37 protein-coding genes and 1 tRNA gene are annotated in these 48,414 nt (G+C 62.2%); 15 read left to right on the top strand and 23 right to left on the bottom strand.

Annotated elements, in window-relative coordinates; translation table 11 throughout:
• Positions 1-199 precede the first annotated feature (199 nt).
• Together DV027_RS12345 and DV027_RS12340 are read right to left on the bottom strand one after the other, a co-directional pair.
• Positions 200-1,711 carry an aldehyde dehydrogenase family protein gene (locus DV027_RS12345; protein ID WP_130732246.1) on the bottom strand — a complete coding sequence of 504 codons (1,512 nt, stop codon included), beginning with the start codon at positions 1,709-1,711 and terminating at the stop codon, positions 200-202.
• A 523-nt stretch (positions 1,712-2,234) separates the two neighbouring features.
• Positions 2,235-4,256: an acyltransferase family protein gene (locus tag DV027_RS12340; protein ID WP_130732244.1), complete on the bottom strand. Its 2,022-nt coding sequence runs from the start codon at positions 4,254-4,256 to the stop codon at positions 2,235-2,237.
• Between the two features lie 614 nt (positions 4,257-4,870).
• Between DV027_RS12340 and DV027_RS12335 the strand changes: the two genes are divergently transcribed.
• On the top strand, positions 4,871-5,812 hold the full coding sequence (locus DV027_RS12335; RefSeq protein ID WP_130732242.1) for an AEC family transporter: 942 nt from the start codon (positions 4,871-4,873) through the stop codon (positions 5,810-5,812).
• Positions 5,813-5,820: 8 nt separating this feature from the next.
• Here the strand turns inward: DV027_RS12335 and DV027_RS12330 are convergent, their stop codons facing one another.
• The gene (locus DV027_RS12330; protein ID WP_130732240.1) at positions 5,821-6,756 is read right to left on the bottom strand and encodes a DMT family transporter; all 936 of its coding nucleotides are present in this window, start codon (positions 6,754-6,756) and stop codon (positions 5,821-5,823) included.
• A gap of 191 nt (positions 6,757-6,947) precedes the next feature.
• Here DV027_RS12330 and DV027_RS12325 point away from each other — a divergent pair, with 191 nt between their 5' ends.
• Positions 6,948-8,369, top strand: coding sequence for an FAD-binding oxidoreductase (locus DV027_RS12325; RefSeq protein ID WP_130732238.1), 1,422 nt, complete (start codon positions 6,948-6,950; stop codon positions 8,367-8,369).
• A gap of 7 nt (positions 8,370-8,376) precedes the next feature.
• On the opposite strand, the gene DV027_RS12320 is transcribed toward DV027_RS12325, so the two are convergent.
• The 4 genes from DV027_RS12320 to DV027_RS12305 form a co-directional block, all read right to left on the bottom strand.
• Positions 8,377-9,993: a tetratricopeptide repeat protein gene (locus DV027_RS12320; protein WP_242621888.1), complete on the bottom strand. Its 1,617-nt coding sequence runs from the start codon at positions 9,991-9,993 to the stop codon at positions 8,377-8,379.
• A 166-nt stretch (positions 9,994-10,159) separates the two neighbouring features.
• On the bottom strand, positions 10,160-10,543 hold the full coding sequence (locus DV027_RS12315; protein ID WP_130732236.1) for a DUF4112 domain-containing protein: 384 nt from the start codon (positions 10,541-10,543) through the stop codon (positions 10,160-10,162).
• Positions 10,544-10,638: 95 nt separating this feature from the next.
• Positions 10,639-10,953 (bottom strand): Rdx family protein, encoded by a 315-nt coding sequence (locus DV027_RS12310; protein ID WP_130732234.1) that lies wholly within the window; start codon positions 10,951-10,953, stop codon positions 10,639-10,641.
• 355 nt (positions 10,954-11,308) lie between these two features.
• Positions 11,309-13,411: a catalase gene (locus DV027_RS12305; RefSeq protein ID WP_130732232.1), complete on the bottom strand. Its 2,103-nt coding sequence runs from the start codon at positions 13,409-13,411 to the stop codon at positions 11,309-11,311.
• A 159-nt stretch (positions 13,412-13,570) separates the two neighbouring features.
• Between DV027_RS12305 and DV027_RS12300 the strand changes: the two genes are divergently transcribed.
• The 3 genes from DV027_RS12300 to DV027_RS12290 all read left to right on the top strand — a co-directional run bounded on the left by DV027_RS12300 (position 13,571) and on the right by DV027_RS12290 (position 16,284).
• The gene (locus DV027_RS12300; RefSeq protein WP_130732230.1) at positions 13,571-14,392 is read left to right on the top strand and encodes a creatininase family protein; all 822 of its coding nucleotides are present in this window, start codon (positions 13,571-13,573) and stop codon (positions 14,390-14,392) included.
• Between the two features lie 52 nt (positions 14,393-14,444).
• Positions 14,445-15,599 carry a YncE family protein gene (locus DV027_RS12295; RefSeq protein WP_130732228.1) on the top strand — a complete coding sequence of 385 codons (1,155 nt, stop codon included), beginning with the start codon at positions 14,445-14,447 and terminating at the stop codon, positions 15,597-15,599.
• Between the two features lie 148 nt (positions 15,600-15,747).
• The gene (locus DV027_RS12290; protein ID WP_130732226.1) at positions 15,748-16,284 is read left to right on the top strand and encodes a methylated-DNA--[protein]-cysteine S-methyltransferase; all 537 of its coding nucleotides are present in this window, start codon (positions 15,748-15,750) and stop codon (positions 16,282-16,284) included.
• 133 nt (positions 16,285-16,417) lie between these two features.
• Here the strand turns inward: DV027_RS12290 and DV027_RS12285 are convergent, their stop codons facing one another.
• From DV027_RS12285 to DV027_RS12275, 3 genes are all read right to left on the bottom strand, one after another.
• Positions 16,418-16,795, bottom strand: coding sequence for a PRC-barrel domain-containing protein (locus DV027_RS12285; RefSeq protein ID WP_130732224.1), 378 nt, complete (start codon positions 16,793-16,795; stop codon positions 16,418-16,420).
• Between the two features lie 144 nt (positions 16,796-16,939).
• Positions 16,940-17,299 carry a con-10 family general stress protein gene (locus DV027_RS12280; RefSeq protein ID WP_130732222.1) on the bottom strand — a complete coding sequence of 120 codons (360 nt, stop codon included), beginning with the start codon at positions 17,297-17,299 and terminating at the stop codon, positions 16,940-16,942.
• Between the two features lie 442 nt (positions 17,300-17,741).
• On the bottom strand, positions 17,742-18,602 hold the full coding sequence (locus tag DV027_RS12275) for an N-formylglutamate amidohydrolase (RefSeq protein ID WP_242621887.1): 861 nt from the start codon (positions 18,600-18,602) through the stop codon (positions 17,742-17,744).
• Positions 18,603-18,777: 175 nt separating this feature from the next.
• On the opposite strand from DV027_RS12275, the gene DV027_RS12270 reads away from it, so the two are divergent.
• Positions 18,778-18,852, top strand: a tRNA-Val gene (locus DV027_RS12270).
• A 318-nt stretch (positions 18,853-19,170) separates the two neighbouring features.
• Here DV027_RS12270 and DV027_RS12265 read toward each other — a convergent pair.
• The 6 genes from DV027_RS12265 to DV027_RS12240 all read right to left on the bottom strand — a co-directional run bounded on the left by DV027_RS12265 (position 19,171) and on the right by DV027_RS12240 (position 25,895).
• Complete coding sequence (locus tag DV027_RS12265) at positions 19,171-19,536, bottom strand: YidB family protein (RefSeq protein ID WP_130732220.1); 366 nt, start codon at positions 19,534-19,536, stop codon at positions 19,171-19,173.
• A 216-nt stretch (positions 19,537-19,752) separates the two neighbouring features.
• Entirely contained in the window at positions 19,753-20,430 is a 678-nt protein-coding gene (locus DV027_RS12260; RefSeq protein ID WP_130732218.1) for an NUDIX domain-containing protein, read from the bottom strand.
• Between the two features lie 129 nt (positions 20,431-20,559).
• Positions 20,560-23,514 (bottom strand): glycosyltransferase, encoded by a 2,955-nt coding sequence (locus tag DV027_RS12255; protein ID WP_130732248.1) that lies wholly within the window; start codon positions 23,512-23,514, stop codon positions 20,560-20,562.
• 92 nt (positions 23,515-23,606) lie between these two features.
• Complete coding sequence (locus tag DV027_RS12250) at positions 23,607-24,518, bottom strand: DMT family transporter (protein WP_130732216.1); 912 nt, start codon at positions 24,516-24,518, stop codon at positions 23,607-23,609.
• Between the two features lie 77 nt (positions 24,519-24,595).
• Entirely contained in the window at positions 24,596-25,093 is a 498-nt protein-coding gene (locus tag DV027_RS12245; protein ID WP_130732214.1) for a YbaK/EbsC family protein, read from the bottom strand.
• Between the two features lie 100 nt (positions 25,094-25,193).
• Complete coding sequence (locus DV027_RS12240; RefSeq protein ID WP_130732212.1) at positions 25,194-25,895, bottom strand: YoaK family protein; 702 nt, start codon at positions 25,893-25,895, stop codon at positions 25,194-25,196.
• Positions 25,896-26,800: 905 nt separating this feature from the next.
• Between DV027_RS12240 and DV027_RS12235 the strand changes: the two genes are divergently transcribed.
• Positions 26,801-28,150, top strand: a complete 1,350-nt coding sequence (locus DV027_RS12235; protein WP_130732210.1) for an amidohydrolase family protein — start codon at positions 26,801-26,803, stop codon at positions 28,148-28,150.
• 168 nt (positions 28,151-28,318) lie between these two features.
• On the opposite strand, the gene DV027_RS12230 is transcribed toward DV027_RS12235, so the two are convergent.
• The 3 genes from DV027_RS12230 to DV027_RS12220 form a co-directional block, all read right to left on the bottom strand.
• Positions 28,319-28,891: a cupin domain-containing protein gene (locus tag DV027_RS12230; protein WP_130732208.1), complete on the bottom strand. Its 573-nt coding sequence runs from the start codon at positions 28,889-28,891 to the stop codon at positions 28,319-28,321.
• Positions 28,892-29,014: 123 nt separating this feature from the next.
• On the bottom strand, positions 29,015-30,154 hold the full coding sequence (locus DV027_RS12225; protein ID WP_130732206.1) for a PQQ-dependent sugar dehydrogenase: 1,140 nt from the start codon (positions 30,152-30,154) through the stop codon (positions 29,015-29,017).
• A gap of 36 nt (positions 30,155-30,190) precedes the next feature.
• Positions 30,191-32,710: an HWE histidine kinase domain-containing protein gene (locus tag DV027_RS12220; protein WP_130732204.1), complete on the bottom strand. Its 2,520-nt coding sequence runs from the start codon at positions 32,708-32,710 to the stop codon at positions 30,191-30,193.
• A 475-nt stretch (positions 32,711-33,185) separates the two neighbouring features.
• Between DV027_RS12220 and DV027_RS12215 the strand changes: the two genes are divergently transcribed.
• A complete protein-coding gene (locus tag DV027_RS12215) occupies positions 33,186-35,741 on the top strand; it encodes an EAL domain-containing protein (RefSeq protein WP_130732202.1) in 2,556 nt (851 codons plus the stop codon).
• On the opposite strand, the gene DV027_RS17625 is transcribed toward DV027_RS12215, so the two are convergent.
• Positions 35,717-35,866 carry a hypothetical protein gene (locus DV027_RS17625; RefSeq protein ID WP_165399189.1) on the bottom strand — a complete coding sequence of 50 codons (150 nt, stop codon included), beginning with the start codon at positions 35,864-35,866 and terminating at the stop codon, positions 35,717-35,719. The genes DV027_RS12215 and DV027_RS17625 overlap by 25 nt on opposite strands.
• Positions 35,867-36,144: 278 nt before the next feature.
• Here DV027_RS17625 and nagA point away from each other — a divergent pair, with 278 nt between their 5' ends.
• On the top strand, positions 36,145-37,248 hold the full coding sequence (nagA, locus tag DV027_RS12210; RefSeq protein ID WP_130732200.1) for an N-acetylglucosamine-6-phosphate deacetylase: 1,104 nt from the start codon (positions 36,145-36,147) through the stop codon (positions 37,246-37,248).
• Positions 37,249-37,363: 115 nt separating this feature from the next.
• On the opposite strand, the gene DV027_RS12205 is transcribed toward nagA, so the two are convergent.
• A complete protein-coding gene (locus tag DV027_RS12205; RefSeq protein ID WP_130732199.1) occupies positions 37,364-38,596 on the bottom strand; it encodes an MFS transporter in 1,233 nt (410 codons plus the stop codon).
• Between the two features lie 6 nt (positions 38,597-38,602).
• Positions 38,603-38,740: a hypothetical protein gene (locus DV027_RS17620; RefSeq protein ID WP_165399188.1), complete on the bottom strand. Its 138-nt coding sequence runs from the start codon at positions 38,738-38,740 to the stop codon at positions 38,603-38,605.
• Positions 38,741-38,973: 233 nt separating this feature from the next.
• On the opposite strand from DV027_RS17620, the gene DV027_RS12200 reads away from it, so the two are divergent.
• From DV027_RS12200 to DV027_RS12175, 6 genes are all read left to right on the top strand, one after another.
• Positions 38,974-40,296 carry an ATP-dependent DNA helicase gene (locus tag DV027_RS12200; protein ID WP_130732197.1) on the top strand — a complete coding sequence of 441 codons (1,323 nt, stop codon included), beginning with the start codon at positions 38,974-38,976 and terminating at the stop codon, positions 40,294-40,296.
• Positions 40,297-41,231: 935 nt separating this feature from the next.
• Positions 41,232-41,858, top strand: a complete 627-nt coding sequence (locus tag DV027_RS12195) for a Crp/Fnr family transcriptional regulator (protein ID WP_130732195.1) — start codon at positions 41,232-41,234, stop codon at positions 41,856-41,858.
• A gap of 23 nt (positions 41,859-41,881) precedes the next feature.
• Positions 41,882-44,179 carry an EAL domain-containing protein gene (locus DV027_RS12190; protein ID WP_130732193.1) on the top strand — a complete coding sequence of 766 codons (2,298 nt, stop codon included), beginning with the start codon at positions 41,882-41,884 and terminating at the stop codon, positions 44,177-44,179.
• Positions 44,180-44,209: 30 nt separating this feature from the next.
• Positions 44,210-45,952 (top strand): putative bifunctional diguanylate cyclase/phosphodiesterase, encoded by a 1,743-nt coding sequence (locus tag DV027_RS12185; protein ID WP_130732191.1) that lies wholly within the window; start codon positions 44,210-44,212, stop codon positions 45,950-45,952.
• Positions 45,953-45,958: 6 nt separating this feature from the next.
• Positions 45,959-46,375 (top strand): RrF2 family transcriptional regulator, encoded by a 417-nt coding sequence (locus DV027_RS12180; RefSeq protein WP_130732189.1) that lies wholly within the window; start codon positions 45,959-45,961, stop codon positions 46,373-46,375.
• A gap of 331 nt (positions 46,376-46,706) precedes the next feature.
• On the top strand, positions 46,707-47,120 hold the full coding sequence (locus tag DV027_RS12175) for an RrF2 family transcriptional regulator (RefSeq protein WP_130732187.1): 414 nt from the start codon (positions 46,707-46,709) through the stop codon (positions 47,118-47,120).
• 135 nt (positions 47,121-47,255) lie between these two features.
• Here DV027_RS12175 and DV027_RS12170 read toward each other — a convergent pair whose 3' ends face one another.
• The gene (locus DV027_RS12170; protein WP_130732185.1) at positions 47,256-47,717 is read right to left on the bottom strand and encodes a hypothetical protein; all 462 of its coding nucleotides are present in this window, start codon (positions 47,715-47,717) and stop codon (positions 47,256-47,258) included.
• Positions 47,718-48,414 lie beyond the last annotated feature (697 nt).

Here is a 48,414-nt window from a genome sequence, read left to right as displayed (position 1 = left end):
AAATTTCTTTTGTGCAAAACAGACTTTTTCATAATCTAACCCGATGTACAACCCTTCTGTGAGATTTCCGCGTCGAAACTGCCCTGCCGCGGGCCCGACGCGAATGGCCCGGACAATGGAACGCGGCGGCCGGCCCGCTAAACCAGCCCGACCGCCGCGCCCTGCCTTATGGCCAGGAGGTTTTCACCCCCTCAGCGGATCAAAAGAAGCCGCGCTTCTTTTCGCTGTAGCTGACCAGCATGTTCTTGGTCTGCTGGTAGTGTTCGAGCACCATCTTGTGGGTCTCGCGCCCAATGCCGGACTTCTTGTAGCCACCAAAGGCGGCATGCGCCGGATAGACGTGGTAGCAGTTGACCCACACGCGACCGGCCTCAAGGCCACGGCCCATGCGGTAGCAGGTGTTGGCATCGCGGCTCCACACGCCCGAGCCGAGGCCGAAGGGGGTGTCGTTGGCGATGGCCAGCGCTTCTTCTTCCGTCTTGAAGGTGGTCACGGCCAGAACCGGGCCAAAGATCTCTTCCTGGAAGATGCGCATCTTGTTGTTGCCCTTGAACACGGTCGGCTGCACGTAGCACCCGTTGTTCAGGTCGCCACCAAGGTCGGGGCGGCCGCCACCGGTCAGCAGCTCGGCGCCTTCACCCTTGCCGATGTCGATGTAGGACAGGATCTTTTCCTGGTGGCCGTGCGAGTTCTGCGCGCCCATCATGGTGTTGGGATCAAGCGGGTTGCCCTGGCGGATCGCCTTGATGCGGGGCAGGGCGAGTTCCATGAACTTCTCGTAGATCGATTCATGCACCAGCGCACGGCTGGGGCAGGAGCAGATCTGGCCCTGGTTGAGGGCGAACATGGTGAAGCCTTCGACCGCCTTGTCCAGGTAGTCGTCGTCCTTGTCCATGATGTCGGCGAAGAAGATGTTCGGCGACTTGCCGCCCAGCTCCAGCGTTGCCGGGATCAGGTGTTCGGCGGCGGCATGCGCGATCATCTTGCCGGTGGGGGTGGAACCGGTGAAGGCGATCTTGGCAATGCGGTCGCTGTTGGACAGGGCGGCGCCCACGTCGCGGCCCAGGCCGTTGACGATGTTGAGCGTGCCGGGCGGGAACAGGTCACCGATCAGCTCCATCAGCACCAGCATGGAGGCAGGCGTGCTCTCGGCAGGCTTCATGACCACGCAGTTACCGGCGACCAGCGCGGGCGCCAGCTTCCACGAACCCATGAGCAGCGGGAAGTTCCACGGAATGATCTGGGCCACGACGCCAAGCGGCTCATGGAAGTGGTAGGCGATGGTGGTCGCGTCGATCTCGCTCAGCGTGCCTTCCTGGGCGCGGATGCAGCCGGCGAAGTAGCGGAAATGGTCGATCGCCAGCGGGATGTCGGCGGTCAGGGTTTCACGGATGGGCTTGCCGTTGTCCCATGTCTCGGCCCGGGCCAGCAGGTCGAGGTTCTTTTCCATGACATCGGCTGCCTTGAGCAGGATCAGCGCGCGGTCGGCAGGCGCCATCTCGCCCCAGGCTTTCTTTGCCTTGTGGGCCGCATCAAGTGCCAGCTCCACGTCGGCTGCGGTGGAAGCGGGCACTTCGCACAGCACGCGGCCATCAACGGGGGAGGTGTTGGTCAGGTAATGACCATCGACGGGGGCAACCCATTTGCCACCAATGTAGTTACCATAACGGGACTTGAACGGCGGGGCCGCCGTGATGCTGTCTGCTGACACGGTGATTTTCCTTCAGGGTAATGGCGTATTCATCAGGCCAGGGCGCAAACATGCATGACGCACAATGCAAAGAGCCCAGCGCGAAGAAAATACAGTAAAAATATTTCGTTTTTGGTTTGTTTTTACTTTTTATGATGTTCCAGAATGCCAGATATTTGGAAATTCATTCTCATGGTCGTGTAAAGCATAAGTCTATGCCTTTCCTGCAAACCTGACAGTTCTGGATATACCCCGGTGGAAAGCCGGAGAATCATCTGTATTCATTGATATATAGACGCACCCCCTCACGCAAGGGAGAGGGAGATAACGTAACCGTGATATATGCATCAAGTGCCATTAGAACCGGAGTGTAAATATATATAAATCAATGTGTTAAACTATTATCAAAAAGGAAATATTTTATGATTTCATGCGACTTTCCCCGCATCGGGGGTGCGGGGATGAGAGGGGATGCATGCCCGGACAGCCACGACGGGCGTAGCTGTTCGGGCGCGAAGGAGGGCGCGTGGGCAGGCGGCCCTGTTTACTTGTCGGCCATTGTGGAGGGCGCGACATCGATCAGGCCCTTGAGGGCGAATTCGCCCCCCACGCCTGACAGGTGCTGGGAGTCTGCATAGAGCGAGGCGGATTCACGGCTGAACCGGCACCCCTGCGGTGTACAGAAGCGCTCATATAACGAAGCATAGGTTATGCCGCCAATTGTGGTGGCGGCCACGCGCACGGCATTTTCTATGGAAGGGGAGGGGGTGACGACCCAGGGCAGGGGCGCGATCCCGCCGGCGAGTGCCAGGGCAGGGTCAAGCTGGTGTTCGATCCATGCGCGCACGGGCATGAACGCCGTTACCGCCTCACGCGCGGGGTCGAGGCGGAAATGGGGTACGTCGCCCAGCACGATCACTTTCTTGCCTGCCTGCGTCAGGGTGGTTTCGGTGCGGATCAGGGCGTCGCGCATGCGGGCGATGCCAGCCACCACGCCGTCATCCACCGGATGTGCGGGGTCGACATAGGCGTCATTGCCCGCATCGGCTTCATAGGGGGCAGACCAGTAGCCGGTCAGCACCACCAGTTGCACTTCAGGGTTGCTGGCCACCAGTGCCATGGCGCGTTCGTTATAGAGCGCGCAGGTGGCGGCATGGCCCGGATGCTGCGGCATGAGGCGCGTGGCCCCCATCAGTGGCGGGCAGGATGATTTGGTGAACTGCACGAAATCATACCCGCCTTCATGCGCGATGCGGGCAAGGGCCGGGGCAAGGGCTGCGGCGTGGCTATCACCCAGCAGGGCTATCTGCAGGCGTCCGGTGTCATGCATGCAGGCGAAGCTGGTATTGGGCCGGGCATCGCCATAATTGGCCAGGCATGAACCGCCGCGCCCGGCTGCCAGGCTGGCTTCCGTTATCTGGAGGGCGGGATTGAAGCGGGCGGGAAAGCCGTGGCTCATGTAAATGGCTGCCAGGGCGACCCCGCATAAGGCGGTGGCGCTGCCATAGCGCAGCAGGACCGTGCGGCTGGGCAGGCGCACATGGCGGAAAGGCTGTTCGATATAACGCCATGACAGCACGGCCAGCCCCAGCGACACGAACGCCACCACCACAAGCTGTGCAGGCCGCGGGGCCTGCGCCATGCACAGCCATGTCAGCGCCATGAGCGGCCAGTGCCACAGATACCACGAATAGGAAATAAGCCCCACCCCCACGAATGGGCGCGCGGACAGGATGGTGCGATTGAAAACACTGCCCTCCGCCAGCACGAGCGCCAGCGTGCCCCCCACCGGCAGCAGCGCGGCCAGGCCGGGGAAGGGCGTATGTTCGTTAAAAAGACAGACGGACAGCACGACAAGCCCGATACCCGCAAAGCCCAGTATGTTGGCAGGCAGGGCAGGCAGGGGCCTTGTCGCCCCCGAGCGGGCGATGGCCAGGAAGGTTCCCGCCCCGAGTTCCCATGCCCGCGTGGGCAAAAGGTAGAAGACCGCCGTGGGCCAGCGGCCCATGCCGATGATGGCCAGGACGAGGGAACCAAGGCAGAGCACGCCAATGACCACGAGCACGAAAGAGCGCTGCATGCGGCGCAGCGCCAGTAACAGGAAGGGAAAAAGCAGGTAGAACTGCTCTTCCACCCCGAGCGACCAGGTCATGAGAAACGGATCAAGATGTGCATCGGGCGAGAAATAGTTGACTTGCCGCCAGAACAGGATGTTTGACCACCCGCTCAGGGCTGCCATTGCCCCGATTGCGATCTGCCTGTAGTCCTGCGGGCTTGCCAGCACGACGCCAAGGATCGTGACAAAGGCGATGACGGCCATGAGCGCGGGCAGGATGCGGGCGGCGCGCCGGGCATAGAAGGTATCGAAGCGAAAGCGCTTCGTCCCGACATCGCGGTATACGATGCCACCTATGAGGAAACCGGAAATGACAAAAAATATGTCTACACCGGTAAAACCCGATTTCAGCGGCGAAAGACCGGCATGGAACAGGACCACGGCGGTTACGGCAATGGCGCGCAGGCCATCAATATCGCGGCGGTATCGGCGGGAGGGATCAGGGGCCATGGGCTGGCTCTTTTCGTGCAGGAGTGAACGGTGCGCAGGCACTGTTCAGGGGAGGGGAATAGCTGCACGCAAACGCCAGTATTATTTAAGAGTTTTTCTTTGTAGTTGTTTCACGTAAATTTTATTTTAGTATATTTTACTGATAAATGAAATAAATCCCTGCATGCCTGTAAAAAGCGACCTATCGCTGGTCCGGATGCCGCGCGGCAATGCATTCGGTAGGATGAAAAAACCCAAAGAAGATTTTGGTGGGAAAATTCGTGTGTATAGGGTTTTCATAATAAAGTAATATCCATATTATAAAAATATAATAAATAATATGTTCAGATAATTTTTGTTTTTAAGCGATAATGTAAAGTATATTTGACAAATTTTTAATAAAATATGTCAAATTATTTCTGTAAAATGACCATAATACTTCATGAAAATTGTAAAAATTTTTGTGAATGTTTTCTGCTCTCCTTGAAATGCATGTAATTTCCATAAAAAGAAAAACCCGTTCCAAAATACCAGGCACACCATTGCCATATCCGCGCAGGTCTGCTCAGGATTGTTTTTGGCAGTTCCCCAGCCGGGCTGGCGTGGGTGCGCGTAGGATAAGGCCGTTTCATTCCATGCTTTCGACCATTATTGCCGCGATGTTGCCTCTCATTGTGGTGTTTGTGCTGGGGTACCGCGCCGGATGGCACCATGATTTTGATGGCACGCATGTCGCTGTCCTGAACCGGCTGGTCATGCTCTATGCGTTTCCGCTCAACCTGTTTGTGGGTATCGCCCGCATGCCGCGCACCATCCTTGCAGGCCAGATGCCGCTGGCGGCTTCGGTCTTCGGGCTCATGTGCGCCAGTTTTGCCGTGGCGTATGGGGTGTCACGCTATGTGGCGCGCCGTGGCGGGGCGGCGGCGGCGTTGCAGGGGCTGGCCATTGGCGCGCCCTCGGTGCCCTTTATCGGTTCCGCCATGCTGCCGGTCCTGATCGGGCATGACAGCACGGCGGTGGCCATATCGGCCGCGGTCTTTGCCATGGTGCTAGTCCAGACCCCGGTCTGCATGATGATGCTGGGCCATGATGCAACGGTGGCGGATGGCGCATCGGTCAGTTTCGTGGGGCAGGTGGGGGCCGCGCTGAAGGAACCGATCGTGTGGGCGCCGCTTCTGGCAACAGCGCTGGTGGTGCTGGACGTGCATATTCCCCGCTCGCTGCTTGGCGCCATGGGCCTGCTGGGCAATACCGCCACGGGTGTCGCGCTGTTCGCATCGGGCGTGGTGCTGTTCCTGCAGCGCGTGCACATTACGCTGCCGGTGGTGATGACGGTGCTCGCGCGCAACATTGTCGTGCCCGCCGGGGCCTGGCTGGTGCTGGTGGCGCTGGGCCTGCCGCATGATGTCATCCGCGCCACCGTGCTCACGCTGTCCATCCCGGTGGGCACGGTCGTGGTCATTCTCGCGGTCCGTTTCAAAACCGATGAGCAGGAGGCGGCGTCAACCCTGTTCCTCAGCGCGGTCGCATCCGTGCTGACCATGGTGCTGTTCATCCTGCTGACCGCGCAGCATTGAGGCTGCCTTCAGCCCCGATCGGGTTCATAGGTCTCGGCCCGCCGCCGGGCCGCGCGGCGTTCCTTCAGTACCAGTTCGCCGTAAAGGATATGCTGGCGGATCCAGTTGATCATGCCCGATAGCGTGACCACGATAATGCCCGCAAACGTCCAGCCATCAAGCGGCTGGTGAAACAGGAAGTAGCTGAACGCCACGGCCCACAGCATCTGGCTGTACTGGGGCAGGGCCACGCGGTTGGCGGGGGCGCGCGCGGTCGCCATCATCATGAATAATTGGCCAAGGGCTGCAAGAAAGCCGTAGCCGAACAGGAACATCCACGTTTTCAGCCCGTGTGGCCAGTGCGCGTGGGCCAGCATCAGCGCGCCGTCGCCCACCAGCGGGCCGAACAGGCTTGAGCCGAACAGCGAGAGCCGGGGCGTGTCATTGCCCGCCAGCCGGTAGGCAATCACGCCCACGGCATTGGCGATGGCGGCAACCAGCGCGCACAGATGCCCCAGGTGCAGCGCCCGCACGCCCGGCCGCAACACGATCAGCACGCCCAGGAAACCCAGAATGACCGAAAGCCACGCCCAGCCTGATACCTTCTCATGCAGCAGGGTCACGGACAGGATGGTGACGAAAAGCGGCATGAGGAACATGAGCGAGAGCGCCTCAGGCATGGGCAGCAGCATGAAGGCTTCAACGCTGGCGGCAGTGGCGGCAAAGGTGGCCACGGCGCGCACTACCCACATGAGCGGATGGGTGGGCGCGAAAATATCGCGGTAGGATTCGTTTTTGTTGCGGATGAAGGGAATGATGAGAAAGCCGAATACGCCACCGGAGAAGGCAACCTCGAACGGGTCAAGCTGGCCTGCGAGCAGCTTGGAATAGGCATCACTGATCGAGAATGAGGAAAATGCGGCAAAGGCCAGCATCATGCCCGAGGTAAGAAAGGCCAAGTTCATCTGTTTCCCCCCGTTTTGCGGCGTGCATTTGGGCATTATAGGGCAGTAGGCGCAAGGGCCGGTTGCCAGCAGATGCCTGAAAAAAAAGGCATGACGGGCATGCTGGCCCGCCAGCCGCCCCGTCTGGCCGTGTGCCGGGATATGCTGTTACACTAAGGCGACCTGTTTGATTTTCTGCCTGGACACCTTGCATGACCGACACGCCCGCCTTGCCCGCAGCCCGCCTTCAGGCCGCCCTGACCACCATCCGCGAAGGCGGCCTCGCGGCACAGGTCAGCATGTCGCCCTCGGTGCTTGAGGCCCATAGCCATGGCGAGGCCATGGAGGCCGCGTGCCTGCCCGGCGCCGTGGTCTTTGCCCGCAAGACAGAGGATGTGGCCACCGTGCTGCGCGCCTGCCATGCCAATGCGGTGCCGCTGGTGGCTTTCGGGGCCGGCACGTCGGTTGAGGGGCATGTGACACCTGCCGAACACGCCATCAGCCTCGACCTGTCAGAGATGACCACCATTGTCGAGATGAACCCTGAGGACCTGGACTGCCGCGTGCAGGCCGGGCTGACGCGGCAGGCGCTCAATGCCCAGATCCGCGATACGGGGCTGTTCTTTCCGGTTGATCCGGGTGGCGAGGCCACGCTGGGCGGCATGTGCGCCACGCGCGCCTCGGGCACGGCTGCGGTGCGCTATGGCACCATGAAGGAGAACGTGCTGGGCCTGACCGTGGTGCTGGCCACGGGCGAGGTGATCCGCACGGGCGGGCGGGTGCGCAAGTCATCCACCGGCTATGACCTGACATCGCTGTTCATCGGCTCGGAAGGCACGCTGGGCATCATTACCGAGGTGCAGTTGCGCCTGCATGGCCGCCCCGAAACGCTTTCCGCCGCCGTATGCCAGTTTGCCGACCTCAATGATGCGGTGCGGACCGCCATCGAGATCATCCAGTGCGGCATTCCCATCAGCCGGGTTGAACTGCTTGATGACGTGCAGATGGCGGCCTCGATCCGGTACTCGAAGCTGGATGGCTATCAGGACCTCACCACGCTGTTCTTCGAGTTCGGGGGCGCGCCCGCAAGCGTGCAGGAGCAGGTGGCGGCGACCGAGGCCATTGCGCTCTCCAATAACGGGCTGGCCTTCGCCTGGGCTGACACGGCGGAGGAACGCACCCGGTTGTGGAAGGCCCGCCACGATGCCTTCTGGGCCGCCAAGGCCATCGAGCCCACGGCCCGCGTCATTTCAACCGACTGCATCGTGCCGATCTCGAAGCTGGGCGAACTGATTGCGGGCGTGCGCGAAGATATCGTCGCATCCGGCCTGCGCGTGCCGCTTTTGGGGCATGTGGGCGATGGCAATTTTCACTCCCTCATCATCACCGATGATACGCCCGCCGGCCATGCCCGTGCGCTGGAGCTTGACCGCAAGATCGTGCACCGGGCGCTGGCGCTGGGTGGCTCATGCAGCGGCGAACATGGCGTGGGCATGGGTAAGCTCGAATTTCTCGAGACGGAGCACGGCACGGGCACGCTTGCGGTCATGCGCGCGCTCAAGCACACCATGGACCCGCTCAACATCCTCAACCCCGGCAAGCTGCTGCCGCCGGGGCGTGTCTATCAGGGCTAGGCGCTTTTCAGGAGGCGGGCTGCAGGCGTGATGGCGGCAGGTCGCGCTTGGCCAGCATGCTGCACAGGCGGCGGACCACATCATCCCACTGTCCGGTGCGGATCTGGCGGATGATGCGCAGGGTGGGGTACCACGGGCTGTCGGTGCGGCCCGAGAGCCAGCGCCAGCAATTGTCAAACCGGTCGAGCAGCAGCACCGGGCAGCCCAGCGCGCCAGCAAGATGGGCGACCGAGGTATCAACCGACACCACCACATCAAGGCCCGCGATGAGGGCTGCCGTATCATCCATGTCCCGCACGCTTTCCATGGGGGCGTGCAGGTGCATGCCGGCGGGCATGTCCATCATCTGCGTGGCGTAGGTGCCCATCTGCAGGCTGACCAGCGAGATGCCGGGCATGCCTGCCAGCGGGGCCAGGCTGCGCAGCGGGATGGAGCGCCTGCGGTCCATGGCGTGGGCTGCGGGCACGTCCGGCCTGCTGGCCCCGCCCCATACCAGCCCCACCCGCAAGGTGGGGCGCGGCGGCAGGAAAGGCGCCCAGGCCCGCACGCGTCCTGCATCGGCATGCAGGTAGGGCACCGCAACGCCTGCATGGCCCGGCATGCGGTGCAGCACATGGGGCAGGCTGAGGAAAGGGCAGTGCCAGTCATAAAACGGCACGGGCTGGCGGTCATTGAACACGCGGCGCACGCCATCCATGCGGCGGATCAGGCCGTGCAGCGTATCAGGGGCCTGCACGATCACGCGCGCGCCCAGGGCGGCCAGCACCGGCACGAAGCGCAGCATCATCAGCATGTCGCCCAATCCACCCTCGCGCGTGATGAGGATGGTTTTGCCCCGCAGGTCGGCATCCGGCGCCAGCACGGGCAGGGTGCTGGTAGCGGGCAGGCGCGCGCGGCCGGGGAGCTTGCGCCGCCATTCATATTCGGCCCAGCCCCGGGCCATCTGCCCGTTCTTGAGCAGGGTCAGGGCATGGTTCAGGCGCAGGCTGGCATCATCGGGGCGCAGCGCGAGGGCGCGGGCGTGGATTGTGAGCGACTCATCGGTGCGGTTCCAGCCCGCCAGCAGGTGCGCGAGATTGGCATGCGTCATGGCGCTGCGGGGGTGGTGTTCCAGAATGTAAAGCAGCAGGTCGCGCCCGGCAGCATATTCGCCCTGTTCCATCAGGCACACGGCCATGAGGTTGCCGGTGGTGAGCTGCGCGGGTGACAGGCTCAGCCCGTCAGTCAGCACGGCCTGCGCCTCCGCCGTGCGGCCGCGTTGCAGCAGCAGCTCGCCCAGCATGTCATGCGTGCGGATATCCTGCCCCGCGCGCTGGCGCACGGCGCGGAGCACGGCTTCGGCTTCATCCACGCGCTCATGGGGCAGCAGCAGGTCGAGCATGTCGCGCGCGGGGTGGCGGGCACCAGGATTGGCCACGGCCTGCCGGCACAGCAGGCGGGCCGCTTCCTGCACCCTGTTGCACCCCGCATGGGCATGCGCGAGCAGAAGCTCGACATTGGGGGAAGGCGTGCAGCCTTCCAGCACGGCACGGGCCTGGGCAAACTGGCCCTGGCGCAGCAGGCCGAGCGCATCGGCAAGCATGGCATTGGTGGCGTTGGCCATGCGGGGAGCTTTTCTGTTCATGCCACGCCATTGCCTGCGGATGGACGGCCGTGACATGCGACACGACAGGCACGGGCTATGGGCAGGCCTGCCTGCGCGGCATGAAGAAAGGAAAGAGGCATGAAAGGCGGATTTCTTTGATTTCAGGGGCGTGGGGCGCATAGTGTAGCGCTCCTGCCGCGCACGTCTAGGGCGTGGACAGGCCGAGATGCGCCTCCAGCAACGCCACGTTGCGCAGGTCGGCCTTGAAGGCGGTATCAAAAATATCGCCCAGCACGGGCACGAGGTCAGCCGCCGCCTCGATCAGCACATTGGCCAGCATGCGCGCCAGCACTGTCTGGCTTGCGCCAAGCTTCCAGCTTTTCCAGACGATGTAGAGGGAAGGGACAAGCATGATCGCCGTACCGCCCACGGGCAGCAGACCGATGACCGTATCAAGCCCCCAGCGCGCCTTCGTGCCGGGAATACGGAAGGCGGCGTCAAGCAGGGTCGCCAGTTTCCGCAGCCGTGCCACTTCAGCACGGATATCGGCAGGCCGCGCGCGGGCGGCCAAGGAAGCAGAAGCGTTCATGCTGTTATAATGGGGTGTGCCATGGCGCGTTACAATGCGGCCCGATTCAGGATGCGCGCCTTGATGGCTGATGAGGATTGCGGGTGAGGCTTTCCCTAACCGGGCGTGCCTCCATCGCGATCAATATGGCCCATGTCGCGCCCCGGCGCGATCACGTCGCGCACGCGCTGCTTGAGTTCCTTGGGGCCGGGAAAGCCGCCATCACGCTTGCGTTCCCATACAAGCTGGCTGTTGACCGTGACCTCGAACCGGCCGCCACTTGCCGGGATGAGGCTGACGCTGCCCAGTTCCTCCCCAAAGGTGGAAAGCAGTTCCTGCGCCATCCATGCCGCGCGCAGCAGCCAGTTGCAGCGCGTGCAGTACAGGATGGAAATGTCGGGGCGGCCAGTCGTGGGGATCGGGTCGGTCATGGAGCGTTCCTCCTGTCTCATCCAGCCGGACGGCGCCGCCCGGCTGCCCTGGTGGGTATCATGCACCGTGAACGGATATAGCGGCTTTCAGGCCATGAAGCACCGGAAACCTTGCGGGCCAGGAGTGCCAGGCGGGAATTCCACACGGTGGTTCACAACGTGCACGGGCAGGTCGAAAACATTCCGGGCCCAGCAACCAGGTTGGCAGCCTTCCGGTTCCACAAGGGGCATCCCGCCTGGCCCGTTTATGGGTTCTTGCCTTTGTTTTTACTGGCGAGACATTTGTTACGCGCCTGATCGGGGCGAGTTCGGACTGCCCCGCCCCCATTGCAGGTGGCGGGGCAGTGCAGCGTGTTCAGACCGCGTGGACCTGACCCTCACGCGACCACAGGCGCAGCGCCCCGCAGGTCTGGATGAAGGTCGTGGCGTCATCCGCGCTTTCCAGCGCGATCACGCCGCGGTCGCGTGCGCGGGGGTGCAGGCCGGCTGCGGCCAGCAGGATCTCGGCGGCATCATTATGCGCGATGAACTTGGCGTGGGCGAAGGCATCGGCAATGAAGTCGCGCATGGTGGCCTCATGGCGCAGCAGGTTCGCCCCTTCCACCGTGGGCAGCAGGGCCACGGCATCATACAGCACGGACGGGCCGCCATTGATCTTCTGCTGGGCCACGATCTCGTTGCCTGCGCTGTCGGTAATGCCCGCCACGGTGGGGGCGATCAGTTCAACCGTGCCATCCACGGCCTCGGTCGCGGCAATCAGGGCCGAGAGCAGGTCGGCATTCACGCCATTGCTCACCACGATGCCCAGCTTGCGGCCTGCAAAACTGTCCGGCCCGTTCTTGAGGATGCTCAGCGCGGGCGAGGGGGCCAGTCCCTCCACCACCGGGCGGGCGGCGCGGGCGGGCTCGGGCAGGGGCGAGAGGCCAAGCCCGCTGGCCACCCCTTCAGCCAGTGCCTGATCGACATGCAGCAGGTGGCTGACCATGCGCGCGCGGATGGCGGGGGTCTCGACCTTGCTCAGCTCGAACACGAAGGCATCGCGCATGTGGGTCTGTTCCACCGGCGTCTGGCTGATATAGAACTGCCGGGCCTGGCTATAATGGTCGGCGAAGGTTTCCGAGCGCTGGCGCAGCTTGGGGCCGGATTCGGGCTCGGGGTAGGAGGTATAGCCCGCAGGTGTCTCGCGCGGGCCGGCGGTGGGCTGCGACCAGGAATTGGGCTCGTAATTGGCCCGCCCCTTCGGGTTGTGCATGGCCATGTGCCCATCCTGCTGGAAATTGGCGAACGGGCATTTGGGCGCGTTTATGGGGATATGCGTGAAGTTGGGGCCGCCGAGGCGCTTGGTCTGGGTGTCGAGGTAGGAGAAATTGCGCCCCTGCAGCAGCGGGTCGTTGGTAAAATCGATGCCGGGGATGATGTTCTGGGTGCAGAACGCCACCTGCTCGGTCTCGGCAAAGAAATTGTCGGGCATGCGGTCAAGCACCAGGCGGCCCACGCGGCGCACGGGCACCAGCTCCTCGGGGATGAGCTTGGTGGGGTCGAGGATGTCAAAGTCGAAGCTGTCGGCAAAGGCATCATCAAACAGCTGCACGCCCAGTTCCCATTCGGGGAAGTTGCCTGTCTTGATGGCCTGCCACAGGTCGCGGCGGTGGAAATCGGGGTCGGCGCCGTTGATCTTGAGCGCCTCGTTCCACACCACCGATTGCAGGCCCAGCTTTGGCTTCCAGTGGAATTTGACGTAGGTGGACTGCCCCTCGGCATCGATCAGGCGGAAGGTATGCACCCCGAACCCCTCCATGAAGCGGAAGGAGCGGGGAATGGCGCGATCCGACATGGCCCAGCAGACCATGTGCGTGGCCTCGGGCGAGAGCGAGACGAAATCCCAGAAATTGTCGTGTGCGGTCTGCGCCTGCGGAAAGTCGCGGTCCGGCTCCTGCTTGGCGGCATGCACGAAATCGGGGAACTTGATGGCATCCTGAATGAAGAAGACCGGGATATTGTTGCCCACCAGATCCCAGTTGCCCTGGCTGGTATAGAGCTTGACGGCAAAGCCGCGCACGTCGCGCACCACATCGGCCGAGCCCTTGTTGCCCGCCACGGTGGAAAACCGCACGAAGGCAGGCGTGCGCTCGCCCACCTTGTTGAAAATATCGGCCTTGCACACATCGGCCAGGCTGTCGGTCAGTTCAAAATAGCCATGCGCGCCATAGCCACGGGCATGAACCACGCGCTCGGGGATGCGCTCATGGTCGAAATGGAAGATCTTTTCCCGGAAATGGAAATCCTCCATCAGGGCCGGACCACGCGCGCCCGCACGCAGGGTATTCTGGTCATCTGACACCGCCAGCCCTTGCTGGGTGGTCATGACCGGCGTATCGCCGCCAGCGGTCTGGTGGGTTTCGCCACCGGCGCCAGTATGGGTCGCCACGGCCTTGAGGGCTTTGGGTGTTTTTGTCATGAGGAGGTGTGTGTCCGTGCTGGAGAGCGGGAGATGTGGCTTTTCCAACGGGTATGGGTGAGCAGGGTTTCATGCATGTGTCGTATGACTGTTGCCAATCGTGCCGCTACAGGGCACAGGAGCGCATGAATCGCTTGTTGCAGGAGAGCTTTGCCATCCATGCGTAACCGTCCGGCCTTTGTTGCCGCATGCAGCCTGCTTGCCGCCCTGTGGTGCGGCCCGGCCACAGCCAGCCCCGACACGGTCGATTTTACGGACCTGACCTGGACCGAAATCCGCAATGCGGTGCAGGGGGGGGATACAACCATCATCGTGCCGGTTGGCGGCACGGAACAGAGCGGGCCTTACATTGCGGTGGGCAAGCATGACGTGCGCGCCCTGCTGCTCGCCCGCCGCATTGCGCGGGCAGCGGGGCATGCCCTCGTGGCCCCGGTGGTGGCCTACGTGCCCGAAGGTGGCACGGCGCCACGCACATCGCACATGCGCTTTCCCGGCACCATAAGCATAACCCCCGCCACGTTCCGCGCCTTGCTCAGTGATGCGGCCGAGAGCTTTCGCGTGCAGGGCTTTACGCGCGTGGTGCTGATTGGCGACCATGGCGGCTACCAGAAGGATCTGCGCGCCGTAGCCGATACGCTCAACCACCGCTGGCAGGGCACGGGGGCGCATGTGCTGTACGTGCCCGCCTATTACGACGTGGTGCCGGGCGCCTACGCCACCTGGCTGCGCCAGCATGGCCATGCGGCGGAGGTGGGCATGCACGCCGACCTGTCGGACACTTCACTGATGCTGGCCCTCGACCCGGCCCTCGTGCGCACGCAGGCGCTGCGGGCCGCCCCCCTGCCTGGCGCAGCCCAGGGCGTGTATGGCGGCGACCCGCGCCGTGCCGATGCGGCCCTTGGGCAGGTGGGGGCGGACATGCAGGTCAACGCGACGGTGGCGGCCATGCAACACGACCTAACAGGACGGAATTCGCCCTGATTGCGCCGCTGCCACGGCGTGCTATAGGGGCCGCGACGAACAGGATCACACTATGACACACAAGAAAAAACTACCGGTTCTGGGGCTGGGCATGCTGCTGCTGCAAGGCGGGGTGGCGATGGCGCAGGCTGTTGACACCATTCCCGGCATGCCGCCCGTGCTCGACCCCCACAACATCTATACCGAGACCCGGGCCAACAACCTTAACCCCGAGGTGGCCAAGGATCCGCCACGTATTTACGTGCCCAACCTGCGCTCGAACAATGTGTACGTGATCGACCCGCAGACCTATACGGTCATCTCGCGCTTCAAGGTGGGCAAGAGCCCGCAGCACGTCGTGCCCGCATGGGACCTGCGCACCCTGTGGGTGACCAACAATGCCGAGGGCACGACCAACGGCACGCTCACGCCCATCGACCCGCGCACCACCCTGCCGCTGCCTGAAGTGGCGGTGGATGATCCGTACAACATGTATTTCACGCCCGATGGCAAATCCGCCATCACGGTGGCCGAGGCGCGGCAGAGGCTCGATTTCCGTGATCCGCACACCATGGAACTGCAGGGCTCGGTCTCGGTGCCGCAGTGCAAGGGTGTCAATCACGCCGATTTTTCCATCGACGGGCGTTACGCCATCTTTACCTGTGAGTTTGGCGGCTACCTGGCCAAGGTCGATACCGTCAACCGCACGGTCATGGGCTACCTCAAGCTCTCTGGCGGCGGCATGCCGCAGGATATCCTGACCGCGCCCGACGGGCATAAATTCTACGTGGCCGACATGCATGCCGATGGCGTGTTTGTCATTGATGGCGACAGCTTCCGCGAGACGGGCTTCATCCCCACCGGCATTGGCACCCATGGCCTGTACCCCAGCCGTGATGGCACGAAGATGTACGTTGCCAACCGTGGCTCGCACAAGATCCACGGACCGCCGCACAGCAAGGCGGGTGGCGTGAGCGTGATCGATTTCGCGACCGACAGGGTGGTGGCCAACTGGCCCATTCCCGGCGGTGGCAGCCCGGATATGGGCAATGTCAGCAATGACGGCAGGACGCTATGGCTTTCCGGCCGGTTTGATGATGTCGTCTACGCCATCGACACCACCACGGGCGCCATGCGCAAGATCCCCGTGGGGCTGGAACCTCATGGCCTGACCGTCTGGCCGCAGCCGGGCCGTTACTCGGTCGGGCATACCGGAATCCTGCGCTAAAATATTATTATCAAAAGATAAAAGTTTTTGGGTGCCGCCTTTTTTGAAAAAAGGCGGCCTCTTTTTTTTGAGCCTGAAACAAAACTTTTGCATGATGGCCCGCTCTTTGCTGCAATACACGCCACACGCAATGAGGGTTGCCGGTCTCATGACAGCATCCAGACAGGACGCCGAGATCCGTTTCATCATCGGGCCTTCAGGCCTCGGCATGGTCATGGTGGCACTCGGCCCGGAGGGGCTCGCGGCCATCATGCTCGATACGGATGAGCGCGCGCTGCAAAAGGCTGTTCTGGCGTCTTTTCCGGCAGCACAGGCTGGGCGTGCGGATGATGCGGCGCTGGCACATTCCCTTGAGGTCGTGACCGCCTGCATCGAGGCCCCGTGGGCCATGCCCGACCTGCCGCTTGCGCTGCAGGGAACACCCTTCCAGCTTCAGGTATGGCAGGCCTTGCGCGGCATACCGTGCGGCCAGACCGTGACCTATGGCGAACTTGCGGTCCGCATTGGCAGGCCAGGTGCCGTGCGGGCAGTCGCCGGGGCCTGTGCTGCCAACCGGCTGGCCGTGGTGGTGCCCTGCCACCGCGTCATCCGCCATGATGGTAGCCTGTCGGGTTATCGCTGGGGTGTTGAGCGCAAGCAGGCCCTTCTGGCGCGGGAGCGGGCCTGGCGTGCAGGAGAGAAATGATAACGGTTTTTTGGTGAGGTCTTTTTTTAAAGCGGTGATCCTTCAAGCTTCACCAAAAAACTTCATTCAAAAAAAACCGCAGGGTGGCCCAAGGCCATCACCTGCGGTTCCAGTTTACGGCCTGTAGCCTGTTTTAGACGTGGGGCAACCCGCCATAATAGGTATCAACCTGCTGGCCATAGGTGCTATTGCTCCAGTCAGGCGACATGTCCTGCGCATAGGCCGGTGCGCCTTCAAGCTGCTCGCGCGTGAGGGACACGATGTAGCCGCCCTGGGCGGGGTCGTAATGCAGGGCTTTCCAGGGTAGGGGATGATAGCTGTTCCCCATGCCCATGAAGCCGCCAAAGCTCATGACAACATAGGCGACATCGCCTGAAATCTTGTCGACCATGAAATACTTGACCGTGCCCAGTTTTTCGCCCGCCGGCGAATACACGGCCGTGCCTTCAACCTGGTCAGACGAAATGAGGTCATGCTTGTTGGTCATTGTGTTGCTTGCCGTAGCAGACATGTAACTTCTCCTTGCCGGTTCTGTTCGTGCCGCGCCGCGCAGGGGCATGCCTGCCTTCTTGTGTCGCTGTGGCGCGGGTTCTGTTACAAAGGGGAGAGGAGGCACGGCACCGCCGTGGCCTCCTGCTGCCCTGGGCCGGTGCGTTCAGGTTTTGGTGTGACTGTGCTGGCCGCCCTTGCGCCCGGCCTGGGCCGCCCGCTCGGGGTCATCGGCAAAATTGCCGGAATGGTGTTCTGTGCCCTTGTGGCTGGCCTGCGTGGTTTTTCCCGCTTCATGGCCCGTGCCGCCGTGGCTGTGCTGGCCACCCTTGCGGCCCGCCTCGGCAGCGCGTTCGGGGTCACGGGCAAAGTTGCCAGAACTGTTCTGGCCCCCCTTATGCCCGGCCTCGGCCGCTTTTGCGCGGTCATTGGCGAAATTGCCGGGATTATGCGCGGCACCGCCACCCCCGCGGCTATCGGCAGGAGCCAGGGCGATACGGTTATGCAGGGAGATATGAGAATTCATGATCTTCACCTTTCGCTGGCAGCGGCTACAGGGGACCCTTGTTTTTCCCCCGTTCCCTCAAGGGGTATGACGGAGGAAGCGATCCCGGGAACGCCCGCTGTGAAGGGATCAACGATGCATCCCTTTCCCGGTTGCGGTCGGGTCGCATAAAATAAAACAGTGCCCATTACAATAAGCGGGCATGCCGGAATGAGTCTGTCTACAATAAAATAAGACCATATACCTTATAATTTATTCCAGAACGAGGCGGAAAGGGGGCAGTAAGGGGAAAAAATATTGCACAGGGGGCAGGTTCAGGGCATCAATACACCCGGCACCTTGTGTCGCCTGCGTTGCGACATGCGTCGGGCCCTGTCGTGGTCCGGTTCATGCGGGTGGTACGGATCCTGCCCGGGTCGGGGCGATAAAGCGGGCATACAGGTGGCGAGAGCGGCTTCGTGCCCTACTCGGCTGCCATCTGCGCCAGCATGTCGCCATAGTGCGCCAGCATGGCCACCACTTCTACCAGCACGGATTGCAGGCGCGCGAAGCCTTCATGGGGTTGCAGGCTGTCCTGATCCATATACAGCGCCCGGCTCATTTCCAGTTGCAGGGCCTGCACGCCGCGCCGTGGCCGCCCGTAATGGCGGGTCACATACCCCCCTGCAAAAGGCACATTACGCGCGACACTGTAACCGTGGCCTGTCAGTACATGCTCCACCAGCGCCGTCATCTGCTGGGTGCAGGCCGTGCCCCAGGCATTGCCCAGAACAAAATCAGGCTGTTCCCCGCGCCCCTTCACCACGGGCATGGAATGGGCATCGAGCAAAAGGCAGAAGCCATGTCGCGCCACGCTGTCCTGCACCAGATGGGAGAGGGCATCATGATAGGGCTGCCAGCAGGTGCGGACCCGCTTTTCCGCCTCCGCGAAGGGGAGCGGGCGGGCATAGATCGGCCCATCACGCGAGACGATGCGGGCAATGGTGCCAAACCCGGCCCTGACCTTGCGGCTGGTGGTGTTGCACCAGGCGGGCAGGGGCTCGCGGAACATGGTGGGGTCGAGTTCCCATGCCTCACGGTTCACATCGCAATAGGCGCGCGGAAAGGTGGCATGCAGCAGGGTGGCTCCCTGCCTGGGTGCGCCTTCAAACAGCTGCTCCACATAACAGTCCTCGCTGCGCCGCAGCGCAAGGGCGCCCAGCCGGGACAGGCTCAGGAATTCGGGCATGTAGTTGCGCCCCGAATGGGGGGACGCCACGATAACCGGCCGATGGATGCCTTGTGGCTCAATGACGTGAAAGGGCGGCACGGTGCGTTCCATCATGCGGGTTTTCCCATAGGGAACAGCCGCATACGAACCGGTAGCGGGAATGGGAAGGCAGCGCAGCGCATGGCCGCCATAGGGACAGGTGGCAGCGTGAGGGTCAATGCGTTTTTTTTGAAAAGAGGGGTTGCATCCGCCTGAAAGGGCCAGTAAAAGCCATTTCAGCGGACGCCGAGGGCGCATAGCTCAGCGGTAGAGCACTATCTTGACATGGTAGGGGTCACAGGTTCAATCCCTGTTGCGCCCACCACGGCGTCCCGCAGAAAACTCCCAAAAATTAAAGTAATGTGTGATAATTCCCTGTCAGGAAGAGTCCGTTATCGTCTATCCGTGCTTACGGAAAACGACCTAGATTTGTGGAATTTCCGTGGAGCCATTTTGACTCATCTAGAGTGGAATGTCTGGACAGCGCGCCACTCGCCGTCGCCGGTAGCCTCCCCAAAATTAAAATGATGTGTGATGCTTTCCGTTGAAGGGAAATTCATCACCCGTTTCCAGGTAATTCATGGCCCGTGCCGAAGCGAGGGGGAGGGGCCGGTCATATAATATGACCGGCCCCGTTCTGCGCTCACGCGGTTTTAGGCGCGCCACCGGCATCAGCCGGGGTCTGGGTATTGACGGCCTCGGGCAGCAGATGGGCCAGAACGGGCAGGATGGTCGCGGCGGGCAGGCCGGTCTTGTCCACCATGGCCTGAACCTGCTGGTTGCTCAGCAGCGTGCGCAGTTCATCGGTCGAAATGGGCAGGTTGTGGCCATTGCCAATCCATGAGCGCACCTTGTCACCCAGCCCGGCCTGTTCCGCCTGGTTCAGCAGGTTGGTGATGGTGGCGGGGGTAAGAAGCTCGGCCAGGTAGGAATGCACCTGCTCCGACAGGCCTGCCGCACCAGCCAGATCGCTCAGCTTGCCCATAACATCATTGAAGATACCGCTCATTCTGCTTTGTTCCTGTCATGTCATTTGGTCTATGCGGCATTATACTACACGACATAGAGTTATAGGAAATTTATATAAAAGCAGGACAAAAAAAAGCGGTGCATATGCACCGCTGAGTTTAGGGAGGAAACGTCCAAGAAGCAGTTGCACAAGGCAGGTCTGCTTCCGGTCGTTATGACAACCCTCACATTGTTGTGTCAACAAAAAAACGTACGTTCATTTTCGTGCCTGGTACATGTGCCATGAAAGCAACGTCTTGGCGTCTGTCATGCCGATATGGGGCAGGTCCGCCATGTTGATCACGCGCAGGCGGATATGTTCGTGCTCGCAGGCAAGTCCGGTCTGCCGGTCCGTAAGGCGCCGGGCCAGGGCCTCGTCTATGCGCAGTTCGGTATAGTACAGGCCAATCGCCTCGTCACATCCGCCCGGCGAGAGCCAGACACGTGTCAGTTCCACCAGATTTTCGGCGCGTACATGCAGGTCGGTCCCCACCTCCTCCGACAGTTCGCGTAGTGCTGTGCTCACAAACGCGCCGCCATCGAGCATGCCCGCGGGCAGGGCCAGCAGGTCGGGTTGGGCGACCGGCACGCGGGCCTCGCGCGTGAGGATGGTGCGGTCAGGGTAGCCGGGGCATTGCAGCACGACCATGACCGACACGGAATCACCCCGCAGCAGGGCGAGGCCCGGCACCGCCTTGCCTTCATGCAGGGCATCGGCCTCCACCAGTATGAAACCCATGCGCTCCGGGCCAAAGGCCACCGCGTCGCGCACCAGCACATGGCGCAACGTGAAGCGGGTGCGCATGACCTCATGCCACCGGCGGAAATGCGGGGCTGCCAGCACGCGGGCCTGCAGGGCGGCATCAATGCCTGGTGCGAAGGAAATATCGGTCATCGGGCCTCTTCATGATACGGGCCAGCGATGCGACCGGCCTCGGCAACTGTTGAAAAGCCGGTTCAGGATAACACAACCGCAACTTGAACAACGCGATGGCCCCATATCAAAGCGCTAATCCAGGCGCCCTCAGTCTGGCGTGAACAGGCTGTGCATGATTTCGCCAATCCGTTCCTGATAGGCATCCGGGGCGTGTTCGGTGGCAATGCGGCACAGCGCATTGTCGCGCACCGTATCCCATAGCGTCTGGTCACGATACAGCCGGATGACCTGTGCTGCAAAGGCGGCGGGGTCGGTTATGTCGGCGCAGAGCATGTCATGTCCGTCCTGCCAGCCCGCCTGCTGGCACAGAAGCGGCGAACCGACCACCGGCAGGCCATTGGCCGCCGCCTCGTGCAGTTTATAGGCAATGCCCGCGGCAAAACGGGTGGGTGCGACAAAGACGCGATACCGGTCATAGATGGGGGCGGTATCAGTCACCTGGCCCAGCATGCGCACATTGGGGTGCTGGCGCAAAGGGCCAAGGTCCACGCGCGGGTTGACATGGCCACACACGCCAAAGCGGATGTCCGGCCCAAGTTCGGCCACGAGCAGGGGCAGGACTTCAGCGCTGAACCAAGCCAGAGAATCAAGGTTGGGGGCCTGCCGGTCATGCACCGCGCCAAGGAACAGGATATCGCGCCGCGCCTCCCACCCCGGCCCCGTGGCGCGGGGCACCTGCGCATGGCCCAGAACGAAGACATTATCAAAGCCCGCCTCACGCAGCAGGTCGGCTTCCGCCCCGTTCACCGCCACGACCCGGCGGGCAAGGAACAGCGGGGCGAGTTCGGCCGCCAGCCGCGCGGCAAAAGGCTGGGGGCTGGCGAGGCCGTGCAGGCGCTCATAGGCCACGTCACGGCAGGTGGCCAGGGCCTCGGTGTCAACCACGATGCGGTCGGTGGGAATGCTGGAAGCCGCCTCGTTGAAGATCGAGGCGAGCCGGGCGGCATTATGGGTCCGGGCGATCCAGATGGCATCGAAGCAACTGCGGCGCTCGTGCAAAAAAGCACTCAGCTCGGGCAGTTCGCGATCGTGGATGACCTCGACCTGATCGGGAAAGGCCGCCCGGATCGTGGCCAGATCCTCAATCGGGCGGAAAATGGGGTAGACCGTGACACGGTAGCCCAGGCCCGCCAGCGCCGTGATGATATCGTTCGAGCGCGTGAAGCCCGAGCCCAGATACCGCAACGGCAGCCTGTCCTCAATGAACAGCACATGTTTGCTTCCCGCATCGGCATGGCGGGCGCGGGCCTGGAGCGGGTCATGCCGCAGGGGCCTGCGGCGCAGCTCCGGGCCATGGCGGCGCGTGAACAGGGCATTGTTGCGCGCGATCAGGCGCGCGGCACTGGTGGCATCCGACGTGCCGCATTCATAATGCACCAGGCACACGGTGGGGTCATACAGGATGCGGTAGCCCTGCGCGCGGATGCGCAGGCACAGATCCGTCTCCTCGAAATAGGCGGGGGCATAGGCTTCATCAAACCCGCCAAGGGCCTGCGCCACATCGGTGCGGACCATGAGGAACACGCCCGAGCAGAAATCAACCGCCCGCACGAAGCCGGCTTCGGGCACGGCGGGGTGGGCATCGCGCATGTAGCCCTGCACCGAGCCGTCGCGCCAGACAATGCTGCCTGCCTCCTGCAACACGCCATGGGTGCGGATGATGCGCCCGCCCACGGCCCCGGTCGCCGCATCGGCCGTGAGGCGGGCCAGCGCGTTGGCAATCGCGCCGTATTGCAGTTCCACGTCGTTGTTGAGGAACAGCACGGCGGGGGCCACCACCCTGGCAAGGCCCGCGTTGCACCCGCGCACGAAGCCGATATTGCCTGCAAAGCGCAGCACCTCGAGGCCTTTTACATGCTGCTCGATATGGGCCACGCCATCACGCGAGCCGGAATCCACCACGATCACCTGAAGCGCGCCCGCGTAATTGGCCCGCAGCGAGGCCAGCGTGGACATGGTCATTTCAAACTGGTCATGCGCGATGATGATGACGCTGAGCGCAGGCGGCCCGTCCGCGCTGAAATCGATGCCCGCTGCCAGCAGCAGCGGCAGGCGCACGGCGCACATGTGGCGGAACAGGGCACGGGCCTGTGCCTCGGTCACGGGGGGCGGGGCGGCAGGCCGCAGGTCGGGGCGGGCGGTAAGGTAGTGGCCAAAGCCATCGCGCGCGCGGCCGGCATTCACGTCGGCCTGAATGGCGGGGTCGCGCATGTATTGTGCCAGATCCAGCCTCGAGCACGGCTTGCGCAGTTCATGCACGCCGTGGCGCAAAAAGTGGGCATAGCCGTTGCGCAGTTCGCCCCGCTCCACCGCCTCGAGCACGTCGGGGTTGACGGCGCAGTAGAAGGATTCGGAAAACAGGGGGCCGGGGTCGAATTCCAGCGGCGTGGCATTGCACAGGTAGTGATGCAGGGCGGATTGCCATAACCCCTGCGCGACTTCCGCCTGCACGTCGGGGTAGGTGCGCGCGTACCATTCGGCGTCGAAATAAGGCGAGAGCGTGCACCATGGCAGGGCCACGGCCCCGCGCAGCAGGTAATCGGCAAAAGGGCGGGCGAGGGGGCCGGCTTCTCCCTCCGGCGCAAGGGCGAGGTAGGTGGCCGGGTCAAAAAAGCATGACCCGGTGCGCATCTGTGCATCGCCCGTGCGCAGGTAATGGTCGTAGCCATTGCGGTAGCCGGCCTGCTCGAGGTCGGCCTGCGTCATGTCGGGGTAGCCAGCGCGGTAGGCATGCTCGTCAAACAGCCAGTGGGGGTTGTGGTCGTTCAGGCCCACGTTCAGGTAATGGTCGAACCCGCTGCGCCATACGCCCTGCGCCACCAGTGCCGCCACGTCGGGATAGGTGGCGCAGTACCATGCCTCATCAAAAAAGGGGTTGGGGGCGTGGTGCAGGGCCGCGCCATGCTCGTGGTAGAAATCACATGCCTGCGCGGGTGTTATACCCATAAGGTCCAGCACCGCGGCGTAGCGGGCGTGGTACCATGCGGCATCGAAACTGGCCCAGCGGGCAGCCATTTCCGCATGATCGGGGGAAACAGCCATCATCAATCCCTGTCTCGTTCCTGCTCACGGCGTTATGCCCGCAAAAGGTTAAGAGACGGTTTGAAACGCCGGTTTTTGGGGCAAGGTGCCCATCATGCTGTTTCAGCCCGTGCGGCACGCCGCCGTGCCGGGTGGCCCCATGTGTTCATGACCACTACCCCCAGCATGACCACGCCCCCGCCCAGCAGGGTGCGGCCTGCGGGCACTTCCCCCGTCAGGGCAAAGGCCAGCAGCATGGTGACGGGGGGTAGCGTATAGAGCAGCGCGGAACCCCGCGCGGCCCCCATGTGGCTGATTACGAAGGTCCATGCGGCATAGCCCAGCGCTGCGGGGAAAAGGCCCAGCTCGATCACGGCCGCCATGCACGACCACGGTGCATGGACCACAGTCACGCAGGCGCGGGGCAGCCACGGCACGAGCAGCAGCGCCCCCGCAACAAGAATATAGGCAATGGTGGGTAGCGCCCCATAGCGCGGCATGAGCTGGCGCAGCATGATGGTATAGATTGCGGAGCATAGCGCTGCGGCCAGCACCATTGTCGCCCCGGAGCCAAACGCGATACCGCCTGCCTGCCCACCCGCGATCAGGATTACGCCCGAGAAGCTGAGTAAAGACCCCGCCCAGCCCCACCCTGTCAGCCGCTCGCCCAGAACGGGCATGGCGATCAGCGCGGTCAGCAGCGGAGAGGAACTGATGAGCAGGCTCGCAGCCCCCGCCGAGACCGTGACCTCACCGATGTTGAACAGTACATTATAAAGTGAAATGCCAATGCCCGCGCAGGCCAGCACGCGCGGCACGTCGCGCCATGCCGGTAGGGGCACGCGCCTGCAGGCCAGCCACAGGGCCGCCACCACCGCCGCCACCGCGTAACGGATGGCGGCCAGCGGCACCGGCGGCATGTCGCGCAGCGCAATGCGCACCACCGGGTAGGCGCTTGCCCACGACAGGATGGCCACTGCCGCGGCAAATGGCAGCATGCGGGCGGTCAGGGTCCTGTTGTTCATGCCCCTGCATAGCAGGGTTTGAACGCAAGGGTAATGGTTTCAGACCCTGCGCCGTGCCAGCCTGCGGCGCAGGCAGATCAGGGGCTGGTGGCGGGAGGCAGGGCAGAAATATCGGCCACTCTGGCGGCAACGACTTTCTGGGCGTCAGCCGGGGCGAGGCAGACGACAAGCCCCTGGTCACCTGCATTGATATAGACCGTGGGTTGTGTCATGGCCGCCGCCGACAGCACGACAGGCATGGGGTTGGCCTGCCCGAACGGACTGGTGCCCCCGGAGCGGAAGCCGGTCAGCGCCGCAGATATGTCAGGCGACATCATGCGGGCGTTGCGGCCGCCGAACAGGGCCGCCACCGCCTTGAAGTTGACCTTGTGGTCGGCTGGCACCACAAGGCAGACGGGTGTTGTGCGGTCCACCTCCACCACCAGCGTCTTGAGCACGCAGGCGGGGTCCGCCCCGATGGAGGATGCGGCTTGCATGCCGATCAGCCCGCCGCCGGGCGCGTATTCATACTGATGCACCGAAAAGGGCACGCCACTGGCGGCGAGAAATTCGGTAGCCTTTGTCTGCTGTGTCATGCTGTGTGTTTTCACCTTTGTGGCGCGGCCCGTGCCGCGTGCTGCAACACCAAGGATAAAATGGCACCCGGTGGCATGCAACAGGCGTTGGCCCTGCTGTTCATGCCCCCTTCCGGCCGCGCACGACAGCAGGCAGTGCGAGCACGATCAGCGCCGCCCCCAGTCCCGTAAGCGACCGCACGCCCCACGACCCGTAGCCCAGCGCGCCCGCGGCCCCTCCCAGCACGAAGGCGGCGATGATCGCGCCATGAAGGCGCAGCCGGGCTGCCACGTCAGGCGAGGGGGCCAGCCGGTTTTCCATCCATTGCGCCAGTTCCAGCCCGAGGTCGGTCAGCATGCCGGTCATATGCGTGGTGCGCACCCGCGCACCCGAAATATGGGTGACCGTGGCGTTCTGCATGCCCATGAGGAAACCCAGGCCATAGCCAAGCACCCCGGCACCTGGCCCCCTGGGCAGGCAGGGCGCCACAAGCCCCAGCGCCACGAGCGCCATGCCCTCCAGCATGATGATGCGGGCATGCATGCAGGCCACGCCCCGCCTGCATCCGGCCCTGAGGCGCAGCGTTGCCACCACGGCCCCCGCAATAAAGGCCGCGACCAGCCCCAGCCCACATAGCACGGCCATCCGGCCGCCCTGCACCAGCCCTGTCGCCATGGCGGAAAGGTTGCCTGTCATGTTCGCGGCATAGGCGCCAACTGCCAGGAAGCCGGCCGCATTCACACCGCCTGCCACCGCGGCGAGCGTGCAGCCCAGCCTGAGGTCGGTTCTGATACTGCGCGATGGGCCTTCGTGAACCAGCATATCCGTCTTCCGCCTAACGCGGGACAGTCCGCGCCATGTCGGTGGTATCGGCTAAGGAAGGCGGCAAATGCAACCTGCAATACCACAAGCCCCCTGGCTTGGTCCGGCGGGATCACATCGATGCGAGGATTTGAAGGTAAAACGCAACCGAAGGTAGTATTTTTCTAATGATGTTATAAATATTTCTTATTAAGGCATTGCGTGGATTCACACGCTTGTGCCCTGCCGCCATATCTCGCGCCAGGTGCGCGGGCTGCCTGATTTTTGCCATATTCCTCAAGTCGTTTTTAACCGGGCCATTGCATTACACGATTATGGCAAGTCAGAGGGCTGATGCTTTCATAAATATTGATAGCATATATATGAATATATGTTCATAATATAATATCTTTATCATGCTTATGATGCTGCTGTTCCAGTGCATGACCAGCGAATAGGACAGCAGCATCAAAATTGCAGGAAAATATACCTAAATGCTAAATTTCCTGTCAGAACCTATGCATTCTTGAAGTGAACAGGCGTTTCAAAAGTGATTTTTTATAGACTGATGTAAATAAAATCATAAAGCATAAAGTTAATATATATTAACTTAATATTTTGTTTCAACTTATCGCAAAAAAACACGGTTTCCACATTAATTCTATCCCTGCCATACAACCTGAAAGGGAAAGAGACCGGTCTTTAGGGTCTGTTTTTTGCAATCGCGGGTTGTTATTCTCATTTTGCCACATCAATATTCCGATCTATACATATGGACAGGCACGCATGATGATGGCATGTTCCGAAAAAATACCTAATGAATTTACTTAAGTGATGATAAAGCGTTTACGTCTCCAGCCAACCGGGATGAAGCGGGCCTGTGCCGGGCCTGTCCATGCCGGTAACTGGGGCAGCATGGGTAAGTAATGATCGATATCCTGATTTGTGATGCCCACCTCTACATCGACCGTGACTGGGAAATTCCCGATGGCTGGATTGCGATCAGGGAAAACCGCATTCACGCCGTTGGTGCCGCTGGCCAGCCCCGGCCTGAGGCCCGTCGCGTCATAAGCGCGCGCGGGCGGCTGGTCACGCCCGGCCTGGTCAATGCCCATCACCACATGATCCAGAATCTGACGCGCTCGTACGCGCCCGTCACGCGCTGCAAGCTCTTTACGTGGCTGCGCGTGCTGTATCCGCTATGGACCGTGCTGGATGATGAGGCCACCTATCTGGCCACCTACGTGGCCATGGTGGAGCTGCTCATGGGCGGGTGTACCACCTCGATGGACCACATGTATGTCCATCCCCGGCCCGGTCTGATCGATGCGCAGTTCCGCGCGGCGCGTGACATCGGGTTCCGTTTCTACGCAACACGCGGCAGCATGACCCGCTCGGTGGAAGATGGCGGCCTGCCCCCCGCTGGCCTCGTGCAGGATGAAGAGACCATCATGGCCGATTGCGAGCGGCTGGTCGGCCTGTTCCATGACCGCTCGCCGGGCGCCATGGGGCGGGTGGCCCTTGGCCCGGCGTCGCTGTTCTCCGCCTCCGAGCGGATCATGCGGGACTCCGTGACACTGGCCGAGCGCCATGACCTGCGCCTGCACACCCACCTGGCCGAGGACATGGAGGAGGATGATTACAGCCTGAGCATGTATGGCTGCACGCCGACCGAGCATTTCGAGCAGATGGGCTGGGCCAGTCCGCGCTCATGGGTGGCCCATTACATCTATCCGTCTTCATCCGAGATCGACCGCCTCGCACAGGCGGGGGTGAGCGTTGTGCAGTGCCCTGGCTCGAACATGATGATTGGCGGTGGCAGCGCCGACGTGCAGAACCTGCAGGAACGCGGCATGCGCGTGGGGCTGGGCTGCAACGGCTCTGCCACGACCGACCATGCCTCGATGTGGATGGAAACCCGTAACGCGATGCTGCTTGGCCGCATGCGGGGCGGCCCGGAATCCATGGGCGCGCGTGAGGCGCTGGACATGGCCACGCGGGGCGGGGCGGCCTGCCTGGGGTGGGAGGACGAGATCGGCCATCTGCGCCCCGGCGCCTGCGCGGATCTTGTTATCTGGCATATGTCTGACGTGGCGCTGGCGGGCGCGCTGACCGATCCGGTCGAGGCCTGGCTGCGCTGTGGCCCCGCCGTGGCGGGCACCACGATCGTCAATGGCCGGGTGCTGGTCAAAAACTGCGAACCCTGCCTGCCGGGGCTGGGTGATATCCTGCGCGACCATGCCCGACAGGCGCGTCGCATCCAGCAGCTCGACTGAGGACGCGCCCCGCATGAGGGCCTGCCCGCGCGGCCCGGCACCGCTGGCAGAACCATATACCCTTTGGAAAGATCGTTTATTTTACAGCATGAATGAAGATCTTCATGTTTTTTCCACAGGGTTATCTTTCTGACTATCCCCGGAATCTGTGGATAAGGCCGTGCCCCTCTAATTATAGCGGCAGGGCTGGTTCGTAACCGGCGGCGCATCGGACTGGATCACCATGAGCGTGACCGGACCATCGCCTATATTGCCTGCGTCATGGCCTTTCTTGCCGCGAAAGGGGCCGTGGGGCATGGGGCGCACGGCCTGGTCCTCGCCAAACAGGATGTCGCCGGGGCCCATTTCCACCCGCGTGCCATCCATCGCCCGCACATACCACCGCCCCTGTAGCGGAATGATCCATTGTGGCCTGGGGTCGGGGTGCCAGGTGCCATTCCAGTGCGCGGGCTGGACCGTCATCATGATGGTCGCCATCTGCGGGGCCATGGGGTCCTGCCATTGCGGCCCGGCCGGGGGTGACATGCTCTTGAGAAAGAAGGCATGCACCGGACAGGTGGCGATATGGCTCACGCCTCTGTCATCAGCCCAGAGGTGCCGGTAAACCCGCTGCGGCGGGGCCGGCTGGGTCGTATCGGGCAGGATGGCGGGCGCTGGTGTCGTGGGGGGCCTCGCAGCCCGTGCTCCCATGCCGGGCAGAATGAGCAGGGCGGCGAGCATGAGCGTTTTGCGCATGGACATGACATGCCTCCTTGGCTGGACTGGATGGGCCTGCGGCACTCATCCGCCGGGTTGTGGCGCCGCCGTTGCGCAAGGCGCGGAAGCGGCATTCCGTCGGCGGAGGAGGCAGGCTGGTGGTGCGGTTTACGGCGTGGGTGCGGCCTCGCCATAGCTCAGGCGATAGAGCGAGCCGGACAGGTCATCGCTGATCAGCACGCTGCCATCGGGCAGGGGCAGTACGTCCGCAGGCCGCCCCCATGCATGCTGCCCCTGCCGGAACCCGCCCACGAGCACCTTTGGCGCCATGGGCTTGCCATCCGCGCCAAACGCCACGTTCACGACCTGATAGCCCGCAAGCTGGCTGCGGTTCCATGATCCGTGCTCGGCAATGATCAGGTTACCGTGATAGGCGGCGGGAAACTGGGTGCCTTCATAAAACCGCAGGCCGAGTGCCGCCACATGCGCGCCCAGCAGCAGGGCGGGTGGCGTGAATTCGGAACAGGCATGCTGCTTGCCGAATTCGGGGTCCGGCACGTTGCCCTGATGGCAGTAGGGGTAGCCAAAGGACTGTCCGGGCGTGTCAAGCCGGTTGAGTTCATCCGATGGCATGTCATCGCCCATATTGTCGCGCCCGTTATCGGTAAACCACATGGTGCCGCTGCCGGGCTGCCATGTGAATCCGACCGTGTTGCGGATGCCGAATGCCACGTCGCGCCGGTCGGTGCCATCAGGGGCCATGCTGATGATCTTGCCAAAGTCGTGCCCCACGTCACAGACGTTGCATGGCGCGCCGATGGGTACGTACAGCCGGTTATCCGGCCCGAAGGCAATGAATTTCCAGGAATGGTCGCCAATGCGGTAGGGCAGGTTGTCTGCCACGGTTTCGGGTCTGGGCGGCTTGTCGAGGTGGTTTTCAATATCACGCAGCACGACAATGCGCTGTGAGTCGGACACATACAGGTCGCCATCATGGTAGGCTACGCCCACCGGCAGGGTCAGGCCCTCGGCGATGGTGCGCACCACCACCGGGCCGCCCCCATCCACGCCGGTAATGGCATAGACCTTGCCCGGCCCCCTTGTGCCCGCGAAGATGGTGCCCCGCGCGCCACGGGCCAGTTCACGCGCGTTTGGCGCCTGATCCGTTACCACGCTGATGTGAAACCCCGGCGGTACCTGCAGGGACTCAGGCTGGGGGGCTGCCTCGGCGGGAACGCACAGGCAGAGGGCTGTCATGGAGGCCATGCCGGAGAACGAAGCACGAAGAAGGCCGGAAAGACGTTTCATCAGTGGAGAATCTCCTTGAGGCAAAGAACGTTCGGATCACGATACGATCTGGCGTATTCTTTCGGCAAGGGCACGCGCTGAATAGGGCTTGCGCTCGACCGGCACGTCGCGCAGTTCGGGCGGGATCATGGTGCGGTCGGCATAGCCGGTTGCGAAGATGAAGGGCACGCCACGCGCGCGCAGGGTGCGCGCGACCTCAAGCGAGTTTTCACCACCAAGGTTTACATCGAGTATCGCCACGTCGGGCACCCGCGTGCTGATGGCGTTCATGGCTTCATAGACGGAGGCGACGGTGCGGACCTGCCCGATGTTGATTTCCTCGATCGCGCTTTCGGCTTCCATGGCGATGAGGAACTGGTCTTCCACCAGAAGGATGTCAGCATCGAGCACGGGATTCTCCTTTGGGGGCACGGCGTGGGACGAATCAGGGGGCGCATCCGGGGTTTCCATCTCCGGGGCGGGCCTGACATGGCGGCAGGGCAGGCGCATGATCATTTCCAGCCCGCCGGGATGAAAATGCGCATGCGTGGCCCCGCCAAGTTCATGCGGGAAGCCACGCTCCAGCAGCACCGAGCCAAAACCCCGGCTCCGGGGCGGGGTAACGGCCGGGCCGCCGCTCTCGCGCCATGTGATGCGCCACTCATCGCATGCCGCATCATGCGACCACGCCACATCAAGCCGCCCGCGCGGCTGGCCCAGCGCCCCGTATTTGACCGCGTTGGTGGCCAGTTCATGCACCACCAGCGCCAGCACCGACAGCGCCTGGCCCGTGAGCCAGATGCGCGGGCCGGTGCAGGTGATGAAGCAACGCTCGCGGTAGGGTGCAAGTTCCGCGTCAAGCAGGGCGCGCAGCAGGCCGCCGCCATCGCTGCGCACGGCCTGGTCATGCGCCAGCCCCAGCGCGCGGATGCGCCCGCGCAGGCGCGACACGTGCTGGGCGGGGGTCATGTCGGGTTCCACCGGCTGGCTGACCAGCGACTGCACCACGGCCAGGATGTTCTTGACCCGGTGGTTCAGCTCCTCGTTGAGCATGCGCTGGCGCAGGTCGGCGTTCGCGCGTTCACGCAGCTGCAGCTGCAGCTGGTGGTAGGCGCCCATGACCTCGATCAGCGCGGAACGGACCAGCGTTGCCGCCTCCATGTCATCGCCCGACCATGGCAGGCAGGTGCCGGTCACCTGCTGGGTCCAGACCGCAAAACTGCTGCGCGGGCCGAAATAGCCGTCCTCCCCATCGCTCCGGGGCGGGGCTGCGGGGTCGGCGGCCCATTTCATGCTGCGTATTTCCTCGCCACGGAACACCAGCAGGTAATCGCCCGGCTGCGACGAGATCGGCACGATCATCACGCCTGCCGCCTCGTGCACGTACTGCGCGGCATCGGGAATGTAGGCGGCAAGGCAGCTCGTATGCCAGATCTGGGTGCCTGCGCGGGTGCGGGCGAGTTCCAGCACGGCCGCCATGGCTGCGGGCGGCGGGTGCTGGCCGGTATAGGTCCACTGCCCGCCCACCCACAACGCCGCGCCATCGCACTGCACGAAGGTGAGCATGTCGGTCAGGTGCGCCATGAGGTAGGCGGGCATGTCCGCCACGGGGGCGGCGCCCTTGAGAAAGGTCTCGATCAGCCCATGGGTCTGGCGCGTCATGTCCAGCCGCTTGGTGCGCAGCAGGTTGGTGATCTGGAGCGAGACAAACTCGCCAAACATGCGCGCCACGATGCGCTCGCTCATGTTGAGCACATGGGCACTGTAGTGATGGCACACGATCATGCCCCACAGGCGGCCATCCACCATCAGCGAGACCGATGCGCAGGCCGCGACGCCCATGTTGCGCATGTAGCTGTAATGGTTGGGCGTGCCCGCGCGCAGATGGGTGTGCGACAGGTCGGGCGGCAGGGGGTGGCCCGGCGAGATCACGGGCACGGGCACGGCCGCCACGTCGCCGATCACGCGGATGAGGTTGGTGCTGTACAGCCTGCGCGCGGGGGCGGGCATGTCGGAGGCGGGAAAGTGCTGGCCAAGGAAGCTTTCGAGGTTGGGACCGTGATGTTCGGCCTCGACCTTGCCCGACCCGTCCTCGGCAAAACGGTAGAGCATGACGCGGTCATAGCGCAGCACGCCCGAGAGCAGGCGCACGACCGTGCGGAACAGCCGGTCGAAGTCGGTAATCTCGCGTATGCGGTCGATCATGGTGCGCAGCAGCGACAGGTGCGCCCCGTCGCGTTCGCTCAGGGCCGGCTCCCATTCCAGCATGATGTCGGGGCCTGCGGTATGGATGGCCACGTCATATCGCCCGCCACCGGGCAGGGCCTGGCCAAAGACCAGCGCCGGCCTGCGATGGGCCTCGCCATGCATGGCCAGCGCGTTGCGGATGTTGTGGGTGGCCTCGCGGCCGATCGCGTCGCGCAGCGGCAGGCCGACCTCCAGCCCGTCGCGCCCCAGATGCGCCGGCGCGTTGGCCGACCAGCGCACGATATGCCCCAGCCGCGCATCGCACGCCAGCAGCCAGCCATGGGGCTGGATGCCTTCGTCACCTGCCTTGTGGGATGCCTGTTCAGTCATGCTGCGTCATTTCACTTTTGCCCCGGCGGGTCGCTCGATGGGGGACAGGACCGGGCAGGAGCGCCTGACCGGTAGGGTAACGGAACCTCGATTGTGCCATACAGGCTCCTGCATGCGACGCGGGATGGTATGCTATACCTGCGGCACCGGTTTTTCCAGCAATGCACGCGACCCCACCATTAAGTGACAGCGCGGCGAAAAAAAGCGGGGAACGCTCCAGGCGCCCCATCCGGTCGCGCCTGGATATTCACGCCTCCCCTGTGGCGTCCTTCAGGGCTGCATATACCCTGTTTATTACATGCATGAGGTGTACAATATTTTATACGCCTTTGCATATACTCTTTATTAACACAGTCATGGGTATGAAACATCATGCTGGCTGTCACTTATTACAGTGGCCCGGAACATAAAATCAGGTGTCACGATTTCAGCCTTACCCCCGTTCGCTTTCAGCCAGCCGGAGACCTACAGCCAGATGCCCCGCGACATGATAGACGACATGCAGGTAACCGTCCTGCCCGCGCTGGAACAGACCATTCTTGGCGTTGTCCTGATTGATGAACATAACACCGTCACCTTTTTCAACAAGGCGGCGGAAGGCCTGTGGCACTGTTCGCGGCAGGATGTGATCGGGCGCAACGTCAACGTGCTGGTGCCGCGTAACATCCGTTCCACCCATGATGACCTGATCCGCCACAACCGCGAGACCGGAATCAACAAGATCGTCGGCACCAGCCGCGAGGTCTGCGTCGAGCGCTTCGATGGCACGACCTTCTGGGCCAACCTCTCGCTGTCGCGCATCGCGGTGGATGGCAAGATCGGCTACATGGCGCTGATCCGCGATATTTCGCAGGAAGTCGATGACCGCGAAAAGATCCGCCTGCTCTCGCTCGTGGTGCGCGAGACCGATCGCGGCGTGGCCATTCTTGACCCCGAATTCCGCATCATCTATGTCAACCGCGCCTTCAGCGACATGTTCGGCTTTGGCGCCGAGCGGGTGACGGGGCATGGCCTGTCGGTCATCCTGGCAGGCGATACGACCGATATCGGCATTCTCAACCAGTTGCACGAGGGCGCGCGCAACGCCAAGGGCTTCACGCTCGATATCCGCGCCCGCCACGCCAGCGGGCGCGATATCTGGGTCTCGGCGGCCATGAACCCCGTGTTCAATGACAGCGGCGAGATCGAGAACATCGTGGTGGTGCTGACCGATATTACCGAGCAGCACTTCCTTGACAGCCTGCAGCGTGACACGCTGGAAGCGATTTCAAGCGATCTGGGCCTGCATGAGGTCATGGACTTCATCTGCCGCCGCATCGAGCATTACATTCCCGATGTCATGCCCGCCATCTACCTGGTAGAAAAGGATGACCGGCTGAAATGCAAGGGCCGCGCCAGCCTGCCGCTCTCGCTGGTCAAGCTGTATGACACGCTGCCCATCGGCCCGGACGCCGCCTGCTCGGGCGTTGCCGCCAGCACCGGTTCCATCGCCGAAAGCCCGGACATCGCCCACGACCCGCGCTGGCAGCACATGCGCGAGCAGACCCTGCATAACGGCATCAAGGCCGCGCGTGCCACGCCCATCATCCTGCGCAACAACCGCGTGGCGGGCGTGTTCACCTGCTACTCGCGCACCAGTTCGCTGCCCGATGCCGCCTGCCAGAAAGCCGTGGCCACCAGCCTGCACCTGTGCACGCTGGCCATAGAGCGGCACGAGGCGAAGGAGCACATCAACCGCCTGTCCGACTTTGACCTGCTGACCAGCCTGCCCAACCGCCGCTGGCTGCGCCAGAACATGCCGCGCATGCTGCGCCGCGCCGTGCGGGGCAACCTCATGCTCGTGACCGTGGGCATAGACAACTTCAAGCATATCAACGACGTGTTTGGCCATACGGCGGGTGATGACCTGATCGCCCGCATTGCCGCCCTGCTGCGTGAGGTGCTGAGCATAGACGACACGCTGGTGCGCAGCGGTGGCGACCAGTTCACCATCGTGACCAATGGCGAGCAGCAGCATGCCTCCACGCTCAGCGCCCATATCCTGCGCGTGCTGGCCGTGCCATCGCATATTGGCGACGTGCCGGTCAGCCTCTCGGCCAGCCTTGGCGTGGCAGTTCACCCTGAAAATGGCGAGGACGGCGACACCCTGCTCAAGAATGCCGAGACCGCCATGTTCCAGGCCAAGGCGAATGGCGGCGGGCATTGCTGCTTCTTCAGCCCGCGCATGAACCAGCAGGCCAGCGACCGCCTCATCCTGGCTGCCGCCCTGCGCGATGCCATTGCCCATGACCGGCTGCGCCTGTTCTACCAGCCGCAGGTTCATGCTAGCAGCGGCAGGCTTTATGGCGTGGAGGCGCTTTCGCGCTGGATCGATCCCTCGCTGGGCTTTGTCTCGCCCGCGCGCTTCATTACCGTAGCGGAGGAAACCGGGCAGATCGAGGCCATCGGCAAGTGGTCGCTGCGCGCGGCATGCCACCAGATGGCGCAGTGGATTCGTGATGGCGTGGAGGTGCCGGTGGTCTCGGTCAACCTTTCGCCGCTGCATTTCCGTGATGAAACACTGCCGCAGTTCGTGACCGAACTGCTGGCCGAGACCGGAATCCCGCCCGAGAGCCTGACCATAGAAATTACCGAAAGCACCATGATCGACAATTACGAACGCACCATTCGCGTGGCCCAGAAGCTGCGTGAAATGGGGGTTGGCATGTCGATGGATGATTTTGGCACCGGTTTTTCCAGCCTGTCCAACCTTGCAGGCCTGCCGGTCAATGAGGTGAAGATTGACCGCAGCTTCATGACCGGGCTGGAAAGCATCGAGAAGGTACGCGCGGTGGTGATGGCCGTGGTGCGCATTGGGCAGAGCCTGGGCATGACCGTGGTGGCCGAAGGCGTGGAACATGAAGAACAGCGCCGCCTGCTGGCTGACATGGATTGTGATGTGCTGCAGGGCTACATGTTCTCCAAGCCGCTGCCAGCGGAGGAACTGGCCGCCTGGTTCTCCGCCTATCAGTCAGGCGGCGTGGTGAGCTGAAGGTGCGCAGCCAGGCCACGCTGGCCCGGCTGCGCCACGATGGGCAGGGCAGGGGCCAGCGGTTGGTCAGACCCGGCGGGGGCGGCCTCGTGGTGCGTGAAGAATAACCCGGGCCCCGCTTGCATGTGGTTCATGTCCATGCATCAACGGGCGGGACAGGCGGCATTGCACCTGTCACACGATGGCACCCCGCATGGGGAGGTGCAGCCCTTCACGGCGCGGGAAATATCGATCCGTCATGTAATGGCCATATTCTTTACAGGCAGGATATTTATTGTATCTGATACATATCTTATTCAAATCTTGATTGCGGGCGTATCACACAAGATATGGCATTTCAGGGTGCGGTGGGTTAACAGGACCATAATGTTTTCACCCCTTGCCCGATAGGGAACGCCGCACCGTGAATATTGATGGCCACATCGTACTGCCAGACCGGGTCATGCCGGGGCGCGTCGTGTTTGATACGACCATAACCGATGTGCGCCCGCTCTCGCTTGTGCCTGATCGCTACATTCTGCCCGGCTTTATCGATGGCCATGTGCATGGCGGGGGCGGGGCTGACATGATGGATGGGGTGGATGCCATCCGCCATCTGGGCATGTTCCATCTGGCGCATGGCGTGACCACACTGCTGCCCACCACGATCACTGCACCGTGGATTGATGTGATGGCGGCGCTGCATGCCGTGGCCGATGTCATGCACATTGGCATTTATGGCGGCCCCAGCATTCCCGGCGCCCATCTGGAAGGGCCGTTCATCAACCCGCACAAGCGCGGTGCGCAGCCGCCTTTTACCGTGTTGCCCACGCCCGCGCGGGTGAATGCCGTGATCGAGACCGGCGCCATCAAGGTTGTAACGCTGGCCCCGGAACTCGAGCAGGTCGATGCCGCCATCCAGAAATTCGTCAATGCGGGCATACGGGTCAATATCGGCCATACGCTGGCGGGTTACGAGCAGGCGGAGCGGGCCATATGCCGTATCTGCGGCATGGGTGGCACGGCAGGGGGCACGCATCTGTTCAACGCCATGCCGCCGGTCATGGCGCGCGCGCCGGGGGCGGCAGCGGCGCTGCTGTGCAGCGACATGGCCTATGCCGAGATGGTGTTTGATACCCATCATGTCCATCCCGCGCTGTTTCGGCTGGCGCATCGGGTCATGGGGAACCGGCTGGTGTTTGTAACCGATGCCATGCGCGCCACCGGCGCGGGCGATGGCCCGAGCGAACTTGGCGGGCAGAACGTGATGGTGGCCGATGGCGTGGCGCGGCTGCCCGATGGCACGCTGGCGGGCAGCGTGCTGACACTGGACCAGGCGTTGCGCAATGCCATGCAGGCGGGTGCCTCGCTGCCACAGGCGGCTGCACTGGTCAGCACGCATGCCGCCAACTGGCTGGGCCTGCATGACCGGGGCGTGCTCATGCCCGGCCGCCGGGCCGATATTGTGGTGATGGGGGCTGACCTGAGCGTGCAGGAAGTGTGGGTGAACGGCCGCCGCTGCGCCTGATGGCGGCGCGAAATGTAGGCGATCAGGCCGGAAAACATTCATAAAAGTTTTGGGCGAAGCTTTTTTCAAAAAGCTTCGGAAAAGGCGACACAAACAAAACTTTTCTTGTTTTTTATCAATGGTCTGTTTTCAGGCACGCTTCAGGACTTCGGGCCCGCAGGCTCACCAGCACCGCCGCAAAGCCGGAGGCCGCCGCCAGCCCCAGCCCCCAGCGCGGGCCCAGATGATTAGCCACCCACCCCACGATTGGCGCGCCAACGGGGGTGCCCCCAAGCGCCACGGCCAGGCGGATGGCCATGACGCGGCCCCGCATCTCGGGGGTGGCTGAAAGCTGCATCAGGCTGTTGGTCGTGGTGGTAAAGGTCAGGGTTGCAAGCCCCACCAGCCCGAGGGCCGCGGCAAACAGCCCGTAGCCGGGGGCAATGGCAGCCAGCAGGCACCCCACGCCAAACAGCAGCGCACCCGTGCGCAGCGTTGCCATCGAGACCTTTTCACGCCCTGCCGCCAGGACGGCACCCATCATGGTGCCCACCGCCATGCACGCACTGAGCAGCCCATACTGCCCCGCGCCGACATGAAACACGCTGACTGCCATGGTGGAAATGAACAGCGGAAAGTTCAGGCCAAACATGCCAATGAGCAGAAGCATCAGCACGATGGTGCGCAGGTCGGGCTGCCGCCACACATAGCGGAATCCTGCCAGCAGGCCCCGTGCGCCGCGCCTTGCGGGAGGTGCTACGGCCCGTCCGTTCAGGGCCAGCAGCGACATGAGCACGGCAATGAACGAAAGGCCGTTGAGCACGAACGCCCACCCCGTGCCCACCGCGGCAATGCATGCCCCCGCCGCGACCGGCCCCAGCATGCGCCCGGCATTGAAGGAGACCGAGTTGAGCGCCACCGCGTTGGGCAGGTCGTCGCGCCCGACGAGCTCCGATACGAAGGTCTGGCGTGCCGGGCCATCAAAGGCGGCCACGCTGCCAAACAGGAAGGCAAAGACATACATCTCCCACAGCCGTGCCGTGCCGCTGACCGTCAGGATGCCCAGCCCCAGTGACAGGGCCCCCATCAACCCCTGTGTGAGCATAAGCAGGGCGCGGCGGTCGAAACGGTCGGCGGCATAGCCCGTCCAGGGCAGGAACAGCAGTTGTGGCGCCATCTGGAAAGCCATGGTCATGCCTACTGCCGTCGCGTCATGCGCGGTCAGTTGGGTCAGCACGAACCAGTCCTGCGCCGTGCGCTGCATCCAGGTGCCAATGTTCGACACGACAGCCCCGCTGGCCCAGATGGCGTAGTGGCGATGGCGCAGCGAGCGCAGGGCGCGGGCGCCAAAGGCGAAGGAAAGCGGCAAGGGAGCTTATACTCTTTGCTGAAGGGCGATGGGTTGCGCCGTCGTGCCGGTTTTCTCGCGCGTGGGGAAGGGGCAGGGCGGAACATTGCCATGCATGCCAGCATCGCGGTCGGCCATGGCGTCAGGAGTGCAGCGAGGCATCATGCTGCCTGTAACGCCCTGCGTCAGGCGTGGTTCAGCGTAACGGGGGGATTGCCGCGCGTCAGGTCATGTCCATTTCCCGGCCGGAGCACCGGTGCATTTCATTGATGCGCCATGCATTTGTGCTGGCCCGTTTGCAGGGGGCGGCCTAATACTGCCCCACCCATGCACTGCCCTGAAGGAACGCTTCCCCCTCCGATGTGCCCGCCCAAGCCCCCCAAAGGATCCAGCATATCATGTCCCGCACGGTCCTGACCGCGTGCCAGGAGCGTGCGCTGGCTGAAATCCTGGCTGCGCGCGGGGTCTCGGCCACGCATCTGCTGACCGGTTACGCCGGTACGGGCAAGACCACGCTCATGCAGCAGGTGGCCCGCGCGCTGCACAAGCAGGGGGCGGACGTGGTGTTTACCGCCGCCACCCACAAGGCCACCGCCGTGCTCAAGGCGCGGGTGGGCAGGCTTGCGCCGTGTCGCACCATTCATAACGTGCTCTCGCTCCAGCCCGGCGCGCAGGATGGCCGCGAAGTGTTGCAGCGCGCCGATCGGCCCGAGCCGATCACGGCGGATGTCATCATCATTGATGAATGCTCCATGGTCGGCTCCGAACTCATGCGCTGGGTGCGCGACCTCGTGCCTGACCGCTTCGTGCTGTTTGTGGGCGACCCGGCGCAGCTGCCGCCGGTGGGCGAGGCGATCAGCCCGTCCTTCGCCATCCGCTCGGCCTCGCATCTCGAAACCGTGGTGCGGCAGGCGGCGGACAACCCGCTGGTGGCCGCCGCTACCGCCATCCGCGAAAGCCAGGGCGGCCCGCTGGACTGGTCATGGTGCCGCGCCAGCCACCATGAGGGCGCGGGCCTGTTCGTGCCACGCACGCCTGATGCCTGGATGCAGCGTGCGTTCACCTCCGATGCCTTCCGGGCCGATAGCGATGCGTTCCGCTACCTGTGCTGGACCAATGCGCGGGTCGATGCCGTCAACCGCGCCGTGCGCCGGTGGGTGCATGGGGGCGAGACGCCCATGCCCTTTGTGGTGGGCGAGCGCGTGATTGCCCGCGTTCCGGTCATGGATGTGGAAGGCCGGCGCGTGATGGTGGCCACCAACGAGGAGGCGGAAATTGCCGATATCCGCCCCGGCATGCTGCGCCATGCCTTTCCCGCCACATCAAAGGTGCCCGGATGGACCACCGAGCTGCCGGTATATGATGTGGTGCTGCGCACCCTGGCGGGCGATGAAACGCCGGTGGCCATCCTGCGCCCCGGCGCGGATATGGGGGCGGTCGAGCAGCGCCTGAAGCGCGAGGCCGCCCTTGAGCGCGCGCGCTGGCAGCACCGCTTTGTGTTCCGCCGCAACATCGGGCGGCTCCAGGCGGTTTACGCCATGACCGTGCATACCGCGCAGGGCAGTACGTTCGGCCGCGTGTTCGTGGATGTGGGCGATATCAGCCGCCGCGCCGCCACCAATGTGCTTGAAGCGCAGCAACTGCTTTATGTCGCGGCCACCCGCCCCACCACGGCCATGATTCTCACGGGCCTGCCTGCCGGTGCGTCTGGCCGGAAGTGAGTCGCAGGGTGGATAGGGGACTGTTCACGTCCTGTTGTTCAAAAAAAAGACCGTTGCGATACGATTTGAAAATTATGGCGGTTTTTCGCGGATTTTAAAAAAATACCCGCCTTTTCAGTAAGATGCATATTATATGCCATATATTTTATATTCTAGAAATTTCTGAAAACTTTCATAAAATCTTAAATCATCACCGTGAGATTGAAGGCTCATGGTTGCGCCATGGGGGAGGGGAAGGAACCGCCCTGCCGGTCATGGGTCATGTGGCCCGACATCCTGGCATGGCTGTCTGCTTTCCGCCCGCAGGGCATGACGGCGCGCTGACAGCGCGTATCCGGTCCGTTGCACACTGACCACGCGGGTGTGCACGGCCATGCTCCCGGCCCGACAGGCTACACAGGGGGCGGCAGAACGCCACGGGGCACGCGCCCCGCGGCATACAGGCGAGGCAACCCACCAGGTGCCGGATAACGGATTATCTTCCGCCCGGCCCTGACAGGAGAAGGCAAAGGCAACCCCGGTTCCTTCAGGGACGCCACGGGAGGATTTGGGCCTCATCTGCCTGACGGACGGCAGCAGCCCGGTCGCAATGATCGGAATCAATGATAACGCAGCCATGCCTAGGGCATGCCATGCGCGATACGGATCGCGTGCCGCAGGCATGGAAATCGGTGCCGGTCATCGGGGTTGGGCAGGGGATGTCGTGTCATGCTCCGTGGGGTATCGCGATAGAGCAGGCGAAGTCCCGATCCGTGGTGGACACTTACATTATACGGTCCGGTATACTGTTAATCATTAACTGAAAGTATAAACTGTCAGAAATGGTTAAAAAACCGTATCGTATATTCTGCATCTTTTTTACAAATTAACTTATGGCGAAAATATGTCATTAATGAGATCATACGTAATCGTGTTGAGAACGGAAAAAAATTAACATGTCTCTTGTGCAGCCTTCTCTGTCTTCTGATGGAATGAAACGGACATTTTCCGAACGTCAGGAATTCATGACGGAAGACATGCCCGCCAGCACGCATTTCCATGTGGTGGCCGGAGGCGCTCGCCTTTTCAAATCGCTGCCTGACGGGCGGCGCCAGATTATCGGTTTTGCCCATAAAGGCGACGTGCTCCCCGCCTATCCCTGCACGCGCTACCATTACAGCGCCGAAGCCATGCGCAACCTGCAGGTGGTGTGCGTGCCGGCACCCCATATGAGCCGTCTGCACGAAACATCGCCCGGCGCCTGCGCGGCCTCGCTCAATTCCGCCCGCCAGCTGCTGGTCAGCCTGCATAACCGGCTGCTCATGCTTGGCCGCCAGACCGCGCGCGAGCGCCTGGCCACCTTCCTGCTCGGCCAGGGTACGCGCATGGGGCCGGGTGAACTCTGGCCCGTTGACCCGGCCATTTCACGCGCGGACATGGCCGATTTCCTTGGCCTGACTACCGAGACCGTCAGCCGCCTGCTCAGTGCCTTCCATCGGGAGCAGCTCATCTCCCGGGAACGCCGCGCCATCCATATTCTTGATCCTGACCGCTTGCGGGCGATCGTGGCCCACCCCGAATGACAGAGAAGAAAGACCGCACGACGATGCCCGATATCACAGTACTCACCACAGAAATCCTTCTTCCCGCCCTTGAGCAGGCCATTGATGCAACCGTCATCATCGGGCAGGAAAACGAGATCATCTTCTATAACCAGGCGGCGGAATCCCTGTGGGGCATCCCCCGGGCCGACGTGATCGGCCGCAATGTGGACTGCCTGGTACCCATCCGCCTGCGCCATGAGCATGACCGCTACATCGATCGCAATCGCGAGACGGGGCATAACCGCATTGTCGGCACATCGCGCGAGGTGGAGTTCACCCGCGCCGATGGGGAATACATTTGTGGCGAGCTTTCGCTCTCCAAGGTGCAGATCGGCCAGGGGGACAAGCGGCTCACCTACTACATGGGCGTGATGAAGAACGTCACGGAGGAGAGCCAGCGGCGCAAGATCCTGATCCTGCAGAACGACGTGCTGCAGGCGCTGGCCAGCGACATGCTGATCCGGGATCTTGGCGAGCTGATCTGCCGCAAGGTTGAAGCCTTCGTGCCCAATTCGGTCGCGGCCCTGCTGGTGCTTGATGACGCGCAGCCCTGGCGGGTGATCTGCACCTCCGCCCTGCCGCCGCGCATCCGCAATGCGCTTGAAACCACCGTGCCGTCACCCTCGGATGTAGAAAAGCTCAAGGCCAATGCCTCCTATACCGGTCGGCTGGTGTGGGATAATTATCAGTCCATGTGCCGCTCGCTGGGGCTGCAGTCATGCTATGCGGCACCCGTCATGGCCGGTGACGGACGGATAACGGGCATCTTCGCGCTGTACCTGCGCGAGTCCAACCAGCTTGGCGCGTGGCCGCAGCGCCTTGTGGGGGCGTGCCTGCCCTTCTGCGCGCTGGCGCTGGAGCAGCACGCCACCAAGACCCACATGACCCAGCTTGCCCGCTATGACAGCCTGACCGGCCTGCTCAACCGTGGCGCGCTGCATCGGGTCATGGAAGACATCATCGCCCAGCCCGGCAACCGCACGCTGGCCATCTTCATGCTCGATATCGACCGTTTCCGCGATATCAACGATGCGCTTGGCCATGTCTATGCCGACCAGTTCCTGGTCGAGATCGCAGGCCGCATCCGCTCCATCGCCAAGGAGGATTACGTGCTCAGCCGCTCCGGCGGCGATGAATTCGTGGTGGTGGTGCCCGACTGCGAAGGCAAGCAGATCGAGGAGATCGCGCACAAGCTGCTCGAAACCATCGGTCGTCCGCTCCAGATCGGGCAGAACACGCTGTCTATCTCGTGCTCGATCGGCATCAGCACCTTCCCCGCCAACGGGCCGGACAGTGAATCCCTGCTCAGCCATGCCGATACCGCCATGCGCCAGGCGAAGGAAGACGGGCGCGGCATCTTCCGCTTCGCCAACCTGGAAAAGAACCAGGTGGCGCAGGACCGGCTGGTGCTGGGTTCGGCGCTGCGTGATTCGCTGGCGCAGGGCATGCTGCAGCTGCATTACCAGCCGCAGGTGCGCACCCATACGCTTGAACTCAGCGGTGTGGAAGCGCTGTCGCGCTGGCACCACCCGCATCTTGGCAACATCTTCCCCTCGCGCTTCATCGCCGTGGCGGAGGAGACCGGCCAGATCGAGGCCATCGGCCGCTGGTCGCTGCTCGAGGCCTGCCGCCAGATCGTGAAGTGGGGCCGTGACGGCATCCATGTGCCTACCGTGGCCGTGAACCTGTCCGCCGTGCATTTCCGCAACCGTGCGCTGCCCGAGCATATCGCGGCCCTGCTCAAGGACCATAACCTCAAGCCTTCGCGCCTGACGGTGGAAATTACCGAGAGCGTGATGATGGATAACAGCCGCGACACCGAGGAAGTGCTCCAGTCGATCCGCAATATCGGCTGCGGCCTGTCGATGGATGATTTCGGCACCGGCTACTCCTCGCTCTCGCGCCTGACCCGCCTGCCGCTGACCGAGATCAAGATCGACCGCAGCTTCATCAATGATTTTGAATACGACACCAATGCCCAGGCCGTAACCATGGCGGTGATCGGCATCGGCTCGCGGCTTGGCATGACGGTGGTGACCGAAGGCGTCGAGACCGAACAGCAGCGCGACCTGCTGGAAAAACTCAATTGCGACGTGATGCAGGGCTATCTGTTCGCCAAGCCGCTGGCGCCGCAGGATCTTGAAGCCTGGGTGCGCCGTGGCGGCGCGCCCGCCGTCATTCGTGAAATCGAGGCAGCCCGCGCCAAAAAGGATGGCAAGCCCGGGAATGGCGGCAAAAAAGACGCTGCGCCTACAGCCAAGCCTGCCGCTGCAAGGCCGGCAACCCCTGCAAAGTCCTGATCCGCTAAGGGATAGATGGAGCCATATGCCATGTCACTCAAGCACGATGATCGCCTGCGCGCGCTGACCCACCAGGATTCGGATTTCTGGGCCGATGTTGTGGACAATGTCCTGATCGTGGCCATTACCGATGTGCGCGGTGTGATTACCTATGTGAATGACCGCTTTTGCGAGATCAGCCGCTACCCGCGTGAAGAGCTGCTGGGGGCGACGCATCGCATTGTCAATTCCGGCTATCATGATGCGAGCTTTTTCAGGCAGATGTACCGCACCATTCGGGGCGGCGAGGTATGGCGCGGCAATATCTGCAACCGGGCCAAGGATGGCACGCTTTACTGGGTGGCCACCACCATCATGCCCAAGCACAACTCGCTGGGCGCGGTGGAGGGATATGTCGCGACCCGTTTCGAGATTACCGAACTGATGAACACCCGTGACCGGCTCAAGTCGCTGGCTGCGACCGACCCGCTGACGGGGCTGTTCAACCGTGGTGGCTTCAACAACGTGCTCCAGACCGCGGTGGAAGATAAGTCGCGGAACATTACCCGCGATATCATGCTGGTCATGTTCGATCTCGATGGCTTCAAGCAGATCAACGATATTCATGGCCACCATGCGGGCGATGTGGTGCTGAAGGTGATTTCCAACCGCCTTCTGGCCCTTGTTCACCCTGAAGATGCCGTCTGCCGGCTGGGGGGCGATGAGTTTGCGCTCATCCTCAACCATACGCTGCACAAATATCCGCTTAACCTCATGCTGGAGAAACTGCTGGCCGAGCTCGAAGCGCCGATCGAGGTGGGTAACACCATGGTCAATGTGTCGGGCAGCATCGGGGTCAGCCCCATTGCCAGCCAGGAAAGTGCCGAATCACTCCAGAAGAATGCCGATATCGCGCTTTATGCCGCCAAGCGCGCGGGCGGCCACCAGGCGCGCATGTTCGACATGACCCTGCACCAGCATGCGCTGGAGCGGGCGCAGATCCTCAATGATGCGCGTGAGGGGGTGCAGAAGGACCAGTTCGAGCTTTACTACCAGCCGATCATGAATTTCAGCACCGGCAAGTGCGACCAGATCGAGGCCCTGCTGCGCTGGCACCACCCGCAGCGCGGCCTGCTGGCGGCGGAAAGTTTCCGTGATGTGTTCCTTGATGCCGCCCTGGCGCAGGTCATGAGCCCGCGTCTGGTCAAGTCCTTTCAGAATGACATGCGGATGTGGAATACGAGCCTTGATGCCTATCCCAACCTGACCATCAATCTCTCGCGGCTGGACCTGCTCAATATCGGATTCCAGAATGACCTTGAGGCTGAAATAAAGCGGCAGGGCGGCAAGGCATCCGATTACGTGCTGGAAGTATCGGAAAATGTTCTGGCTGGCAGGCGCTCCGATCGCGTGCTGCAGCGCCTTCAGGAACTGACCGAAATCGGCTTTCAGCTGACGCTGGATGATTTCGGGCTGGCGACGCTGCCAATCGCGGTTCTGCGCACGATTCCTTTCACGCAGGCCAAAATCTCACGCAGGCTGGTAAAAGACATTGAAACCAGCCAGCAGGCGCGTGGTGTGGTGGCGCATCTGATTGGACTGGCTCATGCGTTCGGGCTGAGCGTGACCGTGAGCGGCGTGGAAACAAAAGGCCAGCTGGAAATGCTGCGCGAGATCGGCGCGGACCGGATTCAGGGTTTTTATATTTCTCCCCCGATTTCCGCTGCAAATCTTGTGCTTGCGGAACACATCATTGCGCCAGATCATACCGAGATCACGCTACAGGCGTCATGACACGCCATGCGCCTTACTCTTTACACCGACTACTCCATTCGCACCCTCATCTACCTTGGGCAGAACCCGGGTAGACGGGTTGCGATTCAGGAGATTGCCCAGACCCACCGCATTTCCCAGAATCATCTGGTCAAGGTGGTGAACCGTCTGTCCAGCAACGGTGTCATTCTGGCGCGGCGCGGGCGCAGTGGCGGCCTGGAACTGGCCGGCGCGCCGCACCAGATCATTATCGGAGATATCATTCGCCTTATGGAGGCGGATATGGGCAGAATTGTGTCCTGTAATCCTGAAAACGGCCAGGCGTGCATATTGGCGGATGCATGCCGCCTGCGCGGGCTGTTTGCCAAATCGCTCAATGCCTTCATGTCGGTGCTCGATCGCATTACGCTGCATGATATCCTGCATGAGCCTAAAAAACTGTAAATCAGGCCCATGCAGGCAAGCTGAAGGCATGTGATTTTCTGGAAATCCGCTCTGCACGGGATTGAAAAAACGCGCGCATCGGCATGACCCATGCCGTGCTATCTATAATTTCTACTTATGCCTATATAAGATTTATATATATGATGAAAAGGCCGTATTTTCCGGTTGCAATAAGGACGGCAGCGGTCTTTTTTGATATGGTATGAGGAAATTGGTCCACACAGTGTAATAACAGGAATACCATGCCCCGCACGCCGTCGCCTTGGCCTATCGCCTGCTGCTGCATCATGCAGGCGGGCTTTACAAGACAGGGAGCCAGAGCCCAGATACCATGCGCCTGACCCTTCATACCGACTATGCCATTCGTGTTCTGGTTTATCTGGGACAAAACCCTGGTCGGCGCGTTTCCGTGCATGAAATTTCCGAAAATCATGGCATTTCCCACAATCATCTCGTCAAGGTGGTCAATCGGCTTTCTACCAACGGGGTCGTTGATACCCGTCGGGGCCGGGCAGGGGGGCTGGAACTGCCGCGTATGCCGCATGAGATCATCATCGGCGACATCGTGCGCATGATGGAGGCGGACATGCTCTCCATGAAAGCCTGCCAGCCAGAATATGGTCAGGCCTGCGTTCTGGCTGATATGTGCCGCCTGCGTCATCTGCTGGCCCGCTCGCTTACGGCTTTCCTTGATGTGCTGGACCAGACCACGCTGCACGACCTTCTGCCCCGCCAGGCTGCCTGACATGACAGCGCATGATGAGGGACAGGTGTGTCATCGTCTATATATACGCGTATATAGACGATGCTGATCCCGACCCGCAGGCCGGGTGCCATCCCCCGATGGCCGGCATGGTCTGCGGCTCCATCGGCAGCAGGGTTAGTTGTTGAAGAAAAACACGATCCGCATCCTGTCGAGCCCTGAAGTGCTGCGCGCGATATGCAGCAGAACCGGCACTGTTTCTGCCCAGAAAAAGCCGGTCGCGGCACAGGCGGGGAGATGCCATGTCGCCTGTGCGTACGTGTCTGCATGTTCCGCCAGAAAAGAAACGCGCTTTAGGTCGGGCGAAAGGGTGTGATACTGTTCAAGAAGTTTTTTCATTGCGCCTGTACTGACATGGCGAATGGAGCAACCGATTATGGCGGCGCGATAGTTGTCCGGTGCTTTTGCTTTGTTATTGTCGCTCCATGCCACCCATTCCTTAAAGTTGGGCAAGCCTCCAGGCCGCACGTTGTATGTCCAGTCATAATCCAGCAATTCCCGTGGCGTGAGATAGGAGTGGCTATGCCCATTCGCGCCCCCATTCGGCCACGAACTGACGGTATTGGGGTGTTGCGTCATCAGGTATGCCGCGTGCGGGGCTGACAGGCATGATGCCTGCCTTGCTGGCATGGGATGTGCCGCCATAACCCAGGATGGTGGAAAGAGTGCCGTTTCGCTCATCATAATAGGGGAGTGTCGCACTTTATATAAGGTCAGTCCTCATTATGCTCGTTTTCAAGGTGGATTTATTTGCGTTATGCCTTTCCAGCGCCATCTGAAAACCCTGCGCTTTATCGCTCCTGATACCCCGGCGAGCGGGCAGCACAACACTGTTCCGTAACCACAGGTATGATCCATTGATGCGGCCAATGGCGCGCGACGGTTTTACGGTAAAACCGTAATGGTTTCACCAGAAGGCGCTCCGAAGTAAAAAATATTTCTCCACTACGCTCCGCTTGCAGGGCAGGTTGCCGAAAGGGGCATGAGTCTGCCGTTTTTTTGGCGGATTACTGTGACTATTGATACAATTATAATAAATCCGTTACCAACCTCACGATTAAGTTTTTTCATGCCCGATATTAACGGGATTAGCTTCCGTTACATGATACTGGAGGAATATCCATCATGTCAGCTTTCATAAAACCACAGACCCCCGCCGCGTGGGCGATCCTGGGTCTTGCGGTTGTCATCGTTCTTCTGTAACCGGCCGCTCTGGGCCGCCTTGATTATGCGGCCTGTCTGTGCAGTGTATTCACGGGTTTCCAGTTCCATGGCA

The sequence above is a fragment of the Komagataeibacter xylinus genome, from assembly GCF_004302915.1.
GTDB classification, from domain to species: Bacteria; Pseudomonadota; Alphaproteobacteria; order Acetobacterales; family Acetobacteraceae; genus Komagataeibacter; species Komagataeibacter xylinus_C.
Note: the sequence above shows the minus strand (reverse complement) of the source record. Positions and strands in the feature narration are given on the sequence as shown.

Excerpts from the sequence above, each read along its gene's own strand:
- DV027_RS12340 (WP_130732244.1), bottom strand. The coding sequence starts at position 4,256 with ATGGCCCCTGATCCCTCCCGCCGATACCGCCGCGATATTGATGGCCTG.
- DV027_RS12335 (WP_130732242.1), top strand. The coding sequence starts at position 4,871 with ATGCTTTCGACCATTATTGCCGCGATGTTGCCTCTCATTGTGGTGTTT.
- DV027_RS12330 (WP_130732240.1), bottom strand. The coding sequence starts at position 6,756 with ATGAACTTGGCCTTTCTTACCTCGGGCATGATGCTGGCCTTTGCCGCA.
- DV027_RS12325 (WP_130732238.1), top strand. The coding sequence starts at position 6,948 with ATGACCGACACGCCCGCCTTGCCCGCAGCCCGCCTTCAGGCCGCCCTG.
- DV027_RS12320 (WP_242621888.1), bottom strand. The coding sequence starts at position 9,993 with ATGAACAGAAAAGCTCCCCGCATGGCCAACGCCACCAATGCCATGCTT.
- DV027_RS12315 (WP_130732236.1), bottom strand. The coding sequence starts at position 10,543 with ATGAACGCTTCTGCTTCCTTGGCCGCCCGCGCGCGGCCTGCCGATATC.
- DV027_RS12310 (WP_130732234.1), bottom strand. The coding sequence starts at position 10,953 with ATGACCGACCCGATCCCCACGACTGGCCGCCCCGACATTTCCATCCTG.
- DV027_RS12305 (WP_130732232.1), bottom strand. The coding sequence starts at position 13,411 with ATGACAAAAACACCCAAAGCCCTCAAGGCCGTGGCGACCCATACTGGC.
- DV027_RS12300 (WP_130732230.1), top strand. The coding sequence starts at position 13,571 with ATGCGTAACCGTCCGGCCTTTGTTGCCGCATGCAGCCTGCTTGCCGCC.
- DV027_RS12295 (WP_130732228.1), top strand. The coding sequence starts at position 14,445 with ATGACACACAAGAAAAAACTACCGGTTCTGGGGCTGGGCATGCTGCTG.
- DV027_RS12290 (WP_130732226.1), top strand. The coding sequence starts at position 15,748 with ATGACAGCATCCAGACAGGACGCCGAGATCCGTTTCATCATCGGGCCT.
- DV027_RS12285 (WP_130732224.1), bottom strand. The coding sequence starts at position 16,795 with ATGTCTGCTACGGCAAGCAACACAATGACCAACAAGCATGACCTCATT.
- DV027_RS12280 (WP_130732222.1), bottom strand. The coding sequence starts at position 17,299 with ATGAATTCTCATATCTCCCTGCATAACCGTATCGCCCTGGCTCCTGCC.
- DV027_RS12275 (WP_242621887.1), bottom strand. The coding sequence starts at position 18,602 with ATGATGGAACGCACCGTGCCGCCCTTTCACGTCATTGAGCCACAAGGC.
- DV027_RS12265 (WP_130732220.1), bottom strand. The coding sequence starts at position 19,536 with ATGAGCGGTATCTTCAATGATGTTATGGGCAAGCTGAGCGATCTGGCT.
- DV027_RS12260 (WP_130732218.1), bottom strand. The coding sequence starts at position 20,430 with ATGACCGATATTTCCTTCGCACCAGGCATTGATGCCGCCCTGCAGGCC.
- DV027_RS12255 (WP_130732248.1), bottom strand. The coding sequence starts at position 23,514 with ATGGCTGTTTCCCCCGATCATGCGGAAATGGCTGCCCGCTGGGCCAGT.
- DV027_RS12250 (WP_130732216.1), bottom strand. The coding sequence starts at position 24,518 with ATGAACAACAGGACCCTGACCGCCCGCATGCTGCCATTTGCCGCGGCA.
- DV027_RS12245 (WP_130732214.1), bottom strand. The coding sequence starts at position 25,093 with ATGACACAGCAGACAAAGGCTACCGAATTTCTCGCCGCCAGTGGCGTG.
- DV027_RS12240 (WP_130732212.1), bottom strand. The coding sequence starts at position 25,895 with ATGCTGGTTCACGAAGGCCCATCGCGCAGTATCAGAACCGACCTCAGG.
- DV027_RS12235 (WP_130732210.1), top strand. The coding sequence starts at position 26,801 with ATGATCGATATCCTGATTTGTGATGCCCACCTCTACATCGACCGTGAC.
- DV027_RS12230 (WP_130732208.1), bottom strand. The coding sequence starts at position 28,891 with ATGTCCATGCGCAAAACGCTCATGCTCGCCGCCCTGCTCATTCTGCCC.
- DV027_RS12225 (WP_130732206.1), bottom strand. The coding sequence starts at position 30,154 with ATGAAACGTCTTTCCGGCCTTCTTCGTGCTTCGTTCTCCGGCATGGCC.
- DV027_RS12220 (WP_130732204.1), bottom strand. The coding sequence starts at position 32,710 with ATGACTGAACAGGCATCCCACAAGGCAGGTGACGAAGGCATCCAGCCC.
- DV027_RS12215 (WP_130732202.1), top strand. The coding sequence starts at position 33,186 with ATGCCCCGCGACATGATAGACGACATGCAGGTAACCGTCCTGCCCGCG.
- DV027_RS17625 (WP_165399189.1), bottom strand. The coding sequence starts at position 35,866 with ATGCAAGCGGGGCCCGGGTTATTCTTCACGCACCACGAGGCCGCCCCC.
- DV027_RS17620 (WP_165399188.1), bottom strand. The coding sequence starts at position 38,740 with ATGATGCCTCGCTGCACTCCTGACGCCATGGCCGACCGCGATGCTGGC.
- DV027_RS12200 (WP_130732197.1), top strand. The coding sequence starts at position 38,974 with ATGTCCCGCACGGTCCTGACCGCGTGCCAGGAGCGTGCGCTGGCTGAA.
- DV027_RS12195 (WP_130732195.1), top strand. The coding sequence starts at position 41,232 with ATGTCTCTTGTGCAGCCTTCTCTGTCTTCTGATGGAATGAAACGGACA.
- DV027_RS12190 (WP_130732193.1), top strand. The coding sequence starts at position 41,882 with ATGCCCGATATCACAGTACTCACCACAGAAATCCTTCTTCCCGCCCTT.
- DV027_RS12185 (WP_130732191.1), top strand. The coding sequence starts at position 44,210 with ATGTCACTCAAGCACGATGATCGCCTGCGCGCGCTGACCCACCAGGAT.
- DV027_RS12180 (WP_130732189.1), top strand. The coding sequence starts at position 45,959 with ATGCGCCTTACTCTTTACACCGACTACTCCATTCGCACCCTCATCTAC.
- DV027_RS12175 (WP_130732187.1), top strand. The coding sequence starts at position 46,707 with ATGCGCCTGACCCTTCATACCGACTATGCCATTCGTGTTCTGGTTTAT.
- DV027_RS12170 (WP_130732185.1), bottom strand. The coding sequence starts at position 47,717 with ATGACGCAACACCCCAATACCGTCAGTTCGTGGCCGAATGGGGGCGCG.